Source organism: Lactobacillus xylocopicola, from assembly GCF_033096005.1.
GTDB lineage: Bacteria > Bacillota > Bacilli > Lactobacillales > Lactobacillaceae > Lactobacillus > Lactobacillus xylocopicola.
The window spans coordinates 695,109-752,156 of sequence record NZ_AP026803.1; the positions used below are offsets into that span (position 1 = coordinate 695,109).

The window sequence follows — 57,048 nt, forward strand, 5'->3', positions numbered from 1 at the left end:
CAAGTTTGATTACCGCTGTTACTACTACGGGTAAGGCGCCATATCGAGGTATTCTATCCCAAGGCTTTGTGTTGGATGATAAGGGGCACAAGATGTCTAAGTCGTTGGGCAATGTGATTGCACCTGACGATATTATCAAGCAAATGGGAGCCGAGATTATTCGCCTGTGGGTAGCTTCAGTTGATGCGACTGCAGATGTTGCAGTTTCTAATGATATTCTTAGCCAGACTGCGGAAAGTTACCGTAAGATCAGAAATACTTTCCGCTATATGCTTGCCAATACCAGTGATTTTGATCCGGCTGCAGATCGGGTCGCTTATGAAGAGCTGAATTCAATTGACCAATACATTGAAGTACGCTTAAATGACCTTGTTAAGCAGTGCCTTGAAAGTTATGAAAAATATGACTTTAACGCGGTTTACAAGAGTGTTTTTGCCTTTATTGCCAATGACCTCTCCGCTTTTTATCTGGACTTTGCTAAAGATGTCCTGTACATTGAAGGTAAGAACAGCCATACTAGGCGGTCAATGCAGACAGTTATCTATGATGCAACAAGCAAAATTGCGAAAGTATTAACGCCCATCCTGCCCCACACCATGGAAGAAATTTGGTCCTTCTTACCAGAAGCGGACAAGTACATTCAATTGACCAACATGCCAGCAGTGCTTGAATATGACAACCGGCAACAATTACTTGCTGATTGGCAACAATTCTTGAATTTACGAGATGATGTTTTAAAAGTTTTGGAAGCAGCGCGGGAGCAAAAATTAATTGGAAAATCCTTTGAAGCGGCGTTAACAATTTATCCGACTCAAGCAATAAAAGCAGTCCTGGATGATTTGAAGGCCAATTTCCGCCAGATTCTGATTGTTTCCAAGTTGACCATCGAAGAAGGCAAAGCACCTGCTAATGCGGTTCAGCTGGCAAATGGAGCATTTGTGGTTGAACACGCTCCAGGAGAAGTTTGTCCGCGGTGCCGGATGATTAGGACTGACCTTGGAGAAGATCGGGACTTGCCAATGCTTTGTGGTCGTTGTGCAAAAATTGTTAAGGACAACTATCCTGAAGTAGTACAAGAAGGTTTAGAAGAATAATGCGTCTAGGTACAGTGAAGCAGTTTGACCAAAATAGTAGTTTTGGCTTTATTGAAGATGAGCAGAATCATAAGTCGTACTTTGTTTTTTACACGGCAATTAAGGAAGAAGGCTACCGCCGACTGCGCGTTGGCCAGCAAGTCAAGTATCAGCTTGCCCAAGGTAAAAACGGACTGCAATGTGTTAATGTATATTTAGCTGATTTACAGGAAAGTGAGTAAATGGATTTAACAGAAACTGAAATTTCTTCAAAGCAAATTTTTTCGGGTCGAATTGTTGACCTGTCGGTTAAAACAATTAAGTTGCCCAATGGTGAGACTGCTGATCGTGAAGTGGTCAGGCATCAACCGGCTGCAGCTGCCATTGCGGTTAATGATCAGCAAGAAATGCTTTTGGTTGAGCAATGGCGGGAACCGATTAAGGAAGTAACCCTAGAAATTCCAGCTGGGTTGATCGATGCGACTGATGCAAGTCCCTTGGATGCGATGAAACGTGAATTGAATGAGGAAGGCGGCTACCATGCCGACTACTGGGAAAAGATTACCGAGTTTTATTCTTCCCCGGGCTTTACTGATGAAAAGTTGCACTTATTTTATTGTGATACCTTAACCAGGCTAACCGAAAAAAGGCCCCTCGATGCTGATGAATTTTTGACCAGCCACTGGTATGATTTAGAAGAGCTGAAGAAGTTATTCGCACAAGGAAGAATTGTTGATGCCAAAACTTTGTACGCAATGAGCGTGTGGGAAAACATGCTTTTAACCGGTGCGGACGCAGAGGAATAACATGACTGAAAAACGATCTGATTACCGCAAGAAAATTAAACACAAGAAGAGCAAGACCTTTTTTACTACTATCAAATCGGCTTTTGACAGTGGTGCTGAAAACGTTGATGTCAATCCTGAGTTTACCCGTAGCACTGCAGATAAGCAGCAGGTGGACGATCACGAAACACCGGTCGACCAGCCCCGCTTGCGGTCTACTGATGAGCAGACGCAGGTGGAAGAAGACAAGGGGCGCAAGCTTAAGCAAAAGCTGAACCGGGCTATCTTGCTAGTTTTGGTGCTATTGATTCTAGTATTAATCGCGTTATTTCATTTATAAAAATTAAGCGGGTGTAAAAATGAAGATAGCAATTATTGTCCCCATGGCAATTGAGGCAGAGTATTATCATAAATATTTTCACTCCGGTAACAAGGAAATGTTCGGATCGACGATGTTCGAGCATTTTTGCGTTCGGGGCAATGATATTTATCTTGGTTTGAGCGGAATCGGCAAAGTTCAAGCAGCTATGAACCTGACCTCCATACTAGCACAAGTCAATCTTGACCTGGTCTTGATGACGGGAACGGCGGGATCGTTGCAAGCAGGTGTCCATCAGGGCGATTTGATTGTGGCTAAGTCCTTTGCTTACCACGATGCCCATAACACGTTGGCAGGGGACTATGTCGAGGGACAGCTTCCGGGTGAACCTGCTTCTTTTGACCTAGACTCACCAGCGCGCACCCAGTTAACTAATTTTCTTGAAGTACAGGGGGTCAAGTATCAAGAGGGGCTGATTGTAACTGGTGATTCCTTTATTGGCTCTGACCAGCAAAAGCAGGCAATTAAACAGAATTTTCCCCAAGCAGTGGGAGTAGAAATGGAAGGGGCAGCCTTTGCCCAGGTTGCGGCCCACTTTAAAAAACCACTAATTGCCTTGCGGGCAATTTCTGATAATGGTGATGATGGAGCTAATGAGGATTTTGACCGCTTTGCCCAAAAAGTTGGTGCGCAGGCGGCCAAGTTGATCTGCGCATACATAGAAAAGATGAGTTAGAATCATGGCAGAAGTGTACTTAGATAATGCCGCAACAACACCGCTGGCGCCTGCAGTAATTGATGTTATTACCGAGGAGATGAAAAAAACTTTTGGTAATGCCTCGAGTACTTATGAACTGGGGCGTAAGGCCCGGCGCGTAATTGACCAAGCGCGGGGGCAGGTTGCGGCTGCGATTAATGCTAAAGAAAATGAAATTATTTTCACATCAGGGGGATCTGAAAGCAATAATACTGCAATTTTTGGTACTGCCCAGGCCAGACGAGCAGAAGGCAGGCGAATTATTACCACTAAGATTGAACATCCCTCGGTCTTAGAGCCAATGAAACAGCTTGAACGTGCTGGTTATGACGTAATCTATCTTGATGTCGATGACCATGGTCGGATCGCCTTATCCGACCTCAAGCAGGCGTTAACGCCTGCAACTATCCTGGTTTCGATCATGGCAGTCAACAACGAAGTGGGGACGATTAATCCGTTGACTGAGATTGGTGCACTCGTGGCCGACAGTAATGCTTACTTCCATGTTGATGCCGTTCAAGCTCTGGGTAACCTTGACTTGGATGTGGCCAAAATGAAGATTGACTTGTTATCCGCTTCGGCCCATAAAATTAATGGCCCTAAATTTTTAGGCTTTTTGTATGAGCATCACGGAGTTAAGCTGCCACCCTTAGTATTAGGCGGCGAGCAAGAGACTAAGCGCCGCGCAGGTACTGAAAATGTGCCTGGCATTGCTGGTTTTGGTGAAGCTATTAGTGAGAGTGCGGCGCTTGACAAGCAAAAACTCCAGGCAAAGTATCAGGGTTTTCAAAAGTTGATATTGGATAAGTTGACGGCTGGCAAGATTGATTTCGAAATTAACGGTGGAACCGGTACACACGATTCTCATCACCTGTTAAATCTGCACCTTGTTGGTGTGTCTACGACCCTGTTGCAGGCTAATCTAGACCTAGCCGGTTTTGCAGTTTCGGGTGGATCAGCCTGCACAGCCGGATCTCTGGAGCCGTCCCATGTTCTATTGGCTTGTTTTGGGAAGGATTCGCCGCGAATTAATGAGTCAATCCGGATTTCTTTTGGTCGTTTTACGACGGCAGAAGAAGTTACTGCCTTTGCCCAACAATTAGTCAAAATAGCGGGGAAAATACAGCAAAAGGGAAAATAGTTGCTTTTTTACGCAAAAGCACTTATTATTTGTAAGTGAGGAAGAACAAATGGTAAATACAGTTGTAATTAATGGGGATAAGCGCAAGTTTACCCTTAGTCCAGATTTGAAACTTTATGCGTTGATTGATGCAGGCTTTGTTAAGACCGTCAAGGGCAACTACAATTATGAACATCCGCTTTATAATGACTCGCCCTACAATGCGCCAACCAAGCTTAAAGTGACTATTGACAAGGATATGACCCGCTTAACCATGGTTGTTACCGACCGGAATGGTCTAAAAAAAGTAAACATTTTTAAGAATCAGGAATTAGCGCCGACCGTTGAATTGTTAGACTATGTGCTCAAAGATTTAGCGGAGCGCAAAATTCTGGTTGCGGTAAAGGATTGATCAAAATTGGCAGAGCAGAAGACCAGAGTAGTTATTGGGATGAGTGGGGGCGTTGATTCCTCAGTGGCCGCACTCTTACTCAAACAGCAGGGCTATGATGTGATTGGTGTCTTCATGAAAAATTGGGATGATACTGATGACGCAGGAGTTTGCACCGCGACCGAAGATTATGAAGACGTCAAACGGGTTGCTGACCAGATTGGCATTCCCTACTATTCAATCAACTTTGAAAAAGAATATTGGCACCGAGTGTTTGAATATTTCTTAAACGAATATAAAAAGGGTCGAACACCTAATCCAGACGTGATATGTAATAGCCAGATTAAGTTCAAGTCCTTTTTAGAGTTTGCGCTGAATCTTGATGCGGATTACATTGCAATGGGGCACTATGCCAAGACGGTAACCGATGAGCAAGGGCTTAGCCACATGATGCGGCCTAAAGATGGTAACAAGGATCAGACCTACTTTTTGAGCCAGCTGAGTCAAGAACAGATTAGCCGGGTGATTTTTCCGTTGGCCAATCTGACCAAGCCGCAAGTGCGTGAAATTGCTATTAAACATGGCCTGATTACGGCCAAGAAAAAAGATTCGACGGGCATTTGTTTTATTGGTGAGCGCAATTTTCGTAAGTTTCTGAGTGAATTTTTGCCTGCTCAGTCGGGCCAGATGATTACCCCAGACGGGCAAGTAGTTGGCCAGCATGCTGGCCTCATGTACTACACCATCGGACAGCGATCGGGTCTGGGTCTGGGCTCAACTAAAGAATCCACAGCACCATGGTTTGTTGTTGGTAAGAACTTGAAAAAGAATGAACTGATTGTTGAGCAGGGTTATGATAGTGACTTGCTGTATGCTACAGAGCTTGAAGCTAGCGACATGTCCTTTTTTACCGGTCAGCCGCAAAGTGATTTTAAAATGCACTGTAGTGCCAAGTTCCGTTACCGTCAACCTGATGTTGGTGTGACGGTGCATTACCATGCTAAAAGTAACACGGCAACGGTTTACTTCGACGAGCCGGCTAGGGCCGTGACCCCAGGCCAGGCCCTGGTATTATACCGGGGTGAAGAGTGTCTTGGCGGTGGCAACATTGATAGTGCTGCTCAAAATGAGCGACAACTACAGCTAGTCTAATTAACATTAAAAAGGAGTAGGTCTTTTCGACCTACTCCTTTTTTGCTGAGCAATACGGTTAGTTTAAGCGCCACTTAAGCAAGTTTTTCCTTTTGGCAGGATTAAATGATAAACTAGAAAGGAAATAATGGAAAAGGGCCAATTAATTAATGCAGATTTATTTTGTTAGACATGGTAAAACTGAATGGAACTTGGAACAGCGCTTCCAAGGTGCTCATGGTGACTCACCGCTTTTGCCGCAGAGTTGGGCAGATATCACTAAACTAGGCGGCTACTTAGCAAGGACAGAGTTCACGGCAATCTACACCAGTCCCTTAAGGCGCGCCTTTGACACGGCCCAGGGCTTAAAAGTAAGTCTGGGGACGCAGCTCCCCATTATTGCCGCAGCTAGCTTGCGTGAGTTTGATTTGGGCAGGATGGAAGGTCTCACGTTCGATGAAGCTTGTGTTGAATATCCCCAACAGGTGCATGACCTGTGGCAGGCGCCGGATGAGTATGATGGTCAGGCCATTGGCGGTGAGGACTACTCCGAAGTAATAGCGCGCGGTTGTAAGTTTGGCCGTGCAGTGGCCCAGCGCTATCCTGGCAGTGAAGATAAGGTTTTAGCAGTCAGCCATGGAGCGGCGCTTAGTGCCATCATGGGCGGCTTGCTGGCTTATCCACTTAAGGATATCAGGTGTAATGGTGGCCTCAGCAACACCAGTTTGACGATTCTGGAAACAAATGACCAAGGTGCAAGTTTTCGGTTAGTGATCTGGAATGAGACAAGTTTTTTGGACAGAAAAATGGAAGGAACGGATTCGCTATGAGTAATGAACAAAAAATGAAGCAAAACGCAGCTCAGGTGCACCGGCTGATTACAGAAATCGATGCGGATCCTCATAACACGGAGAACTATTTGAGACTGGCCACGCTTTTGGTGGAAGCGGGGAGTTTTGACCAGGCTAGGCAACTTTTGGAAAAGGCCCAAACTCTAGTTGAAAATCCTCAAGACTTGGACTATGATTTGGCGGTTTGTTACTACCTGCAGGGTGAATTTACTAAATCCTTGCAGCTGCTGGAACAAATCCCCAATGATGATCTGGTTCTTTACCAGAAGGCGCTGGTTTTTTTGAAAATTGGCCAGGCGCAGAAGGCTCTAGCTTACGCTCTGACCATTAAGAAAAGTGATGAACGGGTTAACGAGCTGCTGGGAGATATCTGGCTGGCCCTGGGGTCAGACCAAGCAGCAAAAGCCAGTTTTGAAGATATTGCACCGACCCAAAGAACCGCTAAGGTCAATTTCAGGTTAGGAATTGCGACCCTTGCCAGTGACCGTGACCAGGCTGAAAAATACCTGCACCGGGCGCAAAAACAGGATCCCCAATACTTTGGACAGGCCCAAAAGCAGTATGCCGCAATTTTGAAAATGATTAATCATACGGGTAAGGATAATGGTTGAGTTCACAGGACGGATTAATAGAGTTGTATTTGAGAACGACCAAGACTTATACAAAATTGTCGATGTAACAATTATTGGGACATTGGCTGACTATGATCGTGAAGAAATTAAAGTTACCGGTAGCTTTGGTGATCTTCAGGTTGGTGGCACCTATAATTTTACCGGCCAGTTGGTTGAGCATAATAAGTTTGGTCTACAGTTTCGCTGTGACAGCTACAAGCAGGCTTTGCCGCATGAGAAGGGTAGTTTAACAAAATATCTCAGTTCTAAGGAGTTTCCGGGAATTGGCCCCAAAGCTGCGGACAGTATTATTGCTACATTAGGTGTTGATGCACTAACTATTTTGAAGGAAAATCCGGCCAAAGTGGCGACCCTGCCGCTGACTAAGAAACAGAAGGACAGCCTACTCAATGGCGTAAATTCGATGGATTCATACTCAGAGATTGTTTTACGACTGGCTCAGTTTGGTTTGAATAGAAAAGTGGCGGGCCGATTGTACCAGCTGTACCGCGGTGAAACCTTAGCTGAATTACAAAAAGATCCTTATACTGCAATTGCCGATGTGACCGGCTACGCCTTTAAAAGTGCCGACCAAATTGGCACCAAATTGGGTTTTGTAGCTGCTGATCCGCGCCGTATCAATGGGGCAATCTTCCAGGTCTTACTGGATGAATTGACGCAGGCCGGCAATACTTTTATTAAATTGGCGCAATTATTGGCGGAGGCCGGAAAACTGCTCCAAATCAACGAGTTTGATCCGATTGCTAACTGTGTTAACCAGCTCCAGCATGATGGCAAGGTTGTGGTTGAAGGAGAAAATGCGGCTCTACAGAACATTTTTCAAACCGAAACTGACATTGCCTTGACGATGAAGAACCTGGTCAAGCGGCAGGCAGAGACCAGTTATAGTGACCAAGATATCCAGGCGGCTATTAGCAAGGCAGAAAAACAGTTGCAGATTGAGTATGATGATACCCAAAAGGTAGCAATTAAAAATGCCCTGAATAACCCTATCTCGATTTTGACGGGTGGTCCAGGTACTGGTAAAACCACCATTATCAATGGTATCTTGTTGGCGCTACGCGACCTGGAAAAGCTTCCCGCTGCAGCCTTATACAGCTCAGACCCACCATTTTTACTGGCTGCACCAACTGGTCGAGCAGCCAAAAGAATGGAAGAAATCACCGGTATCACAGCCAAGACCATTCATCGTCTATTGGGTCTAGGTCTGGGTGAAAGTGATTTTACTGAGCTGAATGAACTAAATGGGGAAATTTTGATCATTGATGAAATGTCGATGGTCGATATGGTTTTGTTCAAGCAATTGGTAGCCAGTATCAATGAAACTAACCACATCGTCTTTGTGGGTGACAAGGACCAATTACCCTCGGTTGGTCCCGGCAACGTCTTCAGTGACTTAATTACGGCTCAAGTATTCCCTACTACCGTACTCAGGCAAATTCACCGCCAGGGTGAGGATTCCAGTATTATCACCTTGGCTCATAGTATCAATGAGGGACAGGATCAAAGTGTTTTGTTCAAAAAAACGAGGAATTATTCCTTCATTTCGTGTCCGCCGCGTGAAGTTGATCATGTAGTTAGCCAAATTATTGAGCGGGCGCTCAAACGTGGTTTTGACCAGGATGATGTTCAGGTATTAGGGGCGATGTACCAAGGTGAGGGCGGTGTGACCAATTTAAATAATATTATTCAAGAGATTATGAATCCGCCTAAGCCCAACAGTAAATTCCTTGAGGTTCACGATGAAACTTTTCGAATTGGCGACCGGGTATTGCAATTGCAGAACAATCCCGAAAAAGATATCTATAACGGCCAAATTGGAAAGGTTTTGGCCATTGATGAAAAAGCTTCTAAGCGGTGTCTAACTGCTGACTTTGACGGACGTGAAATCACCTTTAGCAAGAAAGACTTGTTTGACTTGACGCGGGCCTATGCAATTACCATTCATAAGGCGCAGGGTTCCGAATTTCCGCTAGTAATTCTTAGTTTAACGATGCAAAATTACGTCATGCTCAAACGCAACTTGCTCTATACTGCTGTTACCCGTGCAGCTAACAACCTGGTTTTAGTTGGGGATCCGCGGGCTTACACGATGGCTTTGAATACCTCTGGTAATGATCGGCAAACGGGCCTGAGTGCTAAGTTACAAAAAGAACTAGGTGGGGCAATTGAGCCAAATGGCGATCGAGTTAAGGATGCTAAAATTGTTCAAGCAGAAACGAAAATCAAGCCAGCTGCGCAAGCGCATGTCCTCACTGCTGAAATGATCTATGCGGGCGAGATTGACCCGATGATTGGGATGCAGAATATTAAACTGTAGTAGGAGAAGTTATGACTAAAGAAATAACGGCTGAGCTAGTAGGAAAAGCATTGAATCAGTGGATGACCGCCAATACACATGTGCTTGAATTGGCGCCGGATACACTGGAAGTGGCGACGCTTGCTAGGGATGCAATGGGCGAAACAGTTTATTGTTTCGTCGAGGCCCGGGCAGACCACTATGAAGTCAGCGATGACGGGCGTTGCCTCTTTAAGCTAGACCCGAGCGCCAGTGATGAAGCTTTGTATCAGCTAGCGGCAGGGTTAGCAGGAGACGCTGGCTTTCACTTAAATGCGGCTAATGGCGTGCTTTCAGCAATGACTGAAGCCGCGGAACTGCTGCCCAAAATCGTTGCCCTGGCACAACTGCAAGTGGTAATTTCATTTTTACAGTAAAAAGACTTCCATGCTAGTCTTTTTTGAGACTGGATAAAATAAATTTATTAAATTTGTAAGATTATGCCCCTGTTAACAAATACATATGTTATACTGTAAAATATTTTAGAAGGAAAAAGGAGAATCTTTATGAAATTGAAGAAAAATATTATTGTTCTCGCAGTTGCCGGCGTAACTGCATTGTCACCTGTTATTACTGAATCAGCCATGGTATTGGCAGATACTCAAACCACACCAGCAGCTAACCAAAATGGTCAAGCAGCTAATAACGGTCAAACTGCTCAGGATGCTGCTAAACCTGCAACTGATCCAAGCAAGCCAGCAGATCCTGCTAAGCCTGCAACAGGTGCAAACCAGGCTAAAGACCCTGCTAAGACACCAGAAACGCCAGTAGTTCAACCAATTAATGAACCACTTGACCCAGGTTTTAATGGTCCTAAAGAGACGACTAAGGGTGTAATTAAAAAGACTAAGAAGTCTTGGTCAAAGCGCCACAAAAAAGCTAATAATTACTTCAACAAGACAGTAAAGAAGTCCTGGGGACTTTCTTTTGAGAAACAATTGAAGTTGGATAAGAAGGCTTTGAAGCACTTTAAGGGATACAAAGCAAAGTATGCTAAGCGTTATCGTTCATACCTTAATGCGCAAATTAAGAGTTTGAAGAAGAAGATCAAAGATGCTGAAGCTACCGCTAAGCAACCTACAACCCCTACAACTGACCCAAGTAAGCCAGCTACAGATCCTGCCAAGCCTGCAACTGACCCAAGTAAGCCAGCAGATCCTGCTAAGCCTGCAACGGATCCAAGTCAGCCAACAACGCCAACCCAACCTACAACTCCTGCAAAGCAATAATCAGGAATAGTAAAAATAACCTTTTACGAGAAATTGTAAGGGTTATTTAAAAAGGAAGACTCCGGTCTTCCTTTTTTGCATAGCTTTATTTTTTAGGTTAAACTACCAGCAAGATAATGATTTTTAAAATATTAGTGGGGCAAGTTTGAAATATGCTAGTAAATGATCTGAAAACGCACCACCTGATCACAAAGTTGAAAGAACAAACTACTGCAATTATTAAAGATAACCTGGTCGGACTCTATTTGCATGGGTCACTAGTTTTAGGTGGCTACAATCCGCAAGTAAGCGATATTGATTTTATTGTAGTCATAAATAAAACCCGTTCCTCCACGGGAACGGGTTTTATACCTGATTAATTTAGCGCAAAAGATCAAACTGGTCTACCACAAAATCAATATTGAAGTTGCCCCGCTTAATTTCTTCCCCATCGACTTGACCGAATTCTTGCTTGCTTGTTTTTACTGTAATCTGCTCGGCCTCAATGTAATGAAATTCAGGACACTCAAGGTGGGAACCGTCCTTGAGGAGCTTGATGAAAAGCTTAATTAAACTTTTAATTGTATATTTTTCAACAATCACTGTATTAATTTTATGGCTATCAATGCGCGCGGGTGGTAGCAAGGCAATACCGCCTCCCAAGTACGGATGATTAGTGGTGGTAACTAAAAAGGCATTTTGATAATATCTTTTCTTACCATCACATTCAACTTCAACGGTAAAGGTGTCTTGCTTGCGCAGACAAGTTAAGATGTGGGAACCGTAGATTAGTTTTCCCTCATTTATTCTGTTGAGCATCTTCTTTAATGTTGAAATATTACTAAGGTGGTTGACATAGGCATCAAATCCAATTCCAAAGCTATTAACAAAATAAAAAGTTTGCTTGCCAAATTCGGCTAGTTTGAATGAGCCGCAATCAATTGAACTAGGCTTCAAGTTGGCCTTGAGATGGTCAAGCAGGACTTGCGGATTGCTAGTCAAATGAGCGGCCCGACCAAAGTCATTACCCGTGCCAGCTGGCAGGTAGGCGCACGGCGTCTCCGGCTTATTTGACCGTTTAATACCGTTTAAAACTTCATTAAATGAACCATCACCACCGATTACTAGTAAGACTTCATTTTTGTGATGTTTTTGGTTACAGTAAGTTTCAGCCAGAATAATGGCTTCTCCAGGGTAGGTGCTTTTTTGAATATCAAAGTCAATATTTTCATTTACCAAGAGCAGTGCGGTTTGTTCTAGAACTTTTTTAGCCCGACCGTTACCGGCTGTTTCATTGACTAAAAGGTGGATGGTTAAATTGTTACTCATTTTGTTTATAATACTCACAGAAAAAGCCCGGCTGGGGCTTTATTTATTTCTTTTCGACTAACATGGGTAAAACCATTGGTCGCCGTTTAGTTTTTGAATACAAGAAATCGGATAGGTTTTCGGCGATGGATTTGCGAATAACGCTGTCTTTGGGGTTATCTGTCTTGTCCATCTCAGTTTTCAAAATGTGGTAGATGTGTTTTTGAGCTTGGCTAATCAGCTCGGTCGATTCACGCATATAGACAAAGCCACGACTCAAGACATCGGGACCAGCTAAAACGCGTTTATGCTTGTAGTCAACAGTTGCGACAATTACGACTAGACCATCTTCTGAAAGGACTTGCCGATCGTGGACCACTACGTTACCGACATCAGCTGTACCAGAAGTATCAACGTACACATCGTCAACTGGAATATGGCCCGCAATGCGTGATCCCTCGGGGCCAAAGCAAATTACTTCACCGTTTTCTAAGACAAAAGTGTGGTCGGCAGGGACGCCAGCGGCTTGAGCCAGTTGAGTATGAATGACCTGCATCCGGTACTCACCGTGGACTGGAATCATGTATTGCGGCTTAGTCAGTCTAACCATCATTTTTAGTTCTTCTTGACCACCATGTCCAGAGGTATGGACGTTATTGACCCGACCATGGATAACATTTGCTCCACCCTCCATCAACTTGTTGATGACATGGTTAACACTCAAGGTGTTGCCTGGAATCGGATTAGATGAAAAAATCACGGTATCATCTGGTTGTAGGCTGATTTGCCGGTGGGTTCCACTTGCAATGCGCGAGAGCGCAGCCAACGGTTCACCCTGAGATCCAGTACATAAAATCATTACCTGATCGGCTGGAGTGTGGTTGATCTCGTTGGCGTCAACAATCAGACCTTCGGGTACGTTGAGATAGCCTAGGTCAATCCCATTTTGGACCCCATTTTCCATGCTCCGGCCAAAGATTGCCACCTTTCTGCCAGTGTTAATTGCCGCCTGAATGGCTGTTGATACCCGGTATAGGTTAGAGGCAAAAGTGGCAAAGATGATGCGGCCATGAATACCAGTAATAATGTCATGGAGAGACTTGGCAACGAAGCGTTCGGACTTAGTGAACTGTGCGACTTCCGCATTAGTTGAATCCGATAAAAGCGCTAAGACGCCCTCTTCACCTAATTTAGCAATTCGCTGAAAGTCAGGTGCCGGCTGGTTCATAACTGGTGTCAGGTCAAACTTAAAGTCGCCCGTGAAGACTACCGCACCAAGTGGGGTGTGAACCGCAATACCTAATGTATCTGGAATTGAGTGGGTAGTTCTGAAGAAGGAAACCGTCAGTTTTTTAAACTTAAGGACCGTGTCTTCGTGTTCTTCATGTAATTCAGTGGTCCGTAAAATGCCATGTTCATCAAGTTTTCCTTTAATGAGCGCAAGGGCATATGGGGTCGCATAAACTGGAATTTCCGGAATCTTTTCAAGTAAGAAGGGAATGCCGCCGATATGGTCTTCGTGCCCGTGACTAACAACTAAAGCCTTGATTTTTTGGCGATTTTTGACCAGGTAGGAATAATCCGAAATGACATAATTGATGCCAAGCAGTTCATCTTCCGGAAATTTAATCCCGCAGTCCATAATAATAATTTCATCTTGGTACTGAACACAGTACATGTTGCGGCCGATTTCATGCAACCCCCCGATTGCAACAACGGCAACTTCATTATTTTTAATACGCACTTATTTTGCTTCTTTACTAGTAAAAGACGTCAATTTAAAATCGGCGTGGTCTTGTTCATATTTTAGGGAATTTCCAGCTAATTCTTGGATGAGTTCGATATTGTAGGGGGTGTTCTGTTCAACCAAGGTTCTAGCGGTAACAATACTTTCGGCCTCTATGTAGAGAGTTTGAGTTGTCTCTCGGCGAGGATTGACAATTCTGTCTTTTTGATACAAAACTTTGTAGATCATATTTGTATTCTCCTTATTCAGTTATAAAAACGTTCTTTTTGGATCGCCGCAGGCGTCCAACAGTTAAAAATAATTCTACCATAATTGTTATTTCAAGTATAGAAACAAGTCAGCTAGTCCGACGAAAAAAAGCCGACCCTAAGGTGGCTAATTGGGGAAGTTAATAGATAACCACGGCATCTTCATCCAGCTTGAATGGATCTTGCTGGTTAATTCGATCATAGAAGAGGTGGCCGCGCAAGTGCTCGATTTCGTGTGAAGCTACAATTGCAGGATAATCTTTCAAACGAATGGTTTTTTCGACACCGTCGATTGTGTAATAGTGGATTTTCAACTTATCCGGACGCATAACATAACCATCGATCACCTTGTCAACACTCAGGCAGCCTTCGCCCTCGCTCAGGCAAGCTTGACGCACCGACTCGGATAAGATTTCTGGATTAACAAAGGTGTCTTGGAAGACAATTTCACCTTCATTGTTAGGCACCAAAAGAGCTGCCATTTGCACGCTCTCGCCGACTTGCGGAGCAGCTAGGCCCACACCAGCTCGTAGTTGGTGTTTTTTAGCTATTTCAGGGTCTTGGGAGTTAATCAGGTACTCCATCATCTCAGTCGCCAGTTTTTGGTAGTGGTCGCTCAGTGGAAAGGACAGCGGCTGGGCTACTTTGCGCAGGACGGGATTGCCGTCGCGCGTAATATCTTTCATTAAAATCAATTACATTCACTCTTTCAATAAAAATTGTTCTCTTTATTTTAACCATAAGTTGGTAAATTGTCTGCTATTTATTCCATTAACTAAATTTTTAATTTGAAGCAAGGATAACCATTGACCCGTATGTGGTTATGGTGGTAAAATCAATGAGCGTAAATATACAGATAAGATACACTTCGATTAGCATGTTTTACATGCCGCCGAAACTGTGACAGCGTCACAGTTTTTTTATTGAGGAGTGGAGGAGGAAAACTTTTGTCAGAAAAAAGAAGAGACGATATTAGGAATATAGCTATCATAGCGCACGTTGACCATGGTAAAACGACCTTGGTTAACCAATTATTGAAGCAATCTGACACTTTGCCTGAACACATGTCAATCGAAGACCGGGCAATGGACTCAAATGACATTGAGCGTGAGCGTGGTATTACTATTTTATCCAAGAATACGGCGGTGAAGTATGGCGATACGACCATCAACATCTTGGATACCCCTGGACATGCCGACTTCGGTGGTGAGGTTGAACGAATCATGCACATGGTTGATGGGGCGCTCTTGCTGGTTGATGCCTATGAAGGTACGATGCCGCAAACTCGTTTCGTCTTGAAAAAGGCGCTAGAGGCCGGTGTTAAACCAATTGTGGTGATTAATAAGATTGACCGTCCGGGTGCCCGTCCTAAGGAAGTCCTTGACGAAGTGCTGGAGTTATTCATTGAGCTTGGTGCCAATGATGAACAACTCGACTTTCCAGTAGTTTATACTTCTGCTTTGAATGGAACTTCTTCTTACGATGCAGATCCAAGCAAGCAAACAGAAACGATGGATCCAATTTTTGACACAATCATTAAAGCAATTCCGGCGCCAATTGATAACGTTGACGAACCGCTCCAATTCCAAATCACCATGCTCGATTGGGATGACTATGTTGGTCGTATCGGAGTTGGACGTGTATACCGCGGCCAGGTTAAAGTTGGTGACAACATTACGGTGATGAAGCGTGATGGTTCTTCGCAAAACTTCCGGGTGACCAAGCTCTTTGGGTTCTTTGGCTTGAAGCGTAATGAGATTACTGAAGCTAAGGCCGGTGATATTATTGCAATTAGCGGAATTAACGATATTTTTGTTGGTGAAACGATCGCCTCGGCTGAAGCTCCAGAAGCATTGCCATTTTTAAAGATTGATCCACCAACCTTGCAAATGGACTTTGCGGCTAATGACTCACCTTTTGCGGGACGTGAGGGAGATAAGGTAACACCTAAGAAACTGGAAGACCGGCTGATTAGACAGACCAGAACCGATGTTTCTTTGAAAGTTGAAGCGACTGATCAGTTGAATTCATGGACAGTTTCTGGACGTGGGGAACTCCACTTATCGATTCTAGTTGAAGAGTTACGCCGTGAAGGCTTTGAAATGCAATTATCGCGGCCTAAGGTTATCTATCGTGAAATTGATGGTCAAATGTGTGAACCGTATGAAGCGGTTCAGGTTGATACTCCTGATGAGTATGTTGGTTCTGTAATCGATGCACTGTCGCAGCGTAAGGGTGAGATGAAGAACATGGCGTCAACGGGTAATAACCAAACACGGTTGGACTTCCTCGTACCATCTCGTGGCTTAATTGGTTACAATAATGAGTTTATGTCCCAAACGGGTGGTTACGGCATTATGAACCACAGCTTCGACTCATACAAGTCGGTGGTTAAGAACTGGGAGCCAGGTCGTCAAAACGGGGCTTTAGTTGCGATTAGCCAGGGTAAGTCGACTACTTACTCACTGCAGACAGTTGAGCAACGCGGCGAGCTGTTTATTGGGGCAGGTGTTGAAGTATACGAGGGCATGATTGTTGGTCAGTCTTCTCGTGACCGAGACATCGCCGTAAACGTGATTAAAGGGAAGAACTTGACTAACACGCGGGCAGCTGGTAAGGACCATGCCGCCGCAATTAGGACCCCCAAGACTTTGACTTTAGAAGAAGCAATTGAGTTCTTAAATGATGATGAATTTTGTGAAGTAACTCCTGAGTCTGTTCGCTTGCGCAAGAAGATTTTGAATACTTCAGAACGGCAAAAAGCTGACAAAAAACGTAACCGGCAATAAGTAATATAATTAAAAATGGCACTCACTGATGAAGTGAGGCCTTTTTTGTTTTATAATAGGTAATATGTATACTCAAAAGGGAGAGGGCTACCTGTGCGACAAAAATTACACTATCTGAATTATAAGATTTTGGTACCATACCTACTATTGGTTGTCTTAGGGATCATCATGGTTTATTCGGCTAGCTCCGACATTCTGCTCGTCAATGGCTTTAAGCCGTCGGCTTATGGCGTGCGCCAGGCCTATTACGCCGTGTTTGCTCTACTAGTTGCACTTACGGTCTTTGCTTTGCGGCTGGCCGTTTTTAAAAATACCAAGTTTGTTGCCTGGTTCTTAGGGGTTAGCATGTTATTGCTACTCTACCTCATTGTTTTAAAAATTTTCAAGGGTTCTGCTGCTGCGGTTAACGGTGCGGTTGGTTGGATTGACCTGAAAGTGATTAAAATTCAGCCGTTGGAAATTGCCAAGCTTGCACTAGTTATTTATCTTGCTTACTTTTTAGACCGGCATGATGCTTCCCTAAGTCGGGGCAACAATATCATTAATAAGCTTTCGCGCCCAGCTGTTTTGGCAATCGTCATGATGCTGTTAGTGATAGTCGAGCCCGATTTTGGTGGTACAGCCATTCTCGGCATGATCGTGGTAGTCATGTTTGCGGTCTCTGGTATTCCGGCTAGAAAAGCCTTGTTCTGTCTGATTAGTATGGGCTTAATCGTTTTTTTAGTGGTTGTGCTAATTATTAAGTGGAACCCAGATTTTTTGCAAAAGAACTACCAATTCCAGCGATTGATGTCCTTTATGCACCCTTTCGAGTTAGAGCGGAAGGGAGGGGCGCAACTGGTTAACTCCTATTACGCTATTCACAATGGCGGTTTGTTTGGTGTTGGCCTTGGTAACAGTATGCAGAAGCGAGGATACTTACCTGAACCGTACACCGACTTCATTTTAGCGGTAATTGCTGAAGAACTGGGGGTAATTGGCGCAATTGTGGTTGTCGGACTGTTGTTTTACTTGATCTGGAGCATCATGGAAGTTGGCGTTCATGCTAGTTCACAGTTTAATGCCTTACTTTGTTTTGGCGTGACGACCATTATTTTTACAGAAGCGTTATTCAATATCGGTGCAGTCTTGGGACTGTTGCCGATTACGGGAGTTACTTTGCCCTTCATCTCATATGGTGGGTCATCCCTAATTGTTTTATCTGCGTCTGTCGGTCTGGTTCTGAATGTTTCAGCAAACGAAAGAATAAAGAAAGAAGAGGAGGTTCTGGAATGAGTATCAACCAAGATTTAGTGGATACCACATTGACTAAACGGCAGGGTGTGGTTGTCTACCTCAATTCGGTTAGCAACCAATACAAATTACGTCGTTACGGTGACATTGTTTACTTTTCAAAGAAAATGGGTTACTGCATTTTGTATGTTGACCAAGAGGAGCTAGATCAGGTTATTGAGCAACTAAACCGGCTTAATTTTGTTGATCAGGCTGAAAAAGCGGTCAGTGATGAGGTAGATTTGTCAAGTAGCCACATTGAGGAACAGATTACGACCCTGGCCCAGGAAGCTGAACAAAAATTGCAGGGTAGCCAGGAAAAGAACACGGACCACATCGCATGAGAATTATTGCAGGAAAGTATGCCAAGCGTAACTTGTTCACTTTAAAGAGCCAGAAGACCAGACCAACCAGTGACAAGGTCAAGGAATCCCTGTTTAATAGCTTGGGACAGTTCTTCAGTGGCGGGCAGGTACTCGACTTATACGGTGGTAGTGGAGCTCTAGCCATTGAGGCGGTCTCACGCGGTTATGACCATGCCATGATTGTTGATATCAACTATCAGGCCATCACAATCATTCGCAAGAATGTGGCTTTAACCAAGGAGGAAGGCCGGTTCGATGTCCTTAAGCTGTCAAGCCAGGCGGCCTTAAAGAAGTTTGACCACAGTGAAATGAAGTTTGATTTGGTCTTTTTGGATCCGCCTTATGCCAAGCAGCGGATTGCTGCAGACATGAAAGCAATGCTTGATCGAAGACTATTAAACCAAGGGGCAATAATTGTTGCAGAAACCGATGAAGCAACTGCTTTAGGTGAAGTAGAAGGCTTTGTTAAGTTTGGTGACCACCACTTGGGCAAGACAATTATTCGTTTTTATCGAAAGGAAAGTTGATGAACACAGCATTATTCCCAGGTTCTTTTGACCCGATTACTAAGGGACACGTTGAAGTTGTTCGCCAAGCAGCTAGAATTTTTGACAAAGTGATTGTAGCCGTCATGACCAATACGGCTAAAAGCTATTTGTTTACAGTTGAAGAGCGGATGCAATTTGTTCAGGATGCCCTGCGTGAGCTACCTAAAGTTGAGGTGGTTAAGCGACCTGACGAATTGACTATTCAAACAGCACGTGATCTGCAAGCAACAGCAATTGTGCGCGGCGTGCGTAATGATCAGGATTTTTTATACGAGCAACAAATTGCTGCGATGAATAAAGAACTTGCCCCGGAAGTTGAGACGGTTCTGCTCTTTACGCGCCCCCAAGACAGTTTCGTTGCCTCAAGCGTAATCAAAGAAGTGGCACATTTTGGCGGCGAGGTAAGTTCTTTTCTGCCAGCTATGGCGGCTGCGGCAGTGAAGGAAAAGTTGGGTAACCGATGAAAAGTGCAAAACAAGACAACAAAAGTCATAGGCTTGCCCGTAATTGGCTGTTGGCAATTGGGGCTATTATCCTGCTGGCAATTGGAATGAGTTGGCCGACCGATTATTATATTGACACACCAGGTGATGCTGTTCCCATTAGTCAATTTGTTAAAAGTAAGGACCGGGTACCTAATAATTTTTATTTGGTAACAGTTAGTGAAACCAGTCAACCGGCCTCAGTTGCAGAATTACTACAGAGTTATACCGACCAATATGCTACGCGTATTCACAAGTCCCAGCTATTGGGAACAACGACCAACCGGCAATATCAGGAATTACAAAAGTGGTATATGGAAACTAGCCAACAAAATGCTATTTACTATGCTGCTAAAAAAGCAGGCATAAAGGCTAAGTTGAGTTATGAAGGCGTCTATGTCATGGATGTGCAAAAAAGCTCAAGCTTTCGCGGCAAGCTCCGAATGGGAGATACGGTCTTAGGAGCGGATGGTCATAAATTTCATTCTACTAAAGAAATGACCACCTATTTCCGGCAGAAGTCGCTTAATGACAAGCTGAAGATCGATGTCTTGCGCGGCAGCAAGAAGTTGACAATTGCCGGAAAAGCCGTCAAGGTGGACGGAACTGGCAAACCTGGAATTGGTATTCAGCTAGTGGAACGAGTAAAGGTAACTACGCATCCGGAACTAAAAATTGATGCTGAAGATATTGGCGGCCCATCTGCTGGTCTAATGTTCACGTTGACCAGCTATCAGGTCTTTACTAAGCAGAACCTGGCTAAGGGACACAAGGTAGCCGGTACGGGAACCATCTCAGCAGACGGTAAGGTGGGTGCTATTGGCGGTGTCGATAAGAAAGTAGTAGCTGCTGATGAGGCAGGAGCAGAAGTCTTTTTTGCCCCAACTGATACGGCGGAGCTAAAAAAGCAGGGTAGTAACTACGTTGTGGCCAAGCAAACTGCCAAGCAGATTGGTAGCAAGATGAAGGTTGTCCCGGTCAGAAGCTTTGAAGATGCACTCAATTACTTACGCAATACCTATTAAATAAAACAGGAAAAGCCCAGAAAAATTTCTGGGCTTTTTACGTATCTAATAGTGAGGTGATATTGAATGGATTGGGAAAAAATCAAACAATCGGCAATCGACCACAAGCGTTACCTGGTGCTGGGAATAGTGCTGCTGGGCCTCTTTTTTTGGTTCAAGCACGATCGCGACCAGGATAAGGGTACAGTCAGCGAGTTCACAGCGAACTCGCAAGAACGTCCTGCAAAAAAAGCATCTTCCGATCAAGAAAATAAGTCTGACCAGGCAGAAAGTAAGACGCAGGAAGTAACCTGTGATATTTCAGGTGCCGTTAAACACCAGGGGGTTTACACGTTGAAAAATGGGGCGCGTTTGCAGGAGCTCCTTGAGGCAGCGGGTGGACCAGCAGCTAATGCTCGGTTAAAAGAGGTCAATCGTGCGCTGGTGCTCAAAGATCAGGACAAGATTCATATTCCTTATCGGGGGGAGCGGATCAAGGCGACGGAGATTGTTACTTCAGTAGGCGGTAGTGGTGGAGAAACGGCAGCAACAGCTGAATCTGGTGGTCAAACTGCTGGTAAGATCAACCTTAACACGGCTAGTGCGCAAGACTTACAAAAACTAAGCGGAATCGGTGAAAAAAAGGCGGCGCAAATTATCGCCTACCGGCAAAAGAATGGTCACTTTAAAAAAATCACTGATTTAAAGCAAGTTTCAGGAATTGGGGACAAGACCTTTGCGGCCCTTAAAGACCAACTGGAAGTCTGATATATTTCAGCCAGGTTTTTGCTTAATCCTCGCTTTGCTCTTGGCTGATTTGAGTCTGTTTGCCTATAAATGCACAAGCTGGGGGCAGCGGCTGCTGTGCCTGGGGTTCGGTTTATACTTGTTAATACTTTGTCTGCGTAAGTATGCCAACTTGAAATGGCTGGTGGGGCTTTTTTTGCTACTTGCCCTGCTGGTGGGCCAGCTGCAACACCGCCGCACTAACTTCGTCATTAATCCCACTACAACCATTATGCTCTATCCTGACCAGGTCAAAGTTGATGGCGACTGGTTGTCTGGTGTGGGCCAAGTTAAAGACGGTAAGATACTGGTTTCAGCCACTGTAACCAAAAAGCAAAAGCAACAAATCAACCAAGGCCACTTGCTAGTATTGACCGCTTTGGAGGGAGAAGTGGAACCGATTGCGCCCGCGACTAACTACGGCCAATTTAATTCCCAGCAGTATTATGCTAGTAAAAATATTTGGCAGCAGGTAAAGCTAAAAACTTGCCAGATGAGAATTCGAGCCGGCGGAATAGCAGACCACGTACACCACTGGCGCTTTGCGCTACAGTCTTATTTTAGCCAAATGCCTAAAATTTTAGGCTTTTTCAGCAGTGAATTATTTTTAGGCGAAAGTTTGACGCGTGACAGTCAGGTGATTTTGGATAATTACCGCAATCTGGGGGTTATTCACATTCTTAGCATTTCGGGCCTGCATGTTGGCATTTATACCTTGGTAATCAGTATTATCTGTTCTTACTTGAAATTAACCGAAGAAGAAGCCTTCGGCTGTTGTCTGGTGGTCCTCATCCTGGGTATCCTGCTGAGTAACGGCCAGGCGGGTTTTATTCGGGCTAGTTTGACTTATTTTTTAGGAAAAGTATTTAAGTTTAAGGGAGTCCGGCTGGCTCACTTTGACTTGCTAGGCCTGGCTTGCTTGCTCCACTTGGCTTTAAATCCACGTTTGCTATTGGGTCTTGGTGCCTTGTTAAGTTATGTCTTGGCCCTGGGCCTAGAATTAACCAGTCAAATGACAAGCTTTAAGCGGTCGCTGGCTTTGAATTTTTTATTAACGCCGCTCTTGCTCTTATATTTTTTTCAATTTAATGTTTTAACCATCTTTTTTAACTTGTTAGTAGTGCCCTATTTTAATTGGGTAGTCATGCCAGTGACAGTTATCAATTTAGTTGTTTTTGCAACTATCCCAAATGTTGCATTATTTTTTGAAGATGTTTTGGTGATAAGTGAAGGATTAATTGGCAAACTTTCGGCAACCCGCCTAGGTCTATTAACTTTTGGAAAAATCAATTGGTGGCAGTGTCTGCTTTTGCTTGCGCTAACCGCAATTTGGCTGCTTTTGGTTAATGATCAAGGGCTGACTAAGCGGCTGCGTCAGCGCTTGATGAAAGTTATCTTATTCATGTATGTAATTTTCTTTGCTCTGATACATTTTCCTTTGACTGGGCAAGTTACTTTCATTGATGTCGGGCAAGGCGATAGCATCTTGGTAACGACGCCGTTTCCGCGGCGGGTCTACCTGATTGATGTGGGCGGTCGCTTGAATTTTGGTAAGCGTAAGATTACTCCGCAGGTTAACCAGATCACCGTCCCCCTGCTTAAAGCCCAGGGCATAAGTAAGATTGATGGCATCTTTGTTTCACACCAGGATGCTGACCATGTCGGCGATTTGGGGCCGCTACTAGAGCAGGTCAAGGTGGGAAAATTGTATATGGCAGCTGGCTTAATTAATAATCCGTCATTTCGTAAACGGATTGCCGGCAAAGTTAGGAATAACCAGCTAGTCCAGTTGCTAGCTGGTAAGCAGGTAATTGAGCCACAGGTGCACTTTAACGTGGTCTATCCCTTAAAGCCGGGCCGCGGCGAAAATGAAGACTCATTGTCACTAATGTTTAAACTGGCCAACAAAACCTGGCTGTTCACTGGTGATTTGGGGCAAGCCGGTGAACAGGAGATCATGACCAAGTATGGCTTGGCTGTGAATTACTTTAAGCTGGGCCACCATGGTAGCCGGACGGCGTCGAATCCTGACTTCTTGCAAAATTTGCAGCCCGACTTAGTTTTTATCTCCGCTGGGCGTAACAACCGGTTCGGTCATCCGCACCCAGAAACATTGGCAACTTTGCAGAGCTACCACATTCCGTGGGTTTCAACCCAGGATTGTGGTATGATAACTTGGACTTATGGTCCACTAATGCGACCGCAATTTAACTATTTTTTGCCGGTGATAAAAAAATGACGCTACTTTCTTTATTTAAAAATACTAACAGCAATAATTCCCATACTTTGATTACGGGGGACGATGACTTTCTAAATGATTATCTAGCCCGATCTTATACCCGTGAAAAAACCTTTGCGAAGTTGGACCACGTGACGGTCGATTGTGAGAGTGATGGGCTGGCTGAATTAATTGCTGACCTAACAGAGTCAAGCCTGTTCAGCGATCAAAAGGTTATCACAGTCAAGCATCCGTTTTTTTTGACCGCCCGGGTAGCCCAAAAATATCAGCAGCAGCTGGCTCAACTGGAACGTATTTTGGCTAATAGTGATCGCTTGGAAGACATTATTGTGCTCGTAGCTTCAGATGAAAAGATCGACCGGCGGAAGAAGTTGACTAAAACAGTTTTGCGGCAGTTTAATGTGGTTGATACGCACGTTAAGCCCTATGAAGTAGAGAAGGTGACTAGGCAGCTAATTGCGGCTGAGGGTTATCAACTCCCCGGTCCGGCCCTGCAATTATTACTAGAGCGCAGTGACCATATTCTAGATACCGTGCTGAGCAACTTGCAGAAATTAAAGATGCTTGCGGTTGATGGACAAATTTCGGTGGAGGCGGTAAAGCGAAACGTTGACTTGTCCATGGCTCAAAATGTCTTTGCAATCTTGGAAGCAGCACTTAAGCATAACTACCAAGAGGCCGTGGAGCGGTTGGAAAATCAGCTGCAAGAAGGCAGTAATCCAGCGCAATTACTAGCTGTTTTTGAAAATCAGCTGGAATTGATTTTGGTAGTCAAAATCCTGCAAGCGCGGGGCAGAAGTGAAGGCCAAATCACTAAGGAGCTAGGCGTTCACCCATACCGGGTAAAGTTAAGTCTGCAAAATGGCCTTTCCGTGGCAAAGTTAGCGACTTTGCTAGAACAAGCTATCAAGCTGGACTTTGGCTATAAAAGCGGCCAATATCGCGACAGCAACTTTTTACAATTATTTGTTTTAAGCGTCTAAAAAAGGCAAGAATGAAATCATTCTTGCCTTTTTTACTTGATTTGTTAGTCAAATTATTTTGCTAATTTAGCTAAACGGCTTTTGTCACGGCTAGCCTTGTTTTTGTGGATAAGACCTTTAGAAGCAGCCTTGTCCAGTGCGCGGGCAGCAGCAACATGTAATTCGGAGGCGTCTTCGGCACCAGCAGCTTGAGCCGTCTTGAACTTCTTAATCGTCGTTCTTAACTGGTTCATTTGAGCAGCATTGCGCTTTCTAGCAGCATCTTGAGTTTTGACACGTTTAATCGCTGATTTGATTTGTGGCATAAAATTCACCTCCAATTGATATAAATTCACTTAATAGATTATACTGAAGAATAATATCAGATGCAAGGTAATTTGCACTTGCTTTTTAAAAAAATAATCTGTATCATACTATTGTTGTGAACCGTTAACGCTGTTTGTCCGCTCACACCTGACGGTTAACGTTGTTAACGGCAATTATTTAAGTGAAAGGTGAATAGAATATGGCTATTTCAAAAGCTGAAAAAGATGAAATCATCAAAAAGTATGCAACTCACGAGGGTGATACTGGTTCAACCGAAGTTCAAGTTGCAATTTTGACTACGGATATTAACAATTTAACTGAGCACATGCGGAATCATTCACATGACCACCACTCATACGTTGGTTTGTTAAAGAAGATCGGTCACCGTCGTAACTTACTGCGCTACTTGCAGGATAATGACATTAATCGTTACCGTGACTTAATTAAAAAATTAGGCCTGCGCCGGTAGTTACAGCTTCAATATTGCAAAAGTCAGTTCGAATTATGAACTGGCTTTTTGTTTTTCTCATTATTGCTTTTTATGCTAGAATGGAAGCAGATACTTTTGACGTTGTGATCGTACTGATCCATAAAATAATAACTGAATAGCAAGATAGAAAAGGAAAAATAATGACTGATCAAGTTAAAATAATGATTTTGAGTGGTGTTCGGGAACAAGGAAAAGATATGTTCGCCGTTCAAGTTAATGACGAAATTTTTGTGCTTGATGCCGGGCTTAAATACCCTGATAGCACCTTGTTTGGCATCGATTTGGTAATTCCCGACCTTGAATTTTACGAGGAATATGGCGATCAGGTTGTTGGCATCTTTTTGACGCACGGGCATGCAGACTCTATTGGTGCGTTGCCTTATATATTACGCCAGTATGATATCCCGGTTTTTGGTTCGCAGTTGACGGTTGAGCTAGCTAAAATTACCGTGAAGCGGGAGAACAAAAAAATAAAAAATAGTTTATTCCATGTGATTGATGCGGACACCGAAATTGAATTTAAGCATGCGGACATTTCTTTCTTTCAGACGACACATTCAATCCCTGATTCTTTAGGTATCGATGTTCATACTCCTGCAGGCGAAGTGGTTTATACTGGTGACTTTAAGTTTGACCCGTCTGCTGCACCAAAGTACCGCACTGATTTGGATCGGTTAGCCGAAATTTCACAAAAAAAGGTGTTGGCGTTACTAAGTGACTCTTCCAACGCCGAAGCCGTTTTGCCCAATGTTGCTGAGCAGGAAATTGGTGACTATGTTACCAACGTTTTTCGTAATGCTGCGGGCCGCGTAATTGTCGCAGCCAAGGCGTCGAACTTAATGAGAATTCAGGAAGTACTGAATGCTGCTCATCATACGGGCAGAAGAGTGCTACTGACGGGCCGGGATGTTGCTAAAATTGTTCGTACCGCAATGGACCTCGGCTACTTGCAAGTACCTAAAGGATTGTTGTTGCGGGTTAAGGACTTAAAAGAGACGCCTGACCACAAGACAGTTATTTTAGAAACGGGCCAGATGGGTGAGCCGCTGAATTCCCTACAAAAAATGGCCAAGAAGAGCCACAGTATGATTACGATCCACGAGGGTGACTTGGTCTTCATTGCGACCACGCCATCACATTCGGTCGAAACGATGGTTGCTCAGACTAGTGATCTAGTATACAGTGCTGGCGGTACGGTAATTGAATTAGGCCGGGCCAAGAACACTAGTGGTCATGCCACCGGCCGTGACTTACAGCTGCTAATTGATATTTTGAAACCGCAGTTTTTGATTCCCGTAATTGGGGAGTACCGGCTGCTTGAAGTTCACCGTGATCTGGCCATCAGGGCCGGCCTTAAAAAAGAAAATATTTTTATTACCAAGAATGGTGATTGCCTTAATTATGATTTCCAGCAAAAGCAGTTTTACTTGACTGCCCCTGTTCCGGGAGAGGATATCATGATTGATGGCTCTGGCATTGGGGACGTTGGCAATATCGTTTTACGCGATCGAGAAGTTCTTTCAGACGATGGTATTTTTATTGCTGTTGTCACAATTGATCGGCGCAAGAAAAAAATCATTGCCCAGCCCCAAGTTACTAGCCGCGGGTTTGTGTACATCAAGGCCAACCGGCAGTTGATGGCTGACAGTATTGAACTCATCAAGAATACGATTAAGAACAACTTTGAACATAAAAAGTTTGATTGGACGGAAATTAAACAAGACGTGCGCAATGACTTGGAACGGTTTTTGTATCGCAAAACCAACCGACGCCCAGTTGTCTTACCAGTCGTAATGGAAGTAAACCAAAATCGGCACCGGGCGATGCAAAATCGCAACACTAAAAATGCTAGTGGAAACGACAGCGATCGCCGCGCAGTAGACGTCAACAAGGCCGGTCAACGGATTGTTAAGAAAGACTAGCTAAAATGACCTCATTAAGTCAGCAAAACCTGCTTAACTTAGCGCAAAAAAACGAACGCCAAGGTGATCTTCTGACCGCGATTCAAAACGTCGAGGAAGCGCAGCAGGGAGAATATAGTCAGGAAGTCACTTTGCGGCTCTGCGACTTGTATCTCAAAAACCAGCAGGCAAATGCCGCCTACAGTCTGATTAAAGAAGAAAAGGATTTGTTTTCGGACCAGGCGATTCTGGCCACTTATAGCAAAATATTGCAAGCTAACCATTTTTTAATTGAAGCACGTCAACTGGAGAACCTAAGTCAAGGTGCAGTTGTAATTGCGGTGTCTGCTGCTACTCCTAGCGTCCAGCAGGAAATTATGCGGACTTTCAAACAAAAAACGCAGCCCACCCAGTATGACTACCAGCAATTATTAAAATTAGACGAAGCTAATTTTAAAAGTTTTGCACAAAGCTTGTTAATTGATCCAAGTTTGAGTTTTGCGGTGCGGCTTGCTCTTTGTGAAGATTTAATCCGCTTGGGAGTTGCGGACCAAGTCAAGGTACTGGTGTTAGGGGATGTAGCAACCTTTATTCCTAAGCAGACCAGTCTCTTAGAAAAGAATCCAATCTATCGGGAAGTGATTTACGGTATTGGGTCACGCTACTATCACCGGCCCAGCCAGATCCCGGCCGTCTTAGGTGAAGTTAACCTGATTTTAGGTAGCCTCTATCCTAAGCTTGACCAGTATGTGGATGAACCTGATAGTTTCGCCAGAGATATTGCTTCATATCTTGAAAAACACGATGGGCAAGGCAATCAAGAGCTGTTTGAAAAAATTGACCAATATTTACCGAAATAATTTGGTCAAAGGGGCTTTACTTTTTGAGGCTATTTAGTATAATATCAAAGGACGTTTTCATTAGGCATGGCGCTACGCATGAAAATACTAGGCATTTGCCAATGAAAGTAGTACAATATTCAACAGAGAACTATCCGTTACTTACTCAACGGACTTCTTGCAAATTTACAGGAGGGTCATTTTAATGGCAGAAAAAGAACATTACGTTAGAACAAAGCCACACGTAAACATTGGTACTATCGGTCACGTTGACCATGGTAAGACCACTTTAACCGCGGCGATTACTAAAGTTTTATCAGAAAAAGGTTTGGCTAAGGCTGAAGATTACTCAGATATCGATGCTGCGCCAGAAGAGAAGGAACGTGGTATTACTATCAATACCGCCCACGTGGAATATGAGACTGAAAAACGTCACTACGCCCACATGGACGCTCCAGGTCACGCCGACTATATCAAGAACATGATTACCGGTGCTGCCCAAATGGATGGTGCGATCTTAGTTGTTGCTGCAACTGATGGTCCAATGCCACAAACCCGTGAACACATCTTACTTGCTCGTCAAGTTGGTGTTGACTACATCATTGTCTTCTTAAACAAGACTGACTTAGTTGATGACCCAGAGTTGATTGACTTAGTTGAAATGGAAGTTCGTGACTTGTTAAGTGAATACGATTACCCAGGTGATGATGTTCCAGTTATCCGCGGTTCAGCTTTGAAAGCACTGCAAGGTGATAAGGAACAACAAGATGTCATCATGAAGTTGATGGATACAGTTGATGAATACATCCCAACTCCAGAACGTCAAACTGACAAGCCATTCTTAATGCCAGTTGAAGATGTCTTCACTATTACTGGTCGTGGTACTGTTGCTTCTGGTCGTATCGACCGTGGTACAGTGAAGGTTGGCGACGAAGTTGAAGTTGTTGGTTTAATGGAAAAGGTGCTCAAGTCAGTTGTTACTGGTTTGGAAATGTTCCACAAGACCTTAGACTCAGGTGAGGCCGGCGATAACGTTGGTGTCTTGCTTCGTGGTATCGACCGTGACCAAGTTTTCCGTGGACAAGTTTTGGCTGAACCTGGCTCAATTCAAACTCACAACAAGTTTAAGGGTCAAGTTTATGTCTTGAAGAAGGAAGAAGGTGGACGTCACACTCCATTCTTCTCCGATTACCGTCCACAATTCTATTTCCACACTACTGATATTACTGGTGAAATTGAATTACCAGAAGGTACTGAAATGGTTATGCCTGGCGATAATACAGAATTTACTGTTGACTTGATTAAACCAGCTGCCATTGAAAAGGGTACTAAGTTCACTATCCGTGAAGGTGGTCGTACTGTTGGTGCTGGTCAGGTTACTGAAATCCTTGACTAGTTCGTAAAGAAACAGTTTAAAAAGATGTACTTCTTCATAGAAGTACATCTTTTTTTGCCTAAATTTGTTTTTTGCGAGCGTTTAATGTAAGATTATTTAGTATGCAATGATGCAGTTAAACTTGACATTGGAGGTATTTAATTAATGTCTGTAAAATGGAATAAAACCGCTGAGACTACCGGTGAACTTACTTTTGATATTTCACAAGCCGAAGTTAAGCAGGGCTTGGACCAAGCGTTTAAAAGAGTAAAGAGTAATTTGCGTGTCCCGGGATTTAGAAAGGGTCATGTTTCCCGGGTGATCTTTGACCAATATTACGGAGAAGAATCACTGTACGAGGATGCCTTGAACATCGTCTTGCCTAGTGCCTATTCCGCTGCTATTAAAGAAGCAGGAATTGCAGCAGTGGGTCAACCCCAAGTCTTGCCAGTAACGATGGAAAAAGGTAAGGATTGGACCATGAAGGCTACCGTCAGCATTGAGCCAGAAGTTAAACTGGGCGACTATAAGGGCATTGAGGTGCCTAAGCAAAACACCCGCGTTTACGCAAAGGATGTTGACGCAGAACTTGAGCAGGACCGTGAAAAGAACGCTGAGCTAGTATTGAAAAAAGCGGCAGCAGTAAAGGGCGACACCGTAACGATTGACTACAAAGGAACAGTTGATGGTAAAGCTTTTGATGGTGGTTCGGCTGAGGACTATGCTTTAGAACTGGGCTCTAATACCTTCATTCCAGGTTTTGAAGATCAGTTAATTGGTCACAAGGCAGGCGATGACATTGATGTACTTGTAACTTTCCCGGCCGATTATGGTGCAAAAGACTTAGCGGGCAAGGAAGCTCACTTTGCAACCAAGTTGCACGAGGTTAAGTCCAAGCAGTTACCAAAGCTTGATGATGAATTTGCTAAAGACATCGACGATTCAGTTGAAACGCTTGATGAATTGAAAGAAAAGATCAAGAAGGACTTAAAGGCTAAAAAGGAAGAAGCTGCTAAAGATGCACTAGAACAAGCCGCAATTGAAGGCGCAGTAGCTAATGCTGAAATTAACGAAATTCCTGATGTAATGATTCAAGAAGATGTTAACACCCAAATGAATCAATACCTGGGTAACATGCAACGCCAAGGAATCAGTCCAGAGACTTACTATAAGCTAACGAATACGACTGAAGACCAATTGCGGGCTCAATTCAGCCAAGATGCGGCAGAGCGAGTTAAGACTAATTTAGTTCTTGAAGCAATTGTCAAGCAGGAAAAGATCAAGGCTTCGAAGGAAGAAATCGACAGTGAGATCAAGAATCTGGCAAGTGAATACAACATGGATGAAAAGACTGTTCGTAGTACTTTGTCTGATGACATGCTTGAGCATGATATCAACGTGCGTAAGGCCGTTGAACTAGTTGCGGACAATGCTAAGCAAGTTGCTAAGTCAAAGCCTAAGACCAAGTCCAAAGAAGAGACTGAAAAGGCTGACCAAAAATAGGGCTTAAAGAATAAAAATTAAACTTAAAAAGGTGGTTTTGCCCACCTTTTTATTTTTATAAGCAAATAATTCAAAGACTGGCGCTAATTATGATAACCTTAAATCTGAAGATATGAGGAGGAATATAATGGCATCACAGTTTACTGATCAAGAAGAAATAAAATGCTCTTTTTGTGATAAAACACAAGATCAAGTTAAGAAGATGATCGCAGGCAATGGGGTTTATATTTGCAATGAATGTGTTGCTTTATCCAAAAAAATAATTGATGATGAGTTGAAGTCTGACTCACTCAAAAAGGCCAAGGACTTGCCTAAACCAATGGAAATCAAGCAAGAGCTCGACCAATATGTGATTGGTCAGGAACGGGCTAAAAAGGTCCTGTCAGTTGCGGTATACAATCATTACAAACGAATCAGCCAGATGGATATTGATTCAACAACGGAGTTGCAGAAGTCAAACATCGCCTTGCTTGGGCCGACTGGTTCTGGTAAGACTTACCTAGCTCAGACGCTAGCCCGTATCCTCGACGTGCCCTTTGCAATTGCCGACGCCACAACTTTAACTGAGGCTGGCTATGTCGGTGAAGATGTTGAAAATATCTTGCTTAAACTGCTGCAAAATGCCGATTACGACATTGAAAGGGCTGAGCGGGGAATTGTCTATATCGATGAAATTGATAAGATTTCCAAAAAAGCAGAAAATGTTTCAATCACTCGTGATGTTTCGGGTGAAGGTGTCCAGCAGTCACTGTTGAAAATCCTGGAGGGAACTACTGCTTCAGTTCCACCACAGGGCGGACGTAAGCACCCCCAACAGGAGCTAATCCAGCTTGATACGACCAATATTTTATTTATTGTTGGTGGTGCGTTTGACGGGATTGAGCAGATTGTTAAAACGCGCTTAGGTAAAAAAGTAATCGGCTTCGGTGCCACTAATAAAAACCAAGTGCAAGATGATGACTGGATTGAGCAACTAACGACCGGTGATCTGGTTAAGTTTGGGCTGATTCCGGAATTTATTGGCCGGATTCCAATTATTGCTACGCTTAATAAACTTGAGAGCGCGGATTTAGTCAGAATTTTAACAGAACCCAAGAACGCTCTAGTTAAGCAATATCAAAAGTTGCTGGCGCTTGATCAAGTTGAACTAGACTTTGCGCCCGCAGCGCTAACGGCCATTGCGGATCTGGCAATTGAGCGCAATATGGGAGCTAGAGGACTGCGGTCTATTATTGAGAACGCCATGATGGGAATTATGTATAAAACCCCAAGTGAACCCAATATTGAAAAGGTTGAGGTTACTAAAGCGGTAATTGACGAGCAGGCTGATCCAGAGCTAACATATCAGGCATCTGCGGAAGAAGCTGATGAAGAGGTTAGGGCTGCAAATGATCATTAAGAGTAGCGATTATGCCATTAGTGCCGTCACTGTCAAGCAATATCCGGAGGATAACCTCCCTGAAATTGCCCTTGCTGGTCGCTCCAACGTTGGCAAGTCTAGCTTGATTAACTCACTGCTTAAGCGAAAGAACTTGGCGCGCACCTCGTCACAACCAGGGAAGACGCAAACGTTAAACTTTTATATCGTTAATGAGGACTTTTACTTAGTTGATGTGCCTGGATATGGCTATGCGAAAGTTTCACGGACGCAACGACAAAAATTTGGTGAGATGATTCAAGACTACCTTGAAACTAGGGCAAACTTGCGGGGGCTGATCTTATTAGTTGATGCCCGTCACGAACCGACCAAGGATGATGTCACGATGTACAATTATGCCATGACCTTGGACTTACCAATTTTGGTTGTTTGCACTAAAATTGATAAGGTCAAGAAGAGCCAAGAGAATAAGGTTCTGGCGACTTTGAAGCAGAAACTTAACTTGTCATACGATAACGTTGAAGTTCTGACCTACAGCTCGGTTAAAAAGACCCATGTGGATGAAGCTTGGTCGTGGATTGAGCAAAGATTGTAAAATAAAAATGACTCTTACATCAGAGTCATTTTTATTTATCTTTATTTTCTGCCTTGTTCTGATCGGGATTTTTGCTATTCCGCTTTTTCTTTTTATCATCCGGAACTGTGGCAAATTTGTCAAATAATTTTTCTAAGTCATCTTGTTTTTTGAAAGTTAAACCCATTTTTCTGCTTCCTTTCGTTTTTATTCATTATAAGCAAAAATGTTCCGCTAGGCCAGGGAAACTTTACTCGCCCCCGATGATAGAGTGTTTAGTAAGCTCAGAGTGAATTATTTGCCGGTATTTTATGTTAGAATTGATAAAGCAAATTTGGGGAGGTGATTTTTTGGCAAGTGCGTTAATTGAAAATAAGTTGAAGTTGCTACCGGCTAAACCTGGTTGTTACTTAATGAAGGATGTTAACAGTAAGGTAATTTACGTTGGCAAGTCAAAAAATCTACGGAGTCGGGTTCGTTCCTACTTTAAAAGTAAGCAAGTTGGACGCCGGGCCGAATTGGTACGGGAGATTCGTGATTATGACATCATTACTGTTTCTACTGATAAGGAATCTTTTTTATTAGAAGTTACTTTAATCAAAAAGTACCAGCCTTACTATAATGTCCAGCTTAAGCAGGGCACTGGCTATCCCTATATTGAGATAACGAATGAGCGTGATCCGCAGTCTAAGTTAACTAGTATTGTGCGCAAAGACGGAGGTTATTACTTTGGTCCTTACCCTAATGTTTATGCCGCCCAAGCGACACTGAAGTTTATCCAAAAAGTTTTTCCCTTGCGGCGGTGTAATGGCAAGCAGGGCCGCCCATGTCTATACTATCATATGGGCCAGTGCTTGGGGGCCTGCTTTAAGACCGTGCCCAAGGCGGAATATGAGGCTCAAATCAAAAAAATCAAGAGTTTTTTGAATGGTGATATTGCTTGGGTTAAGCAGGACTTGAAGCAAAAAATGGGGCTTGCGGCCCAAAAACTGGAATTTGAGCGGGCAGCAGAGCTGCGTGACCAGCTCAACTACATTGAGGAAACGGTCGAAAAGCAAAAAATCATCTCTAATGACAGTACCCAGCGTGACATTTTCAACTTTTATGTCGATAAATCCTGGATTTCTGTGCAAATTTTCTTTTTGCGGCAGGCTAAGCTGCTTAGACGTGAAACCAAGATATACCCGTTGACTGACACTAATGATCCAGAAAATAGTTTTGCCGCTTTTATTGCGCAATTTTACGGGCAGAGGAATCGGGTCCTGCCTAAAGAAGTCCTAGTACCGGCTGGACTAGATAATGAGGCCTTAAGTGAAGTATTAAAGGTACCGGTGAGAACACCCAAGCGGGGCCAGAAGCGGTCCCTACTAGAGATGGCCAAGGAAAATGCCAAGCTCAAGCTCGATGACAAGTTCCGGCTCCTTGAATTGGGGAACCGCAAGACTAAAGGTGCGCAGCAAGAAATTTTTGCAGCCTTGGGCTTGCCCTATGGTCAGGTAATTGAAAGTTTTGACCATTCACATATTCAGGGGACTGATCCGGTTTCTGCCCTGGTTGTTTTTAGGGATGGCGAACCGGATAAGAATTCTTATCGTAAGTATAAGCTGAAAGGTGAGGTCGAGCATCAAAACGGGGGCGATGAAGTAAAAAACACCCGTGAAGTTGTACGTCGGCGTTACAGTCGGCTCTTACGTGAGCACCAAGAATTGCCTGATCTGATTTTGATGGATGGGGGGCAGATACAAGTGGATGCCTGCGAGGATGTTTTGCGTAATGAGTTAAATCTTAATATTCCCGTGGCTGGCATGGTTAAAGATGATAAGCACCGGACCAACCATTTGCTCTTTGGTGATCCGCTTAACGGTCTGCCCATGAAGTTGATCCCGCTTGATCCCAAGTCCCAGGGTTTTTATCTGATGACCCGGATTCAGGACGAGGTTCACCGCTTTGCAATCACTTTTCACCGACGTACGCATGCCAAAAATGCCTTGTCGAGCAAATTAGATCTGGTTAAGGGAATTGGTCCCAAGAGTCGGAATAAGTTGCTGCGCCAGTTTGGTTCACTAAAAAAAATTAAGGAGGCCTCAATTGCTGAGTTACGTGCAGCAGGGCTGACGCTCACGCAGGCGCAGACGGTTAAATTAACCCTGTAAGGAACTAATTTTACCGGTGATCAACTGCCTTTTATGGTATAGTATTAAGGTTAGAGAAGACGGAAGGAGAATCTACATGCCGACATTTGTCGATCAAACTAAGATTGAAGTCCAAGCCGGTAAGGGTGGGGACGGCATTGTTGCTTTCCGCCATGAAAAATATGTTCCTAATGGTGGTCCGGCTGGTGGTGACGGTGGTCGCGGCGGTAGCATTATTTTTGTTGCTGACAGCGGTTTAAGAACCTTAATGGACTTCCGTTACCGACGCAAGTTTAAAGCTGATAGCGGAGAGAATGGCCGCATTAAGTCGCAGTATGGGCGCGGTGCCAAGGACTTATACCTGCGCGTGCCGGTAGGAACTACCGTCTATGATTTTGATACCAATGAAGAAATTGGCGATTTAACTGAAAATAAGCAGGAATTGCTAGTCGCACGTGGCGGTCGCGGCGGTCGTGGAAATATTCATTTTACGACTAGCGTCAATACGGCCCCTGAAATTGCCGAAAATGGCGAACCCGGTGAAGATCGGGTTTTGCGTCTGGAGTTGAAAGTCTTGGCTGATGTCGGTTTAGTTGGCTTTCCTTCTGTGGGTAAGTCAACCTTGCTGTCGGTAGTTACCAAGGCCAAACCCAAGATAGCAGCCTATTCCTTCACTACCCTGACCCCCAACTTGGGAATGGTTATTTTGCCTGACGGGCGGGATTTTTCGCTAGCGGATTTACCTGGTCTGATTGAAGGTGCAAGTCAGGGAGTTGGTCTGGGCATTCAGTTTCTGCGGCACATTGAAAGAACCAAGGTGATTCTGCACCTGGTGTCAATGGATCCCAATAATGGGCGCCAGGCATTGACCGACTATCAAGCTATTTGCAAGGAGTTGCTGACCTATGATGCAGATCTGGAAAAGCGCCGCGAGTTGATTGTTGCCACCCAGCTTGACTTGCCGGGTTCAGCGGAAAAACTAGCTGAGTTTAAGCAGGAACTTGAACAAGCTGGGATAAACAAGCCGGTATATGCAATTTCTAGTGTTACGCACCAAGGTGTTGATCACTTGATGCAGGATACGGCTACTCTAGTTAATCAGGTTGAACAAGAACAGGTACCGGCTGCGCCAAGTCCAAAGCAAACGGTCAAGGAATACAAGTACCAGGCACCAAAGAAGCACGAGTTTACCATTAACCAGCTTGCTGACCACGTCTTTGAGGTTAAGAGTGCCAGTCTGGAGAGACTGGTTGAACGGACAAACTTGGATTACCAAGATGGGGTTATCCGGCTTGCCCGCAAGTTGAAAAACTTAGGTGTCGATAACGAGTTGCGAAAAAAAGGAGCCGTTGATGGCGACGATGTAATCATCGGCACTTTCAATTTTGAATTTGTGCAATAAAGAGAAAAGTTAGAAAAATGAAAAAAAATCGGTTTATTACGGGATATTCTGGACTTAGAGCATTGGCAGTTGTTGGGGTGATTTTGTATCATCTTGAGCCCGATACTTTTGTTGGTGGGTATCTTGGTGTACCGATTTTTTTCGTTTTGTCGGGTTATTTGGTTACGTGTCAGATGTTAAAGGCCTTTGACAAAACTGATTTTTTTGATTATCAAAAATTTTATTGGGCTAGACTAAAAAAGCTCTATCCGGCAATGATTTCGGTCTTATGGTTGTCTGCGGCATATATTTTGCTGTTTCAGCGTAATCTGCTGGCAAAATTAGGTCAAATTGTCGGGGCCAATCTGCTCAATGTATATAACTTTTGGCAAATTCTAAATGGGCAGAGTTACTTTGCCCGGTTTGCCTATAACGAGTCCCCGTTCACGCATTTGTGGACAATGTCAATTAACGGACAATTTTATCTTCTATGGCCGCTGGTTATCTTTCTCTTGTTCAAGTATGGTCAAAAGAAAAGAAATATTTTTGGGGCCCTGCTAATTTTGTCGCTGGCTTCTGCGCTTGAAATGGCCGTTTTGTATCGGAGCGGAACAGACATTAACCGGATATATTACGGCACGGATACCCGCTTTTTTGCTCTAGGTTTAGGTGCTAGTATGGCTGCGGTTTGGCCTCTAGATAAACTGAAAACTAAAATACAACCAAGAGATGTCTATCTCTTGGATATTGTGGGTCTGATTGCCTTAAGCGGAATGATTATTTTATTCTTTAGTCCAAGCATGAATGCCGAAACAGCTTTTCCATACACTGGTGGGATGTTGCTGTTTACGGTTTTGACTACGTGTTTGGTAGGAATTACTGCGCACCCTGGTAGCCACTGGAACAAGTGGTTGACCAATCCGGTTTTTACTTGGTTGGGTTCGAGAAGCTATGAAATTTACCTCTATCAGTTTCCGGTGATGATCTTTTTTGAAAACAAGGTAACTGATATGGCGGATCATGTGTTCTTATATCATCTTATTGAAATTGTCATCATTCTAATTCTAAGTGAACTAGCTTATCGCTACATTGAGCGGCCACTTGGTAAAGTAACGTGGCCAAAAACCAAGCAGTACTTTGCTAGGGTGGTCAACTACCGGAGTAAAAACTACTTGCTTAAGCTCCAGACTTTGCTGGCCGTAGTTGTTTTGCTAGTGGGTAGTGTTGCAATTGTAGTTTCACCAACGGTCAAGGCCGAAGATTACGAAAAGACGCCACTGGCGCAACGAATTCGGGTCAACCGGCGTCAACAGGCCAAGACCAACCGGGCATTGATTTTAAAGTTGAAAAAAGCCAAGAAAAAAGCCCAAAAAAAGCATAAACTAGTTAATGAGGCACAACGAGCCGCCAAAAAACATCCGGTAAACAAACAGTTTGTGAAATATGGCATCGCGCAAGTCGATCTGCAATTAAGTCAGAGAATTTCTTTGACCGCGGTAGGGGATTCGGTTATGGCCGGATCAAGCAACGATTTATCAATGATGATGCCTAAAGCAGTAATCGATGCGGCTGTCTCACGGCAGCTAAATATGGCCTCTCAATTGTTCAGCAGTTACCAGGCACAGCATATCCTAGCTGATAATATCCTCATTGGACTCGGTACCAACGGTAGCTTTTCCATGGCGGATATTGATCATTTAATGAAGTTGTTGGGCTCCCAGCGGCAGGTTTTTTGGGTCAATCTGCATGTGCCCAATCGGCCGTGGCAAAATCAAGTTAACAACCTGTTAGAGCGAGCAGCCCGGCGGTATCAAAACTTGACGATCATTGACTGGCACCAATACTCAGCCCAACATCCGCAGTGGTTCTATGAGGACAATACTCATCCCACGCCGACTGGATCAAAGTATTACAGCGCCTTGATCGTGAAAACGATTGTTGAACACGCAAAATTTTAGAATAGGAAACATATGGAGTTACAATTTTTAGGTACAGGAGCAGGCCAACCATCAAAAAAGCGAAATGTCTCGAGCATTGCTTTAAAAATGCTGGATGAAATTAATGAAGTCTGGCTCTTTGATGTGGGTGAGGCAACGCAGCACCAGATTCTGCGGACCAACATTAGATTGCGTAAAGTAAGTAAAATTTTTATTTCACATAATCATGGCGACCATATTTTTGGGTTGCCAGGCTTGTTGGCAACCCGGTCATTTCAAGGTGATGTGGGACCTCTGACGATTTATGGTCCGGCGGGGTTAGAACAATTTGTTAGAACTGCTTTAAAGGTTTCGCGGACTAAGATTTCTTATCCCATCAAGTTCGTGAATCTGGAAGAGGGAGGTCTTATCTTCCAGGGCCAAGGCTTTAAGGTTTGGACGGAAAAACTCGCCCACCGCGTTCCTAGCTTCGGCTACCGGGTAGTTGAGGAAGCTCGTCCAGGTGAGCTTTTAATGGACCAGTTGGCGCAGTATAATGTACCTAACGGGCCATTACTAGGTAAACTGAAGAATGGCGAGCAGGTCACACTAGGCGACGGCACAGTATTGGATGGTAAGGACTTTTTAGGACCCAGCAAGGCGGGACGGATTGTCACAATTATCTACGATACTAGGTCGACGCCGGCAATTGCCGAGTTGGCCCGTGATGCGGATGTGTTGGTTCATGAATCGACCTTTGCCGGTGATGAGGCTGATCTAGCTCGTTCGTACTATCATTCGACTGCCGTCCAAGCAGCTAAGGTGGCACGTGATAATGGGGTTAAGCGTTTGTATTTGGACCATATTTCGGCTAGATACTTGGGCGTTAAGGCCAGAAAGTTAGAAAGCCAAGCAGAGAAAGTTTTTCCCAATACGAAATTAGCCAATGATTTTGATCGGGTTGTGATTCCAATGAAAGGTGAACAAAATGAGTGATTCTTTAAGAAACAAGGTTGTAATTGTGACAGGGGCTTCCAGCGGAATTGGTCGGTCAGTTGCCCTAGAGAGTGCAGGCCGCGGGGCCACAGTTATTTTGCTGGCTCGGCGTAAGGACAAGTTAGAGCGGATTGCTGCTGAAGCGCACGAGTTATCAGGCGCGCCAGCTTATGCCTTTGTGACCGATATGAGCGAGAGCGAAGAGATTGATGCGACTTTTACCGAGATTGTCAAAGTAACCAAGCACGTTGACTACCTCGTTAATTGTGCTGGCTTTGGTCAATTTGGTAACTTTATTGAAATGAACCGGCGGGTCATTACGTCAATGTTTCAGGTCAATGTTTTGGGGCTAATGTATTTCACACGGCTGATTGGTCGGCTCATGATGGACCAAAAGAGCGGTCAAATCGTTAACTTTGGTTCGATTGCGGGTAAGGTGCCAACGGTTAAGTCGGCGGCATACAGTGCTTCCAAGGCAGCCGTAATCCAATTTTCTAATGTGTTACGTCTAGAGTTAAAACCATTTGGCGTGAAGGTAATGACGGTCAACCCGGGCCCAGTTTATACCAACTTCTTTAATATTGCTGATAAGAGTGGACACTATGTCGAAAACGTGCAAAAGTTTATGCTCGATCCAGATGATGTTGCCTGGCAGGTTGTTCATTACTTTGGTAGTAGTAAGCGTGAACTTAATTTGCCACTTAGTCTGGCTCTGGCTGCGAAGTTATATAACCTCTTTCCCACGATTGGTGATGAGTTGTCAATTAAGTTTGCATCAAGGAAGTAGTAAGTGATGAAGAAAGAAACGCAACAAATAAAATTAGTGTTGGCCTTAGTCCTCAGTTTATTGGCAGTTATCTTTGTTGTTCTTAATACGGATACTGTTGCCATCAACTTTGGTCTCTTCAAGTTTAAGTTACCCTTGATTATTATTCTCGTGCTGATGGTAATTATTGGTGTTTTGATTGGTTGGTTTTGGGGGTCAAATGGACACAATCAGGACAAGAATAACTAATATAGCTTGATTTATTCGCAGACGAATAGTATCATTAACAAACGTGAAGTGTTTTAGGCACTTTTTAATAGTGACCTGAAAACGTAATTCTACAATAAAGGAGATCAAGTAAATGGCAGTTCCTAAGAGACATACTTCCAAGCAAAAGAAACGTTCACGTCGTGGTCATATCAAATTGACTGTGCCAGCAATGCACTATGATGCAACTACTGGTGAATATCGTTTGAGCCACCGTGTTTCACCTAAAGGTTATTACAAGGGTCGTCAAGTTGTTAGCGAAGCTAGTAACAATGACAACAACTAATTAAAAGACACCAAAATTGGTGTCTTTTTTTGTTTCAGAGGATCGACATAGTGAGAATAAGAAATGACAAAAATAGTATTTTTAAGTAGCAGTGATATTCATGGCTATATTATGCCAACGGATTATCAAAAAAAGGCTGAGTATCATGCAGCCTTGGGCTTAAGTAGGGTTAGCAGCGCGATTAAGGCCGAACGGGCTAAATTTGGCGCTGAGAATGTTGTAGTAACTGATGCTGGGGATTGTTTGCAGGGATCACCGCTGGCTTCCTACGTCTATTCAACTGAAGATTTGGAGGTTTTAGACCAGTATACCGATCTTTATAATCTGGTTGGCTATGATGCACGCTGCCTTGGTAACCATGATTTTGATTATGGTCTCAATTTTTTAAAGCATTACCTTAACCGCAACCAAGCTCCTTTTTTAAATGATAATATCTTAGATGCCCAATCCAAGCTCCCGGCCCTGGGGCAGAGTTATCAGATACTGGTCAAAAACGGTATTCGGATTGGCTTGCTGGGGGTAACCACTGAGAAAGTCCCTGATTGGGAACCAGCGGCCAATGTTGCGGGGCTAAAATTCACCAGCGCTTATGCACAAGTGAAGCACTATGCGAAAATTTTGCGCAAGCAAGTGGATGTCTTGGCGGTTATTTACCATGGCGGCTTTGAGGCAGATCCGTTAAGCGGAACTAAAACTGAGCCGGCTAACGGTGAGAATGAGGGTTACCGGATTTTGACCGAGTTGCCTGAGGTTGATGTGCTTTTGACCGGTCACCAGCACCGCAAGCTGGCCTTAGTGACAAAGAACACAGCAATTGTCCAGCCGGGGTACCGCGGTGAAGCAGTTGGTGAAGTGATTTTGGAAATTGATGATAAGAGTAAAGAAATCCGCTCAAAGACAGCTCGTCTGCTTGATGTGCACGCTTATCTACCAGACCAAGCCTTGCTTGACCATTGTTCTGAACTTGAGCAAGCTACCCAGTCCTGGCTTGATCAGCCCTTGGCCCACTTACCTGAGCCGGCTCCCTTGGGGGATGCCAATCATGCTCGACTGGTAGGAGCCCCATTTATCAACCTCTTACAAGAAATGCAGCTATTTTTTACCCAAGCAGATGTCTCAGCAACTGCGGTCATGAGCGATACTGCTCCGGGTTTTGATCGGGAAGTGACGATGCGGGACATCTTACTTAATTACCCTTATGCTAACCAACTCTGTCTAGTCCGGCTGACTGGTCGTCAACTGCGGGAAATCATTGAATATAGCCTGGCTTTTTTAGAAAAAAATGACCAGGGCGAAGTCACTTTTGCCCCTCAGTGGCGCAACTTGCTTTTTAACTTCGATGTGTTTTATCCGGTGAACTACCAGGCTGATATTAGTCGACCACCTGGTCACCGCCTTACTCAGTTAGACTTAGAGGGGAAGCCGCTCGCAGATGAAAAAAACTATCATTTGGCGGTTAATAGCTACCGTGCCCATGGCGGTGGCTTTTATCCTGGATATAGTGCGGACAAGATTGAAAAAACGGTGGACAAGGATTATGTTCAGATGTTTCAGGAGTTTTTGACGCAGACCAAGGTGGAGGTTGATAGACGTCAGAATTATCGGTTTAACTAAAAAACCATTAGCCAGAAGGCTAATGGTTTTTAATTTGACGTACTTTAAGCTATTTGAGTTTAGAATACTTACTGTTGTCCTTAACAGAACGCGCAGTGATGGTTGGAACAATTGCTGCAAACAATACCCCAAAGATCACACCGACAATGGCGGCTTCGCCTAGGTTAAAAACATGCTGGGTTAATGGTGCAGCGATAAAGCCCACGATTAACATGTAAACAACACTCCAAAAGACAGTCACAATATAACGACTCATAGCACTTCCTTCTTTCATAGATGAATTTTAGCAAAGTTTATGCACGTTTTCAAACTAAAAGAGTTGTTTTTGTTATACTAAATTTAGTGGAAAGGTGGCCTAAAAATGAAAATTGCTGCGCTACAAAATATTAGTTCGTTTACCTTACTAGAAAGTCCAATTAGAATTAAAGACTTGTTATTGACTGCCAAAAAGCAGGGTTATGAAGCTGTGGGGCTGACTGATGTAAATGTCACCTATGGCTTAGTTAACTTTTATGAATTGGCCCAAGAGGTTGGTATAAAGCCACTCTTAGGGATGCAGGTTCGGTTAAATGGACTGATTGACAGTGCGCATCGATATGATCTGATTATGCTGGCCAAAACGGATGAGGGTTATCGTAATCTGCTCCGCTTATCTAGTCGCATTAACTTGTTGACCGAAAATGGCACCAATCAGAAGTTACTGACCATTGAGCAGTTAAGCAAGTACCTAGAATATTTGACAGTAATCACGCCGGCAAACACACACAGTGAATTAGTCAGTTTGCAGGAGCAAAATGGCAGTCAAGGAAATGACTTCGTCCGCCAGCTGGTTAAGTTAATTCCGCAGTCATCTGCACTCTATCTTGGTGTCTACGGGTCCAGTCAGCCAGCCAGTTACCTTACTTATGTTCAGGAATTGGCCAAACAGTTTAACCTCCCGCTAGTAAGTGTGGAAGATACCTGCTATTTAAAGCCACAGGAGCAATTTTTGCAGAAGACGCTGCGCGCTGTTAAAAGTGGTACAGTCATGGAAAATGTTGCTGAATTAGCCAAGCAGAAGGGGTCGCACTATTTGCCTGGGGCGCTAGAAGTGAGCAGTCGATACCATGATTTAGGCTTAGCTGAAGCAGTTGAAAATACCTGGAAAATTGCCCAGGAATGTAATGCGCAGGTCAATTTTCAAAACCCGGTTTTACCTAAGTACAAGCAAACTAAATATGCAACTTCTAAGGAGTATCTCACTTTTTTGGCCCAGCGCGGTCTAGCAGAACGGTTCAGTCCGGGCAATGTTCCAGCGCAGTACCAGCAGCGGCTCGACTACGAGTTAGACGTTATTGATCAAATGGGCTTTAATGATTACTTCTTAATTGTTTGGGATGTCATTAATTATTGCCACCGTGTTCAGATTGCAACTGGACCAGGAAGGGGATCAGCATGTGGATCATTGGTTTCTTATGCTTTGCAGATTACAGAGGTTGATCCACTGGAATATAACCTTTTGTTTGAACGGTTTTTGAATCCAGCGAGACACGAAATGCCTGATATTGATCTGGATATACCTGACAACCAACGTGATGAAGTGATTAAGTATATGTTTACCAAGTATGGCTTGGACCATGCAGCCCAAATTCTCACTTTTGGAACGCTTGCCGCCAAGCAGGTTTTGCGTGACACCGGGCGGGTTTTTGGTTTGACCGAGGTGGAGCTGAGTAAGTGGTCCAAGAGTGTGCCTTTTGCCAAAGGCAAAATTACGCTTGACGAAGCTTATGAGCGTTCCCGCACCATGAAGCTGTTGGTTGGTTCAGATGACAAGAGTGAGTTGCTGTTTCAGACCGCCAAGAGCTTAGAGGGCCTGCCGCGACATTACTCGATTCATGCGGCAGGTCTGGTGCTTAGTGACAACTCGATTGCTGCTATTTCGGGTCTCCAAACAGGACAATTGGGCATTCCTGTCACCCAGCAAACTAAAAAATATGTTGAAGCGTTGGGGCTACTTAAGATTGACTTCTTGGGTCTGCGTAACTTGACCATCTTGGGCGACACGGAAGAATTGATCCGCAGTCAGGATAAAAAAATTGCGGTTAATCAAATTCCGCTTAATGATCCTGAAACGATGAAATTGTTTCAAAAAGGTGAGACTGATTTAGTCTTTCAGTTTGAATCAGGTGGAATCAGGGGGGTTTTGCGTGATTTGCAACCAGATGATTTTGAAGACCTGGTTGCGGTCAATGCTTTATATCGTCCTGGTCCGATGCAAAATATTCAATCGTTCATTGCCCGCAAACATGGCAAAGAAAAAGTCACATATCCCGATCCGAGCCTAAAAGAGATTTTGGCGCCAACCTATGGAATATTGGTATATCAGGAGCAGGTCATGAAGACCGCCCAAATTTTAGCTGGATTTTCTCTTGGGGAAGCCGATATTTTACGGCGGGCCATGTCGAAGAAAGACCAGCAGGTCATTGCTCAAGAGCGGGCTAAGTTCATTTCTGGGGCAGTTGAAAAGGGTCGGCCACGTGAAGTAGCCGAGCGGGTTTATAACTATATTGAACAGTTTGCCAATTATGGGTTTAACCGGTCTCATGCTGTGGCCTATACCAAAATCGCCTTTTGGTTAGCTTATTTACAGGTACATTATCCAGCTGAATTTTATGCGGCAATGCTAAATTCCAATACTGGTAACCGCCTTAAGATTAATGATTATATCATGCGGGCCCAGGGAACGGGGGTCAAGATTTTACCACCAGACATTAACCGTAGTAGTCTCGACTATCAGGTGGGTAATGGACATATTCTGGTTAGCTTGCGAGCAATTAAGGGGGTAAGGCTCGACTTTCTAGATCAGATTGTCAAGGTGCGTAAGCAAAAGGCCTTTAGTTCCTTTAGTGACTTTTTGCGGCGGGTTGATCCCAAGTTCATTCAACCCAAGGTGATCCAAGCGATGATTAAGGCGGGCTGTTTTGACCGAATTGCCAATAACCGCAACGAGTTGCTGGAAAATAGTCAGGAAATTATTGAGAATGTTGAACTAACTGGACAAAATCTTACCCTTTCAAAAAGTCTGGGCGGTGTGCCGATCAAGCCGGCAAAGCAGCCTAGCAAGCAAGCGAAAGCAACAATGGAAGAGGAGGCGCTAGGTTTTTCAACAATGACCTCCCCGCTGGTAGCGGTCCAAAAGTATGCCGAGCAGTTTAATGCTCGGCCGCTTAAGCAGTTTGAAGTTACCGATAGCGGTGTGGCAGTTGGTAAGCTCATGACCCTTAAACTAGTCAAAACCAAAAAGGGTGCAACTATGGCTTTTGGCAGCTTTGTGGACGCGACTGGCAGGGAAGACATCACGATTTTTCCTAATGTTTACGAAAAAAATCAAGAAAATTTACAGGCGGGCAACATCTATTTACTAGGAATTAAGGTGCAAAGTGATCGTTTTAATTCCAGTAAGAAACAATTTATTTTGACCAATTTAAAGCTGGTTAAGTTTAAGGATTAGGCAGTTTTTGCGCAACGGTGAACAAATCACAGCTGTTAGCGCTAACATCGAAAAAGACCGGTAAATCGGCAAAATATCTGGTTTTTCAAGAGATTTTTTGCAGAAAAAATGGTAGAATTTAAGGGATGTGAGAAATTACACAATAAATCTTGATGAGGTGAATCATGAAACGAATTGGTATTTTAACGAGCGGCGGTGATGCCCCGGGTATGAATGCAGCCGTTCGGGCGGTCACTAAGACCGCTATTCATAACGGACTCGGCGTCGTTGGTATTCGTTATGGTTATGCGGGCTTAGTTGCAGGCGACTTTGTCACCTTAACTGCAGAGAACGTTGACCATCTGATAAGTTCGGGCGGTACTTTTCTTTACAGTGCGCGTTACCCTGAATTTGCACAAAAAGAGGTGCAAGAAAAAGGGGTTGAGCAGTTAAAAAAGCATGACATTGATACCGTAATTGTGATTGGTGGCGATGGTTCCTACCACGGTGCCTTGGCTTTAACCCGTTTGGGTATCAACTCAATTGGCTTGCCAGGTACCATTGATAACGACATTCCTTGCACAGATTATACAATTGGCCTTGATACTGCATGTACTACTGCGATGCAGGCAATTGACAAGATTCGGGATACGGCAAGTAGCCACCACCGGGTCTTCATCGTTAACGTCATGGGACGCAACTGCGGCGATATTGCTATGCGGGTTGGTCTTGCCAGCGGTGCAGATGCTATTGTGGTGCCGGAACGGTCTTACGATGTTAAAGAAATTGCCAAGACGCTGCAAAGCGGCTTTGCAGATGGTAAAGACCATGGTATTATCGTATTGGCAGAGGGTGTCATGGACGCTGCTGATTTCAAGACAGAACTGCTACAGTACGGTGACTTTGATGCGCGCGCAAGTGTTATCGGCCATATGCAACGCGGCGGTTCGCCAACTGTGACTGACCGGATTAATGCCACCAAAATGGGCAATTATGCGGTTAAGCTACTCCTTGCTGGCAAGGGTGGTCTAGCTGTCGGTATGAAAGGTGGTCAGCTTGAAACCCATGATATCCTTGACTTGTTTGAGGAAACTCATGATAGCGAAGAAGCGTTAATCGATATAAATGAGGAAATGACTAAGTAATAGTCGAATTTGAGGAGATTTTTACATAATGAAAAAAACTAAAATTGTTAGTACGTTAGGGCCAGCTTCAAATGATGTTAAAACCATTACTGCTTTAGCTAAGGCTGGTGCGAACGTTTTCCGCTTTAACTTTTCACATGGTGACCATGCAGAACACTTGTCAAGAATGAAGATGGTTCGTCAAGTTGAACAGGAAACTGGTTTAGTGCTGGGTATCTGCTTGGACACCAAGGGCGCAGAAATTAGAACCACTGACCAAGAAGGCGGCAAGTTTACTATCAATACTGGTGATGAAATTCGTGTTTCAATGGACGATACTAAGCCGGGTAACAAAGAGATGATCCATGTTACTTACGCTGGTCTGTTTGATGATACTCATGTTGGCGGCCACGTTTTAATTGATGATGGCTTAGTTGATTTACTGATTAAGTCAAAAGATGAAGCAAAGCGCGAGTTGGTTTGTGAAGCTCAAAACACTGGTGTTGTTGGTTCCAAGAAGGGGATTAACGCTCCGGGAGTTGAAATTCGCTTACCTGGAATTACCGACAAGGATGCTGCTGACATTAAATTTGGTCTTGAGCAAGGAATTAACTTCATCGCTGCTTCATTTGCGCGTAAGGCCCAAGATATTCTCGACATCCGTAAGCTTTGTGAAGACGCTAATTGTGATTATGTAAAGATTTACCCTAAGATTGAATCCCAAGAAGGAATTGACAACGCCGACGAAATTTTGCAAGTTTCTGACGGTTTAATGGTTGCCCGCGGTGACATGGGCGTGGAGATTCCATTTATTGATGTTCCGTTTGTTCAGAAGGACTTAATCAAGAAGGCCAATGCACTTGGCAAGCCAGTTATCACTGCAACTCAGATGCTGGACTCCATGCAGGAAAACCCACGTCCAACGCGTGCGGAAGTTTCTGACGTGGCTAACGCCGTTCTGGATGGTACAGATGCCACCATGCTTTCTGGTGAGTCTGCCAATGGTCTTTACCCAGTTAAAGCTGTTAAAGCTATGGCAGAAATTGACCAAAGAACTGAGCAAGATTTGCTTAAACGCAACACGCTGGCCCTGCAACGCTTCGAAGAGTACAAAGGTTCAAACGTAACTGAAGCAATTGGTGAATCAGTTGTGCGGACTGCACAAGAATTAGGTGTGAAGACGATTATCACCGCTACTAATTCAGGCTATACCGCCAGAATGATTTCGAAGTACCGTCCTAATGCTGATATCTTAGCCTTGACCTTTGATGAAAAGATTCAACATTCACTTGGTATCACTTGGGGTGTTCAACCTCTGCTAACGGAAAAGCCAGCTTCAACTGACGATATGTTTGAAATGGCTGCCAAAGTTGCCAAGGAACAAGGCTATGTGAAAGATGGCGACTTGGTTATTATTGTTGCTGGTGTACCAGTAGGTGACTCAGGTACAACTAACCTGATGAAGCTGCAAATTATTGGTAGCAAGTTAGCTCAAGGCTTGGGCGTTGGTAACGGCTCGGTTGTCGGTAAGACAGTTGTAGTTAACAGCGCTGAAGAAGCAATTAGTAAGGCTAAGGAAGGCGATGTGTTAGTTGCTAAGACGACTGATCCTGATTACATGCCAGCTATCAAGAAGGCTTCTGGTTTAGTTGTTGAAGCATCAGGTTTGACCTCCCATGCCGCTGTTGTTGGCCTATCTTTAGGTATTCCAGTTGTAGTCGGCGTAACCGATGCTACTGAAAAGATTGCTGGTGGGTCGACAGTCACAGTTGATGCCCGTCGCGGTGCTATTTATCAAGGTGAGGTTACCAACCTCTAATCATTACTGGAACCCCAAAATTAAAACATTTTAATAAATTATAGCTGAGGACTAACTCCCGATATTCAAGCGAGGGTTAGTCCTTTAGTTTGGTCTTGATTCTTTTGGTACTGTAGTAAGTAATATATCTTCTGATTGCTTCTTTCTAGTGCGGTTAAATTCTTGAAACTTTATTCAAAGCTGTAGAACATTTCCCTTTTTAAGATGCCAAAGAAACCTTCCATCAGTCTGTCATTTAAGGAATTGCCCTTGCGTGAGATGAACTGGTCGGTGCCGTAGTCTTTAAGCCAGACTTGGAATTTAGAGTCTGTACTGCCAACCCTGTTCCGTGTGAAAGACCCAATCTGATAGTTTTGCCAAAAATTAAAGATACTAATTTTGTCTTGCTTAGCTAATTTAGTCATTATAAAAACCCCGAAGTTGTCTTAACTCCGGGGTTCACATCAGTCTCTGCGCGTCTTCTTCATTAAAAGCCTTTGCTACGAGTTAGTTCAAATAACGTTGTTAAATTGTATTGATGATCTAGGTCAATTAATAAATACTTTATAGCTTTGGCGGGCTAGCCAATCGCGATAGTTGTAAGTCAATGTTGTCTTACCAACGCCACCTCTAATCGCCTTTCTTTATCTTATATCTATTAATACGCCAATATAATTAAATAAACAAGTAAATTATTTAATTATTTATTTTAAAAGAGTAGCAGTAAATCAGCTTAGTACAGCGTTATTGTTCTTGCATAAAATTAAAATAATAATAAATAAAACGATTTACTTTTAAAAGAAAACATTTTATAATTTAATCAAAATTATAAAATGTTTTTCAAGGAGGCAGTATCGTGAATTTATCAAATTATAAAAAGGAGTGTTTTTACTTTTAGGAATCCTAATATTATCATCCATTCTTCAACCCGCATTAGTTTTTGCAAGAGCAGAGGATATGTCAAATAGTGTTTCAATTGCTGAACAAGCAAAAAAGGCTTTTATTGAGAGTAAGGAATATAAAAAATTTAAAAAATTTAAAAAGTACTAAACCATTTTATGATGAAAATGGTCAACAAAATGCTGAAGCATTAGTCTTCTCTGAAAAACATCTATTATGAATGATTTTAAGAAAAATAATTCAGTTAATAAAATTTGGAAACCAATTAGCAGAAGGAAATTTGACCAATTAAAAGTTAAAGAGAAAAGTTTTATAGTTTAGGTTGGAAGACCTACGTGTCCAGACTGTAAGTCATTTGAACATAATTTACAGAAACATGATTTGTCTTCGTTTAAAAATAATATTTATTATCTAAATATAGAAAAATATCCTTTCTCAAAGAGTGGATGGAAACTTTTTCAAAGAGATAATAATATTAAAGGCGTCCCAGCCTTTATATCATATAAACGTGGTAAATACTTTTCTTCGTCTTCTTGGACGACCAGCAAGGGTTATAGTCCTGAAACTGCAATTTATTGGTTAAAAAAGCAGGAAAGCAACAAATGAAAAACAAAGTAATACGGGCTATTTTGATTTTTGTAGGTCCAATATATATGTTTTTTGATAGGAACGATTTAAATTTAGATTTACATAGTAGCAATTATTGCCTTTTTTCTATCAATAATATCAACTGCATGGTTTGTTATAAAGGAAGATACTGTGATTAAGCAAATAGCTACTGATTTGTTGTATTGCTTAATTTTACAAGGTCCGGCTATTGGTTTTGAAACCACGTATTTGCTGAATGTGGATAAACACCCAAAATATCCATTATTAATACTCTTTATTATTTTATTAAATCTGTTTTTTGTAATTCTATTTGATTGTTTAATACGACATGCTGATTTTCGGAATATGAGAAATAAGTAGAATTATTTTTTATAATATATTGTGTTTCGGGGGAAAACAACACTTTTGATTAATAAATCATAGAAGGCAAATCTCAACTTTAGAGGTTTGCCTTCTATTAGTTTGTAATCATCTATGGACCGCTTTATCAACACGAATGTAATTTAGCATTTTTTGCAATTCAGGTCGTTTGGTGGTTGCAGTCTGTTATGTACCAATGTAATCAATTGACCTGTATCAATTTATTCGGGTAAAATGTTATACTTGATGATGAAACGATTTGTAATAGGAGAATGGAATATGCTGGGCCAGATTTTAACGGGGAAAATAATTGATCAAAATCAGGATGCCTTTTATGTTCAAGTAGATGGCATTACTTATGAGTTAAAGCGTAAGGAGATTACGCAGGAAGAAGAATTGCACTTGGGTGACCAAGTAGAGGGCTTCTTGTATGATGACAAGCAGCATAACCGTGAGATGACCCAGTTTTTGCCTTTTGCGCAGGCGGATCAGTATGGCTGGAGTAAGGTGACCGAAGTCAAGTCTGACCTCGGAGTCTTTGTTGATATTGGTTTGCCTGATAAGGATGTTGTTGTCTCGGTTGATGACCTGCCCTTCGATAAGAGTCACTGGCCACGCAAGGACGACCAACTCTTGGTTCACCTTGAAACTGACCAAAAGGACCGGATATGGGCAAAATTAGCTGATGAAAATATTTTTGAGCAATTGTCAGCCCACTTCCCAAATGATCTAAAAAATCAGGATGTGTTTGCCACTGTCTATTCCAGCCGTGAGGTGGGGGCTTTTGTCATTACTGGTGACTACTATCTAGGTTTTGTTCATAGTTCGCAAATGGTTGCTCCACTACGGGTCGGCGAGCAATTCAAGGGTCGCGTAATTGGCGTCAGTCAGTATGGCCGGTTGAATCTGAGCAGCCTGCCCCGAGCTTTTGAAGAAATTGACGATGATGCGCAGATGATTTTGATGAGTTTGCGGCGGAAAAGCAACAAGTCGCTACCTTTTTATGACAAGTCTGATGCAGCGGAAATCAAATCTTACTTTGGCATTTCTAAATCGGCCTTTAAGCGCGCTTTGGGACACTTACTCAAAGCAAGGTATATTACCGAGGATAAGGAAGGTGGGACTATCTCATTAGTTAATGATCCTGAAGCTGGTAAAAATGAATGATTTGGTCGAAACCGTTGAAGATTATTTGCGTTATAGTCAACTTGAGCGTGGCTTGAGCAATAATACGATCGCGGCTTATCGGCAAGACTTAAATACGTTTTTGGCTTTTTTGAAAAGAGAGCGGTTGACGACTTGGCCAACTAAAGCGGTTGATATCGATGCTTTTCTGGCCGGCCTGAGTGATCAAAATAAGGCTACTAGTTCAATTAGTCGCATGATTTCAAGCTTGCGGAAGTTTTACCAGTGGCTGGTTAGGCAGAACATGCAGAAGCTAAATCCCATGCTCGAAATTGATTCACCCAAGAAGGATCATCGCTTACCGGTGGCTTTGAGCGAGGAAGAAGTAACTAGGCTGCTAGATCAACCGGAGATTTCGCAGAAGCTGGGGCTACGTGATCGAGCGCTGCTTGAAACCCTTTATGCAACTGGTATTCGGGTGAGCGAACTAATTAACCTTGAGTTTAACGATCTGCATGAGGACTTACGCCTAGTCAAGGTTTTCGGTAAAGGTTCAAAGGAGCGCTTAATCCCGATTAGTGATGTGGCGCTTTCTTGGATTAAACAGTACCAAGTTCTAGTTCGTGACCCTTTACTACTGAAAGTGGGTCAAAACAATGATCATATTTTTCTTAATAACCGGGGTGGGTCCTTAACTAGGCAAGCGGTCTGGCAGATTATCAAACGTTATTGCGTCCAGGCTGGCATTAACAAAAACGTGACGCCCCATACTTTGCGCCATACCTTTGCAACCCACTTGCTTGAAAATGGGGCAGATCTGCGGGTGGTTCAAGAAATTTTGGGACACTCCGATATTAGTACTACGCAAATTTATACTAACTTGTCGCAAAAGCATATTTTAGAAGTATATGCTAAGACACATCCGCGAACTTAGGTGATGAAATGCTGATTGAATGTAAAAATGATCAGGAGAAAGTAGCGATGGGTTTGCTATCTTACCTTCCTGATTTCAAAAACCTAGATAACTTAAAGGATGAAATTCAGCTTAATAAAAATAGCCCTGAATTTCGCCTTTATCTCTATCGGGCTGAAAATCCGAACTTTATTGGAGTAATCGGGACACAGAATGATGAACACTTTGTGGTTATTCGCTACCTATCACTTGCACCCGACTACCGGCAGCCCAAGTATGAGGCTAAAGCAGTGTGTGAATTGGCGGGCAGCAATCCCCAGAAAAAGGTTACCGCTGTGCCTGAATATGTTTACTTGACTAAATATTTACCTAAAACCAAGAATCATGACTAGTAACTTAACTTTAGAATTACCAAATTTCGAGGGTCCACTTGACCTGCTCTTGCACCTAATCAAGTCGCAAAAAATCGATATCTATGACATTCCCATTGCGCAGATCACCAGTCAGTATTTGGCCTACTTGCACGAGATGCAGCGGCTTAATTTGACCATCGCAGGTGAATATTTTGTTATGTCGTCAATGCTGCTTCGCATTAAGTCGCAGTCCCTCTTGCCTCAAAATGATTTTGTCGATGAGGATGAACCCGAGGTCGACCCCCGGGAAGAATTGGTGCAGCAACTGATTCAATATTCAGTTTTTAAAAAGGTGTCGACCTACTTAAAAAAGCGTAATGACGAGGTTCCAATCACTGCTGCTAAAGAGGAAAGTGTGCCACTAACCAAGCAGGTAAATCCGCTTCCACCTGGTCAAATTACTTCAGCTGAACTTGCTCGCACTCTGGTAGTGGTACTGCAAAGACTAAAAATTCGGCAACCTGATGCGGTATCAGTCGGGATTAGCGAGGCCTCAATTACCGAGATGATTGAGTTTTTGCATGAACAACTGGCCCGGCAGCAAAAAGTCAGCTTTTTTGCTTGTACTAGCCAGATAAAAAGCCTGTCCGATATAATAGGATTGTTTTTAGCATTGCTTGAACTTTGCAAAAAACAGGAGATTAGAGTTGAACAGTCACGTACTTTTGGTGATCTGGAATTAGAAAGAATTGATAGTGATGGTAAGTAAAATGGCGCAACTAGAGGCACTCTTGTACGTGGCAGGGGACTCTGGAATTGCCAGTGCGGATTTAGGTGAATTGCTGCAAGTTGAGCATGCAGCCTTGCGGGAATTAGCTAAGCAGTTGACGGCTAAATTAGCGCAAAATCAGGACTCCGGCTTGCAGCTACAGCACATTAACCACAGTTATAAGTTGACAACTCGTCCGGAAGTGGGTGAAGTGGTGGGTAGTTTTTTCCAAAAAGATATGACTAAGACTTTAAGTCAGTCAGCTTTGGAAATTCTGGCCATCATTGCCTATAAGCAGCCAATCACGCGTGTTGAAATTGATGCCATTCGCGGGGTCAATTCAGCCGGTGCACTGCAGACGCTGGTCTGGCGTGGTCTAGTTAAGGCCGAAGGCAAAAAGGATGCCCCTGGTCATCCTAATTTATATGTAACCAGTGACTACTTTTTACAGTATTTTGGTTATCAAAGTCTAGCAGATTTGCCGTTAATTGAGGATTTTGAAGAGGGTAATATCAGTGCTGAGGGTGAGCTTGACCTATTTGCTGCCAAGGGCCAGGCTGATAAAAATTTGGCAGGAGCGCAAAAGGGAGAACAGTAATGGTTTTACAAAGGTTGCAAAAAGTAATTGCTGAAGCTGGTGTGGCTTCGCGGCGGAAGGCAGAAAAGTTAATTGTAGAAGGGCGTGTCATGGTTGATGGCAAGCCTGTTACCGAGTTAGGAAGCAAGGTTGAAACTGTCAGCAACATTACCGTTGACGGCGAACCAATTGAGCGAGAAAGTCACCATACCTATATCTTTTACAAGCCGCGGGGGGTGGTATCAACTGCTAGTGATGACAAGGGCCGGAAAACGGTAGTTGACTACTTTGAGGATTTACCTTACCGCTTGTATCCAATTGGCCGCCTCGACTACGATACCTCAGGCCTCTTACTAATGACTAATGATGGTGAACTGGCGAACTTGTTAATGCATCCGCGCAATAAGGTGGCCAAGGTATATGTGGCGAAGATCAGTGGACAATTAACACCAGAAGAAATAAATCGCTTGACGCGTGGGATTGAGCTTGATCACCGCAAAACTGCACCTGCGAAGGTCAAAGTTTTGCGCACCGACCACAAGAAAAAAAGTCAGATCGTGCAGTTGACGATTCATGAAGGGCACTATCACCAGGTGAAAAAGATGTTTAAGGCAGTAAAGCACCCGGTTGAAAAATTAGCCCGTGAAAAGTATTCTTTTTTAACCCTTGATTCGCTTGTTTCTGGCAAGTACCGGGAACTATCTCATGCTGAGGTTGACAGATTAAAACATGTGGACTAGTATGGGTTTATAATTAAATATTTAAGTTTGTTGTCTTCATGGCAGGGTGCAAATCCCGACCGGTGGTGTAAGTCCACGACCCACGCAAGTGGTGGAATCTATTTTGAGATACCGATAGTTAGAGTCTAGATGAAAGAAGACAGGCTAAACTAAAATAAGCTTATTAAAGCTTACTTTGTAATAGGTCTGTTGCTGGAAGCAACAGACCTATTAACTTTAGGAGGTAAGTTTTGAAGAAAAAAAATGCCAGTAATTTGGCTAATATTATTGCTTATGCGTTGATTGGAACGATTTCTTTTATCCTGATGGAAATTGCTTTTCCGCTGCCCGTGGCTAGTTTTTTAAAGTTTGACTTTTCAGATGTATTAGTCACCATTGGGACATTTTTATTTGGGGCTGGACCTGGCATCTTTATTGCGCTCATTAGGATGCTGATTCACCTAATTTACAAGGGTTTTGCTTTGCCGAGTATTGTGGGTCAATTAGCTGCACTTCTGGCATCCTTATCCTTTGCGCTACCGTTTTATTATAGTACCAAGGGGATCGATGCTGACGAAAAGAGTGCAGTTAAACGTCACTTAAGACCAATTTTGGGTGTTTTACTAGGAATCATTGCCATGACAGCAGTTCTTGCAACTTTCAACGCTTTTATTTTGACACCAATCTATGCGGTGACAACGGTAGCCAATCTACCAGCGATCAACGGTTATGCTGGCTTACTCTCCTTTACCGAAAAGGTGTATTTGGGGCAACTCCTTCATATCCCTTCAATGAGTGCCTACATATTCGGTATCATTGTGCCATTCAACCTGCTCAAGGGGGCAATTAACGGGATAGTTGTTTACCTGCTCTTTGAGACTGTCTTACGCAATCTTAAGCCCTTTGTTCGTAAGTATTTCAAGTTAAAAAACTAAGCTTAAGAATCGGTCAGTAATTTGACCGATTTTTTTATCCAATTTAAAAGGTAAATATGCTAAAATTAAGCAAGTCGAGTGAAGGAGGTTTTTAGATGAAGCAGAAACGAACAGGTCCTTATAAACATTACCAGCGTCCCGTTGAGCCTAGAACAGTGATTCATCGAACGGTGTCGAGGACTTGGTTTATCCTGCTGACCCTGATTACAGTTGTCCTGGTCGCGTTAGTGTTTGTGGTACACCAGTTAGCTTCAAGCGGACGGGTAAACAATCAGGCAGGTGAATTTCGCTCTAGTCGCCAAAGTAGCCAGCCTAAGAAGACGCAGCGCACGAAGACCCACAGCCAACCCAAGCATAAAGTACAGCCTGAGCCTGAGTCAAAGGCTAAAAAGCCCAATAAGGCAAAAGTTAAACAGGCCACGTCTGAACCTAAGGAATATTTGGTTAAAAGTGGTGATTCTTTAACTAGTATTGCAAGTAGATTCAACGTCACTGTTGACGACTTAGCCCAACTCAACCAGCTTGGTCCAGATAGACAGATTAGAGCCGGGCAAACACTTAAAGTAAGATAATTGATAGAAAGGGGAGGGACTTTGACGTCCCTTTTTGATTGGAATGCAGGTAGCAATTGATGGTCCAGCCTCAGCTGGAAAAAGCACAGTCGCAAAATTAATTGCGCAAAAATTAGGTTTTACTTATATTGATACTGGCGCAATGTACCGGGCCTGTACGTTTCTGGCGCGTAGCCACGGACTCGATTATGGAGATGAAGCGGGAATTTTAGCCCTAGTAGAACAGACGGGGATCGAGCTTAGAAATATTGCCGGTCAACAGCATGTCTTGGTTGGTACAAGGGATATTTCTCATGAAATTCGTAAACCCGAAATTTCTGCCAAGGTCTCACAAGTTGCCGCCCTTAGTGGTGTGCGTCAAAAGATGGTAAGTTTGCAACGGCAGATGGCCGGAAAAGTAGATGTAGTAATGGATGGTCGGGATATTGGCACAACGGTATTACCGGATGCGCAAGTAAAAATTTTTTTGGTGGCTTCGGCTCGTTCGCGTGCCCAGAGACGGATGTTGGACTTAGAGGAGCAGGGCATTAAGACGACTAAAACTGTAGCTGAAATTGAAGCGGATATTGCCGCTCGTGATTATAAGGATTCGCACCGGGCAATTTCACCCCTAAAAAAGGCAGTAGATGCGGTCGAAATTGACACAACTTCCATGACAATTGCCGAAGTAGTTAACAAAATTTTGCGGCAAATCAAAAAAAGTCAAAAAAAACTACAAAAAAGGG

General features: G+C 43.5%; 59 protein-coding genes, 1 pseudogene and 1 riboswitch (2 of these 61 running past the window's edge). Of the genes and pseudogenes, 51 read left to right on the forward strand and 9 right to left on the reverse strand.

All coding sequences use genetic code 11. From position 1 onward, the window contains the following. The 14 genes from ileS to R8389_RS07875 all read left to right on the forward strand — a co-directional run. Positions 1-1,094: the 3' end of an isoleucine--tRNA ligase gene (gene ileS / locus R8389_RS03560; protein WP_317638109.1), read on the forward strand. The gene continues 1,696 nt to the left of window position 1, outside the view; 1,094 of the gene's 2,790 nt are visible here — the last part of the coding sequence; its start codon lies off the left edge, out of view; it ends in the stop codon at positions 1,092-1,094. Continuing rightward, the gene (locus tag R8389_RS03565; protein WP_317638110.1) at positions 1,094-1,315 is read left to right on the forward strand and encodes a cold-shock protein; all 222 of its coding nucleotides are present in this window, start codon (positions 1,094-1,096) and stop codon (positions 1,313-1,315) included. The genes ileS and R8389_RS03565 overlap by 1 nt, the downstream gene beginning before the upstream one ends. After that, entirely contained in the window at positions 1,316-1,879 is a 564-nt protein-coding gene (locus R8389_RS03570; protein WP_317638111.1) for an NUDIX hydrolase, read from the forward strand. A 1-nt stretch (position 1,880) separates the two neighbouring features. After that, positions 1,881-2,198 carry a hypothetical protein gene (locus R8389_RS03575; protein ID WP_317638112.1) on the forward strand — a complete coding sequence of 106 codons (318 nt, stop codon included), beginning with the start codon at positions 1,881-1,883 and terminating at the stop codon, positions 2,196-2,198. Between the two features lie 19 nt (positions 2,199-2,217). Further along, entirely contained in the window at positions 2,218-2,913 is a 696-nt protein-coding gene (locus R8389_RS03580; protein ID WP_317638113.1) for a 5'-methylthioadenosine/adenosylhomocysteine nucleosidase, read from the forward strand. Between the two features lie 4 nt (positions 2,914-2,917). Further along, positions 2,918-4,075: a cysteine desulfurase family protein gene (locus tag R8389_RS03585; protein WP_317638114.1), complete on the forward strand. Its 1,158-nt coding sequence runs from the start codon at positions 2,918-2,920 to the stop codon at positions 4,073-4,075. A gap of 49 nt (positions 4,076-4,124) precedes the next feature. Beyond that, a complete protein-coding gene (locus R8389_RS03590; protein ID WP_317638115.1) occupies positions 4,125-4,466 on the forward strand; it encodes a DUF1831 domain-containing protein in 342 nt (113 codons plus the stop codon). A 39-nt stretch (positions 4,467-4,505) separates the two neighbouring features. Beyond that, the gene (mnmA, locus tag R8389_RS03595) at positions 4,506-5,597 is read left to right on the forward strand and encodes a tRNA 2-thiouridine(34) synthase MnmA (protein ID WP_317638243.1); all 1,092 of its coding nucleotides are present in this window, start codon (positions 4,506-4,508) and stop codon (positions 5,595-5,597) included. A gap of 149 nt (positions 5,598-5,746) precedes the next feature. Continuing rightward, positions 5,747-6,406 carry a histidine phosphatase family protein gene (locus tag R8389_RS03600; protein WP_317638116.1) on the forward strand — a complete coding sequence of 220 codons (660 nt, stop codon included), beginning with the start codon at positions 5,747-5,749 and terminating at the stop codon, positions 6,404-6,406. After that, complete coding sequence (locus R8389_RS03605; protein ID WP_317638117.1) at positions 6,403-7,038, forward strand: tetratricopeptide repeat protein; 636 nt, start codon at positions 6,403-6,405, stop codon at positions 7,036-7,038. The genes R8389_RS03600 and R8389_RS03605 overlap by 4 nt, the downstream gene beginning before the upstream one ends. After that, the gene (gene recD2 / locus R8389_RS03610; RefSeq protein WP_317638118.1) at positions 7,031-9,379 is read left to right on the forward strand and encodes an SF1B family DNA helicase RecD2; all 2,349 of its coding nucleotides are present in this window, start codon (positions 7,031-7,033) and stop codon (positions 9,377-9,379) included. Before R8389_RS03605 ends, recD2 begins: the two co-directional genes overlap by 8 nt. A gap of 11 nt (positions 9,380-9,390) precedes the next feature. Then, positions 9,391-9,774: a DUF1828 domain-containing protein gene (locus tag R8389_RS03615; protein WP_317638119.1), complete on the forward strand. Its 384-nt coding sequence runs from the start codon at positions 9,391-9,393 to the stop codon at positions 9,772-9,774. Positions 9,775-9,903: 129 nt separating this feature from the next. Then, positions 9,904-10,626, forward strand: coding sequence for a hypothetical protein (locus R8389_RS03620; protein ID WP_317638120.1), 723 nt, complete (start codon positions 9,904-9,906; stop codon positions 10,624-10,626). Between the two features lie 152 nt (positions 10,627-10,778). Beyond that, positions 10,779-10,985 (forward strand): nucleotidyltransferase domain-containing protein, encoded by a 207-nt coding sequence (locus R8389_RS07875; protein WP_425604662.1) that lies wholly within the window; start codon positions 10,779-10,781, stop codon positions 10,983-10,985. Position 10,986: 1 nt separating this feature from the next. Here R8389_RS07875 and R8389_RS03625 read toward each other — a convergent pair whose 3' ends face one another. The 4 genes from R8389_RS03625 to def form a co-directional block, all read right to left on the reverse strand. Continuing rightward, complete coding sequence (locus R8389_RS03625; protein WP_317638121.1) at positions 10,987-11,934, reverse strand: diacylglycerol/lipid kinase family protein; 948 nt, start codon at positions 11,932-11,934, stop codon at positions 10,987-10,989. Positions 11,935-11,977: 43 nt separating this feature from the next. Next, positions 11,978-13,657, reverse strand: coding sequence for a ribonuclease J1 (rnjA, locus tag R8389_RS03630; RefSeq protein WP_317638122.1), 1,680 nt, complete (start codon positions 13,655-13,657; stop codon positions 11,978-11,980). After that, positions 13,658-13,888, reverse strand: coding sequence for a DNA-dependent RNA polymerase subunit epsilon (locus tag R8389_RS03635; protein WP_317638123.1), 231 nt, complete (start codon positions 13,886-13,888; stop codon positions 13,658-13,660). 160 nt (positions 13,889-14,048) lie between these two features. After that, positions 14,049-14,603, reverse strand: coding sequence for a peptide deformylase (def, locus tag R8389_RS03640; protein ID WP_317638124.1), 555 nt, complete (start codon positions 14,601-14,603; stop codon positions 14,049-14,051). Between the two features lie 252 nt (positions 14,604-14,855). Here def and typA point away from each other — a divergent pair, with 252 nt between their 5' ends. From typA to holA, 9 genes are all read left to right on the forward strand, one after another. Next, a complete protein-coding gene (gene typA / locus R8389_RS03645) occupies positions 14,856-16,697 on the forward strand; it encodes a translational GTPase TypA (RefSeq protein WP_317638125.1) in 1,842 nt (613 codons plus the stop codon). 93 nt (positions 16,698-16,790) lie between these two features. After that, a complete protein-coding gene (locus R8389_RS03650) occupies positions 16,791-17,972 on the forward strand; it encodes an FtsW/RodA/SpoVE family cell cycle protein (protein WP_317638126.1) in 1,182 nt (393 codons plus the stop codon). Next, positions 17,969-18,313 (forward strand): YlbG family protein, encoded by a 345-nt coding sequence (locus R8389_RS03655; RefSeq protein ID WP_317638127.1) that lies wholly within the window; start codon positions 17,969-17,971, stop codon positions 18,311-18,313. Before R8389_RS03650 ends, R8389_RS03655 begins: the two co-directional genes overlap by 4 nt. Beyond that, the gene (gene rsmD / locus R8389_RS03660) at positions 18,310-18,861 is read left to right on the forward strand and encodes a 16S rRNA (guanine(966)-N(2))-methyltransferase RsmD (RefSeq protein ID WP_317638128.1); all 552 of its coding nucleotides are present in this window, start codon (positions 18,310-18,312) and stop codon (positions 18,859-18,861) included. Before R8389_RS03655 ends, rsmD begins: the two co-directional genes overlap by 4 nt. Then, positions 18,861-19,346, forward strand: a complete 486-nt coding sequence (coaD, locus tag R8389_RS03665) for a pantetheine-phosphate adenylyltransferase (protein ID WP_317638129.1) — start codon at positions 18,861-18,863, stop codon at positions 19,344-19,346. The genes rsmD and coaD overlap by 1 nt, the downstream gene beginning before the upstream one ends. Beyond that, on the forward strand, positions 19,343-20,389 hold the full coding sequence (locus tag R8389_RS03670) for a SepM family pheromone-processing serine protease (RefSeq protein WP_317638130.1): 1,047 nt from the start codon (positions 19,343-19,345) through the stop codon (positions 20,387-20,389). The genes coaD and R8389_RS03670 overlap by 4 nt, the downstream gene beginning before the upstream one ends. Positions 20,390-20,455: 66 nt before the next feature. Beyond that, on the forward strand, positions 20,456-21,136 hold the full coding sequence (locus tag R8389_RS03675) for a ComEA family DNA-binding protein (RefSeq protein WP_317638131.1): 681 nt from the start codon (positions 20,456-20,458) through the stop codon (positions 21,134-21,136). Beyond that, positions 21,105-23,393, forward strand: a complete 2,289-nt coding sequence (locus tag R8389_RS03680; protein WP_317638132.1) for a DNA internalization-related competence protein ComEC/Rec2 — start codon at positions 21,105-21,107, stop codon at positions 23,391-23,393. The genes R8389_RS03675 and R8389_RS03680 overlap by 32 nt, the downstream gene beginning before the upstream one ends. Further along, complete coding sequence (gene holA / locus R8389_RS03685; protein WP_317638133.1) at positions 23,390-24,376, forward strand: DNA polymerase III subunit delta; 987 nt, start codon at positions 23,390-23,392, stop codon at positions 24,374-24,376. The genes R8389_RS03680 and holA overlap by 4 nt, the downstream gene beginning before the upstream one ends. Before the next feature lie 53 nt (positions 24,377-24,429). On the opposite strand, the gene rpsT is transcribed toward holA, so the two are convergent. After that, positions 24,430-24,681 (reverse strand): 30S ribosomal protein S20, encoded by a 252-nt coding sequence (gene rpsT / locus R8389_RS03690; RefSeq protein ID WP_317638134.1) that lies wholly within the window; start codon positions 24,679-24,681, stop codon positions 24,430-24,432. 200 nt (positions 24,682-24,881) lie between these two features. Between rpsT and rpsO the strand changes: the two genes are divergently transcribed. The 7 genes from rpsO (at position 24,882) to yihA (ending at position 32,763) form a co-directional block, all read left to right on the forward strand. Beyond that, positions 24,882-25,151 (forward strand): 30S ribosomal protein S15, encoded by a 270-nt coding sequence (gene rpsO / locus R8389_RS03695; RefSeq protein WP_317638135.1) that lies wholly within the window; start codon positions 24,882-24,884, stop codon positions 25,149-25,151. Between the two features lie 161 nt (positions 25,152-25,312). After that, the gene (locus tag R8389_RS03700; RefSeq protein WP_317638136.1) at positions 25,313-27,094 is read left to right on the forward strand and encodes a ribonuclease J; all 1,782 of its coding nucleotides are present in this window, start codon (positions 25,313-25,315) and stop codon (positions 27,092-27,094) included. A 5-nt stretch (positions 27,095-27,099) separates the two neighbouring features. Beyond that, entirely contained in the window at positions 27,100-27,933 is an 834-nt protein-coding gene (locus R8389_RS03705) for a tetratricopeptide repeat protein (protein ID WP_317638137.1), read from the forward strand. A gap of 184 nt (positions 27,934-28,117) precedes the next feature. Continuing rightward, complete coding sequence (gene tuf / locus R8389_RS03710; protein WP_317638138.1) at positions 28,118-29,308, forward strand: elongation factor Tu; 1,191 nt, start codon at positions 28,118-28,120, stop codon at positions 29,306-29,308. Positions 29,309-29,452: 144 nt separating this feature from the next. Continuing rightward, positions 29,453-30,790 carry a trigger factor gene (gene tig / locus R8389_RS03715; protein WP_317638139.1) on the forward strand — a complete coding sequence of 446 codons (1,338 nt, stop codon included), beginning with the start codon at positions 29,453-29,455 and terminating at the stop codon, positions 30,788-30,790. A 127-nt stretch (positions 30,791-30,917) separates the two neighbouring features. After that, a complete protein-coding gene (gene clpX / locus R8389_RS03720; protein WP_317638141.1) occupies positions 30,918-32,189 on the forward strand; it encodes an ATP-dependent Clp protease ATP-binding subunit ClpX in 1,272 nt (423 codons plus the stop codon). Next, entirely contained in the window at positions 32,179-32,763 is a 585-nt protein-coding gene (gene yihA, locus R8389_RS03725; RefSeq protein ID WP_317638244.1) for a ribosome biogenesis GTP-binding protein YihA/YsxC, read from the forward strand. Before clpX ends, yihA begins: the two co-directional genes overlap by 11 nt. A 31-nt stretch (positions 32,764-32,794) precedes the next feature. On the opposite strand, the gene R8389_RS03730 is transcribed toward yihA, so the two are convergent. After that, positions 32,795-32,929, reverse strand: coding sequence for an SPJ_0845 family protein (locus R8389_RS03730; protein WP_317638142.1), 135 nt, complete (start codon positions 32,927-32,929; stop codon positions 32,795-32,797). A 163-nt stretch (positions 32,930-33,092) separates the two neighbouring features. Between R8389_RS03730 and uvrC the strand changes: the two genes are divergently transcribed. The 8 genes from uvrC to R8389_RS03770 all read left to right on the forward strand — a co-directional run bounded on the left by uvrC (position 33,093) and on the right by R8389_RS03770 (position 42,100). Beyond that, positions 33,093-34,895, forward strand: a complete 1,803-nt coding sequence (gene uvrC, locus R8389_RS03735) for an excinuclease ABC subunit UvrC (protein ID WP_317638143.1) — start codon at positions 33,093-33,095, stop codon at positions 34,893-34,895. 76 nt (positions 34,896-34,971) lie between these two features. Further along, positions 34,972-36,276: a GTPase ObgE gene (gene obgE, locus R8389_RS03740; protein ID WP_317638144.1), complete on the forward strand. Its 1,305-nt coding sequence runs from the start codon at positions 34,972-34,974 to the stop codon at positions 36,274-36,276. Between the two features lie 17 nt (positions 36,277-36,293). After that, the gene (locus R8389_RS03745) at positions 36,294-38,213 is read left to right on the forward strand and encodes an acyltransferase family protein (protein ID WP_317638145.1); all 1,920 of its coding nucleotides are present in this window, start codon (positions 36,294-36,296) and stop codon (positions 38,211-38,213) included. A gap of 12 nt (positions 38,214-38,225) precedes the next feature. Next, a complete protein-coding gene (gene rnz / locus R8389_RS03750) occupies positions 38,226-39,167 on the forward strand; it encodes a ribonuclease Z (RefSeq protein ID WP_317638146.1) in 942 nt (313 codons plus the stop codon). Beyond that, complete coding sequence (locus R8389_RS03755; protein WP_317638147.1) at positions 39,160-39,954, forward strand: SDR family NAD(P)-dependent oxidoreductase; 795 nt, start codon at positions 39,160-39,162, stop codon at positions 39,952-39,954. Before rnz ends, R8389_RS03755 begins: the two co-directional genes overlap by 8 nt. A 6-nt stretch (positions 39,955-39,960) precedes the next feature. Further along, positions 39,961-40,182: a lipopolysaccharide assembly protein LapA domain-containing protein gene (locus R8389_RS03760; protein WP_317638148.1), complete on the forward strand. Its 222-nt coding sequence runs from the start codon at positions 39,961-39,963 to the stop codon at positions 40,180-40,182. Between the two features lie 112 nt (positions 40,183-40,294). Then, positions 40,295-40,486 (forward strand): 50S ribosomal protein L32, encoded by a 192-nt coding sequence (gene rpmF / locus R8389_RS03765; RefSeq protein ID WP_317638149.1) that lies wholly within the window; start codon positions 40,295-40,297, stop codon positions 40,484-40,486. Positions 40,487-40,549: 63 nt separating this feature from the next. Continuing rightward, positions 40,550-42,100, forward strand: coding sequence for a bifunctional metallophosphatase/5'-nucleotidase (locus tag R8389_RS03770; RefSeq protein ID WP_317638150.1), 1,551 nt, complete (start codon positions 40,550-40,552; stop codon positions 42,098-42,100). Positions 42,101-42,149: 49 nt separating this feature from the next. Here R8389_RS03770 and R8389_RS03775 read toward each other — a convergent pair whose 3' ends face one another. Further along, complete coding sequence (locus R8389_RS03775) at positions 42,150-42,356, reverse strand: YjzD family protein (RefSeq protein ID WP_317638151.1); 207 nt, start codon at positions 42,354-42,356, stop codon at positions 42,150-42,152. Between the two features lie 105 nt (positions 42,357-42,461). Between R8389_RS03775 and R8389_RS03780 the strand changes: the two genes are divergently transcribed. From R8389_RS03780 to pyk, 3 genes are all read left to right on the forward strand, one after another. Beyond that, positions 42,462-45,590: a DNA polymerase III subunit alpha gene (locus R8389_RS03780; protein ID WP_317638152.1), complete on the forward strand. Its 3,129-nt coding sequence runs from the start codon at positions 42,462-42,464 to the stop codon at positions 45,588-45,590. Positions 45,591-45,754: 164 nt separating this feature from the next. After that, positions 45,755-46,714, forward strand: coding sequence for a 6-phosphofructokinase (gene pfkA, locus R8389_RS03785; protein ID WP_317638153.1), 960 nt, complete (start codon positions 45,755-45,757; stop codon positions 46,712-46,714). Between the two features lie 28 nt (positions 46,715-46,742). After that, positions 46,743-48,512 carry a pyruvate kinase gene (gene pyk / locus R8389_RS03790; protein WP_317638154.1) on the forward strand — a complete coding sequence of 590 codons (1,770 nt, stop codon included), beginning with the start codon at positions 46,743-46,745 and terminating at the stop codon, positions 48,510-48,512. A 170-nt stretch (positions 48,513-48,682) separates the two neighbouring features. On the opposite strand, the gene R8389_RS03795 is transcribed toward pyk, so the two are convergent. Beyond that, positions 48,683-48,916 (reverse strand): hypothetical protein, encoded by a 234-nt coding sequence (locus tag R8389_RS03795; protein WP_317638155.1) that lies wholly within the window; start codon positions 48,914-48,916, stop codon positions 48,683-48,685. A 71-nt stretch (positions 48,917-48,987) separates the two neighbouring features. Beyond that, a pseudogene (locus R8389_RS03800) lies at positions 48,988-49,126 on the reverse strand (ParA family protein); the annotation flags it as partial. 646 nt (positions 49,127-49,772) lie between these two features. Between R8389_RS03800 and R8389_RS07905 the strand changes: the two are divergent. The 10 genes from R8389_RS07905 to cmk form a co-directional block, all read left to right on the forward strand. Continuing rightward, entirely contained in the window at positions 49,773-49,997 is a 225-nt protein-coding gene (locus R8389_RS07905) for a DUF6568 family protein (protein WP_486606316.1), read from the forward strand. Between the two features lie 642 nt (positions 49,998-50,639). After that, positions 50,640-51,527, forward strand: coding sequence for a CvfB family protein (locus R8389_RS03805; RefSeq protein ID WP_317638156.1), 888 nt, complete (start codon positions 50,640-50,642; stop codon positions 51,525-51,527). Then, positions 51,520-52,419: a site-specific tyrosine recombinase XerD gene (gene xerD / locus R8389_RS03810; protein WP_425604663.1), complete on the forward strand. Its 900-nt coding sequence runs from the start codon at positions 51,520-51,522 to the stop codon at positions 52,417-52,419. Before R8389_RS03805 ends, xerD begins: the two co-directional genes overlap by 8 nt. 8 nt (positions 52,420-52,427) lie before the next feature. Then, positions 52,428-52,790: a reductase gene (locus R8389_RS03815; protein WP_317638157.1), complete on the forward strand. Its 363-nt coding sequence runs from the start codon at positions 52,428-52,430 to the stop codon at positions 52,788-52,790. Beyond that, entirely contained in the window at positions 52,783-53,520 is a 738-nt protein-coding gene (locus R8389_RS03820) for a segregation and condensation protein A (protein ID WP_425604664.1), read from the forward strand. Before R8389_RS03815 ends, R8389_RS03820 begins: the two co-directional genes overlap by 8 nt. Then, positions 53,510-54,118 (forward strand): SMC-Scp complex subunit ScpB, encoded by a 609-nt coding sequence (gene scpB / locus R8389_RS03825; protein WP_317638247.1) that lies wholly within the window; start codon positions 53,510-53,512, stop codon positions 54,116-54,118. The genes R8389_RS03820 and scpB overlap by 11 nt, the downstream gene beginning before the upstream one ends. Beyond that, positions 54,118-54,837 (forward strand): pseudouridine synthase, encoded by a 720-nt coding sequence (locus R8389_RS03830; RefSeq protein WP_317638158.1) that lies wholly within the window; start codon positions 54,118-54,120, stop codon positions 54,835-54,837. The genes scpB and R8389_RS03830 overlap by 1 nt, the downstream gene beginning before the upstream one ends. 28 nt (positions 54,838-54,865) lie before the next feature. Further along, positions 54,866-54,982: riboswitch (FMN riboswitch) on the forward strand. 85 nt (positions 54,983-55,067) lie between these two features. After that, positions 55,068-55,751, forward strand: coding sequence for an ECF transporter S component (locus tag R8389_RS03835; RefSeq protein ID WP_317638159.1), 684 nt, complete (start codon positions 55,068-55,070; stop codon positions 55,749-55,751). A gap of 95 nt (positions 55,752-55,846) precedes the next feature. Then, entirely contained in the window at positions 55,847-56,323 is a 477-nt protein-coding gene (locus R8389_RS03840; protein ID WP_317638160.1) for a LysM peptidoglycan-binding domain-containing protein, read from the forward strand. Between the two features lie 43 nt (positions 56,324-56,366). Continuing rightward, positions 56,367-57,048, forward strand: partial view of a (d)CMP kinase gene (gene cmk / locus R8389_RS03845; protein ID WP_317638248.1) — the 5' portion only. Its footprint extends 5 nt past the window's final position; the window shows 682 of its 687 coding nt (coding positions 1-682); it begins with the start codon at positions 56,367-56,369; its stop codon lies off the right edge, out of view.

What these genes read in the sequence shown, in the direction of transcription:
- R8389_RS03775 (WP_317638151.1), bottom strand. Translation starts at nt 42,356, where the DNA reads ATGAGTCGTTATATTGTGACTGTCTTTTGGAGTGTTGTTTACATGTTA.
- R8389_RS03575 (WP_317638112.1), top strand. Translation starts at nt 1,881, where the DNA reads ATGACTGAAAAACGATCTGATTACCGCAAGAAAATTAAACACAAGAAG.
- R8389_RS03675 (WP_317638131.1), top strand. Translation starts at nt 20,456, where the DNA reads ATGGATTGGGAAAAAATCAAACAATCGGCAATCGACCACAAGCGTTAC.
- R8389_RS03780 (WP_317638152.1), top strand. Translation starts at nt 42,462, where the DNA reads ATGAAAATTGCTGCGCTACAAAATATTAGTTCGTTTACCTTACTAGAA.
- R8389_RS03815 (WP_317638157.1), top strand. Translation starts at nt 52,428, where the DNA reads ATGCTGATTGAATGTAAAAATGATCAGGAGAAAGTAGCGATGGGTTTG.
- R8389_RS03840 (WP_317638160.1), top strand. Translation starts at nt 55,847, where the DNA reads ATGAAGCAGAAACGAACAGGTCCTTATAAACATTACCAGCGTCCCGTT.
- yihA (WP_317638244.1), top strand. Translation starts at nt 32,179, where the DNA reads ATGATCATTAAGAGTAGCGATTATGCCATTAGTGCCGTCACTGTCAAG.
- rsmD (WP_317638128.1), top strand. Translation starts at nt 18,310, where the DNA reads ATGAGAATTATTGCAGGAAAGTATGCCAAGCGTAACTTGTTCACTTTA.
- rnz (WP_317638146.1), top strand. Translation starts at nt 38,226, where the DNA reads ATGGAGTTACAATTTTTAGGTACAGGAGCAGGCCAACCATCAAAAAAG.
- holA (WP_317638133.1), top strand. Translation starts at nt 23,390, where the DNA reads ATGACGCTACTTTCTTTATTTAAAAATACTAACAGCAATAATTCCCAT.
- R8389_RS03760 (WP_317638148.1), top strand. Translation starts at nt 39,961, where the DNA reads ATGAAGAAAGAAACGCAACAAATAAAATTAGTGTTGGCCTTAGTCCTC.
- R8389_RS03795 (WP_317638155.1), bottom strand. Translation starts at nt 48,916, where the DNA reads ATGACTAAATTAGCTAAGCAAGACAAAATTAGTATCTTTAATTTTTGG.
- xerD (WP_425604663.1), top strand. Translation starts at nt 51,520, where the DNA reads ATGAATGATTTGGTCGAAACCGTTGAAGATTATTTGCGTTATAGTCAA.
- R8389_RS03600 (WP_317638116.1), top strand. Translation starts at nt 5,747, where the DNA reads ATGCAGATTTATTTTGTTAGACATGGTAAAACTGAATGGAACTTGGAA.
- R8389_RS03585 (WP_317638114.1), top strand. Translation starts at nt 2,918, where the DNA reads ATGGCAGAAGTGTACTTAGATAATGCCGCAACAACACCGCTGGCGCCT.
- R8389_RS03635 (WP_317638123.1), bottom strand. Translation starts at nt 13,888, where the DNA reads ATGATCTACAAAGTTTTGTATCAAAAAGACAGAATTGTCAATCCTCGC.
- rpmF (WP_317638149.1), top strand. Translation starts at nt 40,295, where the DNA reads ATGGCAGTTCCTAAGAGACATACTTCCAAGCAAAAGAAACGTTCACGT.
- rpsO (WP_317638135.1), top strand. Translation starts at nt 24,882, where the DNA reads ATGGCTATTTCAAAAGCTGAAAAAGATGAAATCATCAAAAAGTATGCA.
- scpB (WP_317638247.1), top strand. Translation starts at nt 53,510, where the DNA reads ATGGTAAGTAAAATGGCGCAACTAGAGGCACTCTTGTACGTGGCAGGG.
- R8389_RS03670 (WP_317638130.1), top strand. Translation starts at nt 19,343, where the DNA reads ATGAAAAGTGCAAAACAAGACAACAAAAGTCATAGGCTTGCCCGTAAT.
- pfkA (WP_317638153.1), top strand. Translation starts at nt 45,755, where the DNA reads ATGAAACGAATTGGTATTTTAACGAGCGGCGGTGATGCCCCGGGTATG.
- clpX (WP_317638141.1), top strand. Translation starts at nt 30,918, where the DNA reads ATGGCATCACAGTTTACTGATCAAGAAGAAATAAAATGCTCTTTTTGT.
- R8389_RS03605 (WP_317638117.1), top strand. Translation starts at nt 6,403, where the DNA reads ATGAGTAATGAACAAAAAATGAAGCAAAACGCAGCTCAGGTGCACCGG.
- recD2 (WP_317638118.1), top strand. Translation starts at nt 7,031, where the DNA reads ATGGTTGAGTTCACAGGACGGATTAATAGAGTTGTATTTGAGAACGAC.
- R8389_RS03615 (WP_317638119.1), top strand. Translation starts at nt 9,391, where the DNA reads ATGACTAAAGAAATAACGGCTGAGCTAGTAGGAAAAGCATTGAATCAG.
- R8389_RS03805 (WP_317638156.1), top strand. Translation starts at nt 50,640, where the DNA reads ATGCTGGGCCAGATTTTAACGGGGAAAATAATTGATCAAAATCAGGAT.
- R8389_RS03705 (WP_317638137.1), top strand. Translation starts at nt 27,100, where the DNA reads ATGACCTCATTAAGTCAGCAAAACCTGCTTAACTTAGCGCAAAAAAAC.
- R8389_RS03590 (WP_317638115.1), top strand. Translation starts at nt 4,125, where the DNA reads ATGGTAAATACAGTTGTAATTAATGGGGATAAGCGCAAGTTTACCCTT.
- obgE (WP_317638144.1), top strand. Translation starts at nt 34,972, where the DNA reads ATGCCGACATTTGTCGATCAAACTAAGATTGAAGTCCAAGCCGGTAAG.
- R8389_RS03755 (WP_317638147.1), top strand. Translation starts at nt 39,160, where the DNA reads ATGAGTGATTCTTTAAGAAACAAGGTTGTAATTGTGACAGGGGCTTCC.
- R8389_RS03570 (WP_317638111.1), top strand. Translation starts at nt 1,316, where the DNA reads ATGGATTTAACAGAAACTGAAATTTCTTCAAAGCAAATTTTTTCGGGT.
- R8389_RS03580 (WP_317638113.1), top strand. Translation starts at nt 2,218, where the DNA reads ATGAAGATAGCAATTATTGTCCCCATGGCAATTGAGGCAGAGTATTAT.
- R8389_RS03830 (WP_317638158.1), top strand. Translation starts at nt 54,118, where the DNA reads ATGGTTTTACAAAGGTTGCAAAAAGTAATTGCTGAAGCTGGTGTGGCT.
- R8389_RS03820 (WP_425604664.1), top strand. Translation starts at nt 52,783, where the DNA reads ATGACTAGTAACTTAACTTTAGAATTACCAAATTTCGAGGGTCCACTT.
- R8389_RS07875 (WP_425604662.1), top strand. Translation starts at nt 10,779, where the DNA reads ATGCTAGTAAATGATCTGAAAACGCACCACCTGATCACAAAGTTGAAA.
- rpsT (WP_317638134.1), bottom strand. Translation starts at nt 24,681, where the DNA reads ATGCCACAAATCAAATCAGCGATTAAACGTGTCAAAACTCAAGATGCT.
- R8389_RS03620 (WP_317638120.1), top strand. Translation starts at nt 9,904, where the DNA reads ATGAAATTGAAGAAAAATATTATTGTTCTCGCAGTTGCCGGCGTAACT.
- pyk (WP_317638154.1), top strand. Translation starts at nt 46,743, where the DNA reads ATGAAAAAAACTAAAATTGTTAGTACGTTAGGGCCAGCTTCAAATGAT.
- R8389_RS03700 (WP_317638136.1), top strand. Translation starts at nt 25,313, where the DNA reads ATGACTGATCAAGTTAAAATAATGATTTTGAGTGGTGTTCGGGAACAA.
- R8389_RS03745 (WP_317638145.1), top strand. Translation starts at nt 36,294, where the DNA reads ATGAAAAAAAATCGGTTTATTACGGGATATTCTGGACTTAGAGCATTG.
- tig (WP_317638139.1), top strand. Translation starts at nt 29,453, where the DNA reads ATGTCTGTAAAATGGAATAAAACCGCTGAGACTACCGGTGAACTTACT.
- R8389_RS03625 (WP_317638121.1), bottom strand. Translation starts at nt 11,934, where the DNA reads ATGAGTAACAATTTAACCATCCACCTTTTAGTCAATGAAACAGCCGGT.
- R8389_RS03565 (WP_317638110.1), top strand. Translation starts at nt 1,094, where the DNA reads ATGCGTCTAGGTACAGTGAAGCAGTTTGACCAAAATAGTAGTTTTGGC.
- R8389_RS03730 (WP_317638142.1), bottom strand. Translation starts at nt 32,929, where the DNA reads ATGGGTTTAACTTTCAAAAAACAAGATGACTTAGAAAAATTATTTGAC.
- mnmA (WP_317638243.1), top strand. Translation starts at nt 4,506, where the DNA reads ATGAGTGGGGGCGTTGATTCCTCAGTGGCCGCACTCTTACTCAAACAG.
- R8389_RS03770 (WP_317638150.1), top strand. Translation starts at nt 40,550, where the DNA reads ATGACAAAAATAGTATTTTTAAGTAGCAGTGATATTCATGGCTATATT.
- R8389_RS03655 (WP_317638127.1), top strand. Translation starts at nt 17,969, where the DNA reads ATGAGTATCAACCAAGATTTAGTGGATACCACATTGACTAAACGGCAG.
- tuf (WP_317638138.1), top strand. Translation starts at nt 28,118, where the DNA reads ATGGCAGAAAAAGAACATTACGTTAGAACAAAGCCACACGTAAACATT.
- coaD (WP_317638129.1), top strand. Translation starts at nt 18,861, where the DNA reads ATGAACACAGCATTATTCCCAGGTTCTTTTGACCCGATTACTAAGGGA.